This is a genomic window from Extibacter sp. GGCC_0201 (assembly GCF_017566055.1).
Classification (GTDB): domain Bacteria; phylum Bacillota; class Clostridia; order Lachnospirales; family Lachnospiraceae; genus Extibacter.
Genome location: NZ_JABFCH010000013.1, coordinates 1 through 57,671, shown reverse-complemented (window position 1 = coordinate 57,671; position 57,671 = coordinate 1). Strand labels below are relative to the sequence as shown.

Annotated in this window: 55 protein-coding genes (1 of these 55 running past the window's edge); 2 read left to right on the top strand and 53 right to left on the bottom strand. The window is 47.5% G+C overall.

The window, feature by feature from the left end:
• From fusA to HJV72_RS10260, 14 genes are all read right to left on the bottom strand, one after another.
• Window positions 1-1,147: the 5' portion of an elongation factor G gene (gene fusA, locus HJV72_RS10325; RefSeq protein ID WP_049728730.1), read on the bottom strand. 971 nt of this gene lie to the left of the window's left edge; only the first 1,147 of its 2,118 coding nucleotides appear in the window; it begins with the start codon at window positions 1,145-1,147; the stop codon falls past the left edge of the window.
• A gap of 9 nt (window positions 1,148-1,156) precedes the next feature.
• The gene (rpsG, locus tag HJV72_RS10320; protein ID WP_208070773.1) at window positions 1,157-1,627 is read right to left on the bottom strand and encodes a 30S ribosomal protein S7; all 471 of its coding nucleotides are present in this window, start codon (window positions 1,625-1,627) and stop codon (window positions 1,157-1,159) included.
• A gap of 162 nt (window positions 1,628-1,789) precedes the next feature.
• The gene (rpsL, locus tag HJV72_RS10315) at window positions 1,790-2,209 is read right to left on the bottom strand and encodes a 30S ribosomal protein S12 (protein WP_049728728.1); all 420 of its coding nucleotides are present in this window, start codon (window positions 2,207-2,209) and stop codon (window positions 1,790-1,792) included.
• A 128-nt stretch (window positions 2,210-2,337) separates the two neighbouring features.
• Window positions 2,338-3,402: a LacI family DNA-binding transcriptional regulator gene (locus HJV72_RS10310; protein ID WP_208070772.1), complete on the bottom strand. Its 1,065-nt coding sequence runs from the start codon at window positions 3,400-3,402 to the stop codon at window positions 2,338-2,340.
• Window positions 3,403-3,507: 105 nt separating this feature from the next.
• A complete protein-coding gene (locus tag HJV72_RS10305) occupies window positions 3,508-4,635 on the bottom strand; it encodes a M20 family metallopeptidase (RefSeq protein ID WP_208070771.1) in 1,128 nt (375 codons plus the stop codon).
• Between the two features lie 55 nt (window positions 4,636-4,690).
• Window positions 4,691-5,437, bottom strand: a complete 747-nt coding sequence (locus tag HJV72_RS10300; RefSeq protein WP_208070828.1) for a glutamine amidotransferase — start codon at window positions 5,435-5,437, stop codon at window positions 4,691-4,693.
• Between the two features lie 14 nt (window positions 5,438-5,451).
• Window positions 5,452-6,732 carry an amidohydrolase family protein gene (locus HJV72_RS10295; RefSeq protein WP_208070769.1) on the bottom strand — a complete coding sequence of 427 codons (1,281 nt, stop codon included), beginning with the start codon at window positions 6,730-6,732 and terminating at the stop codon, window positions 5,452-5,454.
• A 13-nt stretch (window positions 6,733-6,745) separates the two neighbouring features.
• Window positions 6,746-8,023, bottom strand: coding sequence for a M20 family metallopeptidase (locus tag HJV72_RS10290; RefSeq protein WP_208070767.1), 1,278 nt, complete (start codon window positions 8,021-8,023; stop codon window positions 6,746-6,748).
• A complete protein-coding gene (locus HJV72_RS10285) occupies window positions 7,986-8,639 on the bottom strand; it encodes a GDSL-type esterase/lipase family protein (RefSeq protein WP_208070766.1) in 654 nt (217 codons plus the stop codon). The genes HJV72_RS10290 and HJV72_RS10285 overlap by 38 nt, the downstream gene beginning before the upstream one ends.
• Window positions 8,636-9,448, bottom strand: coding sequence for an energy-coupling factor ABC transporter ATP-binding protein (locus HJV72_RS10280; RefSeq protein ID WP_208070765.1), 813 nt, complete (start codon window positions 9,446-9,448; stop codon window positions 8,636-8,638). Before HJV72_RS10280 ends, HJV72_RS10285 begins: the two co-directional genes overlap by 4 nt.
• Complete coding sequence (locus HJV72_RS10275; RefSeq protein WP_208070764.1) at window positions 9,435-10,295, bottom strand: energy-coupling factor ABC transporter ATP-binding protein; 861 nt, start codon at window positions 10,293-10,295, stop codon at window positions 9,435-9,437. The genes HJV72_RS10280 and HJV72_RS10275 overlap by 14 nt, the downstream gene beginning before the upstream one ends.
• On the bottom strand, window positions 10,283-11,077 hold the full coding sequence (locus HJV72_RS10270; RefSeq protein ID WP_208070763.1) for an energy-coupling factor transporter transmembrane component T family protein: 795 nt from the start codon (window positions 11,075-11,077) through the stop codon (window positions 10,283-10,285). Before HJV72_RS10270 ends, HJV72_RS10275 begins: the two co-directional genes overlap by 13 nt.
• 58 nt (window positions 11,078-11,135) lie before the next feature.
• Window positions 11,136-11,717: a hypothetical protein gene (locus tag HJV72_RS10265; RefSeq protein ID WP_208070762.1), complete on the bottom strand. Its 582-nt coding sequence runs from the start codon at window positions 11,715-11,717 to the stop codon at window positions 11,136-11,138.
• A 266-nt stretch (window positions 11,718-11,983) separates the two neighbouring features.
• Window positions 11,984-12,550 (bottom strand): HD domain-containing protein, encoded by a 567-nt coding sequence (locus HJV72_RS10260; RefSeq protein WP_208070761.1) that lies wholly within the window; start codon window positions 12,548-12,550, stop codon window positions 11,984-11,986.
• A 169-nt stretch (window positions 12,551-12,719) separates the two neighbouring features.
• Between HJV72_RS10260 and HJV72_RS10255 the strand changes: the two genes are divergently transcribed.
• Entirely contained in the window at window positions 12,720-13,484 is a 765-nt protein-coding gene (locus HJV72_RS10255) for a sulfite exporter TauE/SafE family protein (protein ID WP_208070760.1), read from the top strand.
• 37 nt (window positions 13,485-13,521) lie between these two features.
• Here HJV72_RS10255 and HJV72_RS10250 read toward each other — a convergent pair whose 3' ends face one another.
• From HJV72_RS10250 to HJV72_RS10140, 24 genes are all read right to left on the bottom strand, one after another.
• Window positions 13,522-14,313, bottom strand: a complete 792-nt coding sequence (locus HJV72_RS10250) for a hypothetical protein (RefSeq protein ID WP_208070758.1) — start codon at window positions 14,311-14,313, stop codon at window positions 13,522-13,524.
• A gap of 270 nt (window positions 14,314-14,583) precedes the next feature.
• On the bottom strand, window positions 14,584-15,669 hold the full coding sequence (locus tag HJV72_RS10245) for a M24 family metallopeptidase (protein WP_049728715.1): 1,086 nt from the start codon (window positions 15,667-15,669) through the stop codon (window positions 14,584-14,586).
• 128 nt (window positions 15,670-15,797) lie between these two features.
• The gene (locus HJV72_RS10240; protein ID WP_208070756.1) at window positions 15,798-16,910 is read right to left on the bottom strand and encodes an ABC transporter permease; all 1,113 of its coding nucleotides are present in this window, start codon (window positions 16,908-16,910) and stop codon (window positions 15,798-15,800) included.
• 43 nt (window positions 16,911-16,953) lie between these two features.
• A complete protein-coding gene (locus HJV72_RS10235) occupies window positions 16,954-18,057 on the bottom strand; it encodes an ABC transporter permease (RefSeq protein ID WP_208070755.1) in 1,104 nt (367 codons plus the stop codon).
• A gap of 9 nt (window positions 18,058-18,066) precedes the next feature.
• Window positions 18,067-18,732 carry an ABC transporter ATP-binding protein gene (locus HJV72_RS10230; protein WP_208070754.1) on the bottom strand — a complete coding sequence of 222 codons (666 nt, stop codon included), beginning with the start codon at window positions 18,730-18,732 and terminating at the stop codon, window positions 18,067-18,069.
• A 37-nt stretch (window positions 18,733-18,769) separates the two neighbouring features.
• Complete coding sequence (locus HJV72_RS10225) at window positions 18,770-19,774, bottom strand: 6-bladed beta-propeller (RefSeq protein WP_208070753.1); 1,005 nt, start codon at window positions 19,772-19,774, stop codon at window positions 18,770-18,772.
• A 63-nt stretch (window positions 19,775-19,837) separates the two neighbouring features.
• Window positions 19,838-20,104, bottom strand: a complete 267-nt coding sequence (locus HJV72_RS10220; RefSeq protein ID WP_208070752.1) for a hypothetical protein — start codon at window positions 20,102-20,104, stop codon at window positions 19,838-19,840.
• Between the two features lie 93 nt (window positions 20,105-20,197).
• Complete coding sequence (locus HJV72_RS10215; protein ID WP_208070751.1) at window positions 20,198-21,037, bottom strand: TlpA family protein disulfide reductase; 840 nt, start codon at window positions 21,035-21,037, stop codon at window positions 20,198-20,200.
• Window positions 21,038-21,336: 299 nt separating this feature from the next.
• Window positions 21,337-21,519: a FeoB-associated Cys-rich membrane protein gene (locus HJV72_RS10210; protein ID WP_066581866.1), complete on the bottom strand. Its 183-nt coding sequence runs from the start codon at window positions 21,517-21,519 to the stop codon at window positions 21,337-21,339.
• A 19-nt stretch (window positions 21,520-21,538) separates the two neighbouring features.
• Entirely contained in the window at window positions 21,539-23,728 is a 2,190-nt protein-coding gene (gene feoB / locus HJV72_RS10205; RefSeq protein WP_208070750.1) for a ferrous iron transport protein B, read from the bottom strand.
• Window positions 23,729-23,775: 47 nt separating this feature from the next.
• The gene (locus HJV72_RS10200; RefSeq protein WP_208070748.1) at window positions 23,776-23,997 is read right to left on the bottom strand and encodes a FeoA family protein; all 222 of its coding nucleotides are present in this window, start codon (window positions 23,995-23,997) and stop codon (window positions 23,776-23,778) included.
• A gap of 14 nt (window positions 23,998-24,011) precedes the next feature.
• Entirely contained in the window at window positions 24,012-24,224 is a 213-nt protein-coding gene (locus HJV72_RS10195; protein WP_066580431.1) for a FeoA family protein, read from the bottom strand.
• Window positions 24,225-24,245: 21 nt separating this feature from the next.
• A complete protein-coding gene (locus tag HJV72_RS10190) occupies window positions 24,246-24,488 on the bottom strand; it encodes a Fur family transcriptional regulator (protein WP_208070746.1) in 243 nt (80 codons plus the stop codon).
• A 169-nt stretch (window positions 24,489-24,657) separates the two neighbouring features.
• Entirely contained in the window at window positions 24,658-28,281 is a 3,624-nt protein-coding gene (gene rpoC, locus HJV72_RS10185) for a DNA-directed RNA polymerase subunit beta' (RefSeq protein ID WP_208070744.1), read from the bottom strand.
• Window positions 28,282-28,295: 14 nt separating this feature from the next.
• Window positions 28,296-32,159, bottom strand: coding sequence for a DNA-directed RNA polymerase subunit beta (rpoB, locus tag HJV72_RS10180; protein ID WP_208070742.1), 3,864 nt, complete (start codon window positions 32,157-32,159; stop codon window positions 28,296-28,298).
• A 201-nt stretch (window positions 32,160-32,360) separates the two neighbouring features.
• Window positions 32,361-33,383: an ABC transporter ATP-binding protein gene (locus HJV72_RS10175; RefSeq protein ID WP_208070740.1), complete on the bottom strand. Its 1,023-nt coding sequence runs from the start codon at window positions 33,381-33,383 to the stop codon at window positions 32,361-32,363.
• Window positions 33,384-33,406: 23 nt separating this feature from the next.
• Window positions 33,407-34,399 carry an ABC transporter ATP-binding protein gene (locus HJV72_RS10170; protein ID WP_208070738.1) on the bottom strand — a complete coding sequence of 331 codons (993 nt, stop codon included), beginning with the start codon at window positions 34,397-34,399 and terminating at the stop codon, window positions 33,407-33,409.
• A 10-nt stretch (window positions 34,400-34,409) separates the two neighbouring features.
• Window positions 34,410-35,345 (bottom strand): ABC transporter permease, encoded by a 936-nt coding sequence (locus HJV72_RS10165; protein ID WP_208070736.1) that lies wholly within the window; start codon window positions 35,343-35,345, stop codon window positions 34,410-34,412.
• On the bottom strand, window positions 35,338-36,318 hold the full coding sequence (locus HJV72_RS10160) for an ABC transporter permease (RefSeq protein WP_208070734.1): 981 nt from the start codon (window positions 36,316-36,318) through the stop codon (window positions 35,338-35,340). Before HJV72_RS10160 ends, HJV72_RS10165 begins: the two co-directional genes overlap by 8 nt.
• Before the next feature lie 6 nt (window positions 36,319-36,324).
• A complete protein-coding gene (locus HJV72_RS10155) occupies window positions 36,325-37,908 on the bottom strand; it encodes an ABC transporter substrate-binding protein (RefSeq protein ID WP_208070732.1) in 1,584 nt (527 codons plus the stop codon).
• Between the two features lie 225 nt (window positions 37,909-38,133).
• Window positions 38,134-38,610 carry a flavodoxin gene (locus HJV72_RS10150; protein WP_208070730.1) on the bottom strand — a complete coding sequence of 159 codons (477 nt, stop codon included), beginning with the start codon at window positions 38,608-38,610 and terminating at the stop codon, window positions 38,134-38,136.
• A gap of 84 nt (window positions 38,611-38,694) precedes the next feature.
• Entirely contained in the window at window positions 38,695-38,775 is an 81-nt protein-coding gene (locus tag HJV72_RS20340; RefSeq protein WP_334299339.1) for a flavodoxin, read from the bottom strand.
• 25 nt (window positions 38,776-38,800) lie between these two features.
• The gene (locus HJV72_RS19820) at window positions 38,801-39,058 is read right to left on the bottom strand and encodes a hypothetical protein (RefSeq protein WP_243765608.1); all 258 of its coding nucleotides are present in this window, start codon (window positions 39,056-39,058) and stop codon (window positions 38,801-38,803) included.
• Between the two features lie 251 nt (window positions 39,059-39,309).
• A complete protein-coding gene (locus HJV72_RS10140) occupies window positions 39,310-40,491 on the bottom strand; it encodes an iron-containing alcohol dehydrogenase (RefSeq protein ID WP_208070728.1) in 1,182 nt (393 codons plus the stop codon).
• Between the two features lie 200 nt (window positions 40,492-40,691).
• Between HJV72_RS10140 and HJV72_RS10135 the strand changes: the two genes are divergently transcribed.
• Window positions 40,692-41,132, top strand: coding sequence for a MerR family transcriptional regulator (locus HJV72_RS10135; RefSeq protein WP_208070727.1), 441 nt, complete (start codon window positions 40,692-40,694; stop codon window positions 41,130-41,132).
• A gap of 128 nt (window positions 41,133-41,260) precedes the next feature.
• Here HJV72_RS10135 and HJV72_RS10130 read toward each other — a convergent pair whose 3' ends face one another.
• The 15 genes from HJV72_RS10130 to HJV72_RS10060 form a co-directional block, all read right to left on the bottom strand.
• Entirely contained in the window at window positions 41,261-42,403 is a 1,143-nt protein-coding gene (locus tag HJV72_RS10130; RefSeq protein WP_208070726.1) for an aldo/keto reductase, read from the bottom strand.
• A gap of 178 nt (window positions 42,404-42,581) precedes the next feature.
• Window positions 42,582-43,121, bottom strand: coding sequence for a DUF1697 domain-containing protein (locus tag HJV72_RS10125; RefSeq protein ID WP_208070725.1), 540 nt, complete (start codon window positions 43,119-43,121; stop codon window positions 42,582-42,584).
• Between the two features lie 79 nt (window positions 43,122-43,200).
• Window positions 43,201-43,833 carry a GNAT family N-acetyltransferase gene (locus HJV72_RS10120; RefSeq protein WP_208070724.1) on the bottom strand — a complete coding sequence of 211 codons (633 nt, stop codon included), beginning with the start codon at window positions 43,831-43,833 and terminating at the stop codon, window positions 43,201-43,203.
• 29 nt (window positions 43,834-43,862) lie between these two features.
• Complete coding sequence (locus tag HJV72_RS10115; RefSeq protein WP_208070824.1) at window positions 43,863-44,339, bottom strand: GNAT family N-acetyltransferase; 477 nt, start codon at window positions 44,337-44,339, stop codon at window positions 43,863-43,865.
• Window positions 44,340-44,717: 378 nt separating this feature from the next.
• The gene (locus HJV72_RS10110) at window positions 44,718-45,410 is read right to left on the bottom strand and encodes an MIP/aquaporin family protein (protein WP_208070723.1); all 693 of its coding nucleotides are present in this window, start codon (window positions 45,408-45,410) and stop codon (window positions 44,718-44,720) included.
• A gap of 119 nt (window positions 45,411-45,529) precedes the next feature.
• Window positions 45,530-48,592, bottom strand: coding sequence for a mechanosensitive ion channel domain-containing protein (locus HJV72_RS10105; protein ID WP_243765604.1), 3,063 nt, complete (start codon window positions 48,590-48,592; stop codon window positions 45,530-45,532).
• An 8-nt stretch (window positions 48,593-48,600) separates the two neighbouring features.
• Complete coding sequence (locus HJV72_RS10100) at window positions 48,601-49,398, bottom strand: transporter substrate-binding domain-containing protein (protein ID WP_208070721.1); 798 nt, start codon at window positions 49,396-49,398, stop codon at window positions 48,601-48,603.
• A 220-nt stretch (window positions 49,399-49,618) separates the two neighbouring features.
• The gene (locus HJV72_RS10095) at window positions 49,619-51,100 is read right to left on the bottom strand and encodes an FGGY-family carbohydrate kinase (protein ID WP_208070822.1); all 1,482 of its coding nucleotides are present in this window, start codon (window positions 51,098-51,100) and stop codon (window positions 49,619-49,621) included.
• A gap of 13 nt (window positions 51,101-51,113) precedes the next feature.
• On the bottom strand, window positions 51,114-51,998 hold the full coding sequence (locus tag HJV72_RS10090) for a ribokinase (RefSeq protein WP_208070719.1): 885 nt from the start codon (window positions 51,996-51,998) through the stop codon (window positions 51,114-51,116).
• A gap of 37 nt (window positions 51,999-52,035) precedes the next feature.
• Window positions 52,036-52,437, bottom strand: a complete 402-nt coding sequence (rbsD, locus tag HJV72_RS10085) for a D-ribose pyranase (RefSeq protein ID WP_208070717.1) — start codon at window positions 52,435-52,437, stop codon at window positions 52,036-52,038.
• Between the two features lie 79 nt (window positions 52,438-52,516).
• Entirely contained in the window at window positions 52,517-53,569 is a 1,053-nt protein-coding gene (locus HJV72_RS10080; RefSeq protein ID WP_208070715.1) for an ABC transporter permease, read from the bottom strand.
• A gap of 3 nt (window positions 53,570-53,572) precedes the next feature.
• Window positions 53,573-55,129, bottom strand: coding sequence for a sugar ABC transporter ATP-binding protein (locus HJV72_RS10075; protein WP_208070713.1), 1,557 nt, complete (start codon window positions 55,127-55,129; stop codon window positions 53,573-53,575).
• A 31-nt stretch (window positions 55,130-55,160) separates the two neighbouring features.
• On the bottom strand, window positions 55,161-55,814 hold the full coding sequence (locus HJV72_RS10070; RefSeq protein ID WP_208070711.1) for a DUF2291 domain-containing protein: 654 nt from the start codon (window positions 55,812-55,814) through the stop codon (window positions 55,161-55,163).
• A 188-nt stretch (window positions 55,815-56,002) separates the two neighbouring features.
• Window positions 56,003-57,031, bottom strand: coding sequence for a D-ribose ABC transporter substrate-binding protein (locus tag HJV72_RS10065; RefSeq protein WP_208070709.1), 1,029 nt, complete (start codon window positions 57,029-57,031; stop codon window positions 56,003-56,005).
• A 137-nt stretch (window positions 57,032-57,168) separates the two neighbouring features.
• The coding region (locus HJV72_RS10060) for a transketolase C-terminal domain-containing protein (protein ID WP_305798500.1) at window positions 57,169-57,671 on the bottom strand (503 nt) is incomplete at its 5' end.

Below are 57,671 nucleotides of genomic sequence, written 5' to 3'. Positions count from 1 at the left end.
CTGCATATACTTTATCAAGCTCTTCTCTTTTGTTGGCATGCATCTGAAGGATACGGCCAACACGTTCTTTCTTGCCCTTTGTCGCATTCAGTACATAAGAACCTGAGTTCATCGAACCTGAATAAACTCTGAAATATGCAAGCTTACCGACAAACGGGTCTGTCATAATCTTAAATGCAAGAGCTGAAAACGGCTCATCATCTGAAGAATGTCTGACAACGTCTTTTCCGTCCGCATCCACACCTTCAATAGCCGGAATGTCCGTCGGAGCAGGCATATATTCAAGTATCGCGTCGAGTAATTTCTGTACGCCTTTATTTCTGTACGCCGTACCACAGCATACTGGGATTGCCTGACATTCGCATGTAGCCTTTCTAAGCGCTGCTTTCAAGGAATCTATGGAAGGTTCTTCTCCCTCCAGATATTCCATCATAAGGTCATCATCTAACTCGCAGATCTTCTCTACGAGCTCTGTACGATATAATTCTGCGTCATCTGCCATGTCTTCCGGAATATCTGTGATAGAGATGTCTTCGCCCTTTTCATCATTATAGATGTAGGCCTTCATCTCCATCAAATCGATGATTCCCTGGAAGTCATCTTCTTTGCCGATTGGCAGCTGAAGACAGATTGCGTTCTTTCCAAGTCTTGTCTTGATCTGTTCTACTGCATTGTAGAAATCCGCACCTAAGATGTCCATCTTATTGATGAATGCCATTCTCGGTACGTTGTAAGTGTCTGCCTGGCGCCATACGTTTTCTGACTGAGGCTCAACTCCGCCCTTTGCACAGAATACACCTACAGCTCCATCAAGTACACGGAGTGAACGCTCAACTTCTACGGTAAAGTCAACGTGTCCCGGCGTATCAATGATATTGATACGGTGTTCCAGGGCACCTGGTTTGCTCTGGCAGTTCTCCTGCAGAGTCCAGTGACATGTCGTAGCAGCTGAAGTGATTGTGATTCCTCTTTCCTGCTCCTGCTCCATCCAGTCCATAGTAGCAGTACCTTCATGAGTATCACCAATCTTGTAGTTTACACCGGTATAGTATAAGATACGCTCTGTCAGCGTCGTCTTACCGGCATCAATATGAGCCATGATACCGATGTTTCTGGTTCTGTCTAATGGATATTCTCTTCCAGCCATTATTGCCTCCTAGAATCTATAGTGGGCAAATGCTTTGTTAGCCTCTGCCATCTTGTGCATGTCTTCTTTCTTCTTTACAGATGCACCAGTGTTGTTGGCTGCATCCATAATCTCATTTGCCAGTCGCTCCTGCATCGTCTTCTCTCCTCTTTTACGAGAATATGATGTCAGCCAGCGAAGAGCAAGTGCCTGTCTTCTCTCGGCTCTTACCTCTATCGGTACCTGGTATGTCGCACCACCGATACGTCTTGCCTTTACCTCAAGTACTGGCATGATATTATTCATTGCTTCTTCAAATACTTCGATAGCCGGTTTGTCCGTCTTTGCCGCCACTCTATCGAATGCACCATATACAATCTTCTGCGCTACGCCTTTCTTGCCGTCTAACATGATATTGTTGACAAGCTTTGTAACCACTTTGTTGTTGTATAATGGATCCGCTAATACGTCTCTTTTTTGAGTATGTCCTTTACGTGCCACGGTCCTTCCCTCCTTAAACATGATTGTGTATCAGATACACTGATTAATTCATCGGTACTCACATGTGTCTTTCTGATGATACTGTGTAGTGCAGCGGGACACCTTCTATATAACCCGCAACTTACTTGATCATAGTTCTGTTTGTGATAACGATTTTAGCTACTACTTAGAATCTTTTGGTCTCTTGGCACCGTATTTAGAACGTGCCTGTCTTCTCTTGGCAACACCTGCTGTGTCAAGCGTACCTCTGACGATGTGGTATCTGGTACCTGGAAGGTCCTTTACTCTTCCTCCACGGATAAGAACAACGCTATGCTCCTGAAGGTTGTGTCCTTCACCTGGGATGTAGCTTGTTACTTCGATACCGTTAGAAAGACGAACTCTGGCGATTTTTCTGAGCGCTGAGTTAGGCTTCTTTGGAGTAGCAGTCTTAACAGCTGTACATACGCCTCTCTTCTGAGGAGCAGATACGTCTGTGGCTCTCTTCCTCAAGGAGTTGTATCCTTTCTGAAGTGCCGGAGCTGTAGACTTCTTTACAGATGTCTGACGACCTTTCTTTACTAACTGGTTAAATGTTGGCATTCCTTTCACCTCCTACGATTTTAAATAAGTTGCGATTTGCATTATATGCATAATGGCGCACAAAAATACAATGCATCTTTGTGCACGCTAGAATATTTTATTATGATTAAATGGAAAAGTCAAGGATTTTAGCGAAAAAACGTGTTTTCTTTGAAGGATTCGACGTCTGGATCGTATGCCGGTCCGTATCCGACGCTTTCTCTTACAATGAGCGCAGGCTGGAACACGATACATTTTCTTGCGCCTACGCCGCTCTCCACCTCGTCGATGAGCTGCTTTACGCTTTCCACTCCCATCTCATAGATCGGCTGTTTGACCGTCGTCAGGGGTACATCCAGAATTTCCGAAAAAAAGATATCGTCATACCCGATCAAAGACATGCCTCCCGGCACAGATATCCCTCTTTTCTTCAAGCTGTTATAGACACCATAGGCAGACATGTCATTGAATGCAAATACTGCGCTTATCTCCCTGCCCTCGAAAAAGTCCACCGCACCCGCGCCGCTTTCCCGGTCGTAACTGCCTTCATAGATAAATTCATTCCGAAAGGTGATGTGATATTCTTCCAGAGCTTTCTTATATCCTTTCAGTCGTTCCATCGAGTCTTCCAGACCGCTTGGTCCTGTCACACATCCTATATTTCTATGTCCCTGCTCCAGAAGAAACTTCACAGCCGCATATCCCCCCTGCTTATGGTCTACGATGACCGAACTGCAGTCTGCCTCCTCCAGATACCGGTCTATCATGACAAATGGTATCTTCAGCTTCTTCAGCAGCTGGATGCTCTCCTTCGTCTTTTTCTTGTCACTGTCTCTGGCCATACAGAATAAGATGCCGTCCACCCCTTTATTCGCAAGCACTTGTATGTAGGACATGTCGCGCTCATGCTTATCGTTGGTATTACATAGAATCAGGTTCCAGCCCTGGCTGCGGCAGGAATCCTCCACCCCTTTTGCCAGCGTAGAGAAAAACACGTTGCTGACGTCTGATATGATCAGGCCGATTGTCTGCGTGCGCTTCTTGACCAGACCTACCGCAAGCTGGTTCGGATGATAGTTCAATTCTTCAACGGCATCCAATATCTTATTTTTCGTACTCCTGGGAATCTTATCCGCTTTATTATTCAGGACCAGGGATATCGTCGTGACCGAAAAACCCGTGTAATTTGCAATGTCCTTAATTGTCGTTCTCAATGTTCACACCCTCACCAAACTATTATTTTTCTGCATCTATACGTACAGTATACCTTATTGAACATTAGTAGTTCAATAAGTATGCCATTTTTTGCCATTTTGGGGTTACAGGAATCGTTTTAATATTTTTATATATTGCAGATATTTTTCTATTTCGACGTATTCGTTTGGCTTGTGTGCCATTTCGGGCTGGCCGGGACCGAAGAGGAGGACCGGAGTGGACGGTATTCCTTTTGCCAATATGGAGGCGTCGGTAAAATAGTTGATTCCTATAGGTTCTTTAGACAGGCCGGCCAGCTTCAGCTCCCACTGGAGCTTTTTGAGCCACGGGCTGTCCGCCGGTATCTCGATGGCCTGCCTGTCGTTTCGTATGTGCACTTCTACGTCCAGCTCTCCGTCTGTCTCCTGCCTATAGCCTTCGATAATCTTCTTAAGCCACTCGCTGACCATCTGTGTGGTAACGCCCGGAATCACCCGGATATCAAGCATAAACTCTGCTGCATCCGGCGTCATATTGGGAACTATGCCGCCTTCCGCCTTCGTAATCTGGCAGGTCGGGGAACCGAGGAGGCCATGGCCATGTTCTATAAGCTTCTTTTTCAAATCCTGGAATATGCGGATTCCATACTCCACCGCATTGATCCCCTGTTCCGGGTATGCGCCGTGACTTGTTCTTCCGTGCAGCTTCATCTGAAGCCATATGCAGCCTTTCTGAGCCGTTCCGGGCTGCAGGCCCGTCGGTTCGCCGATAAGGAGCAGCGCAGGTTCGCCAAGCGTCTGCGCTTCCAGAAGATGTTTCGCTCCCATGCCGTTCTTTTCCTCATCACACGTGCCACAGAAATATATCGTGCGGGAGGGTACATATCCTTTTTCCTTCATACTGCCCAGGACATAAGCCATAGCCGCCAGGCCGCTCTTCATATCGCTGGCACCTCTGGCATAGATACAGCCATTTTTCTTCGACGGCACAGACGGATCCGTCTTCCACTCTCCTATCTTGCCGTAGGGCACCGTGTCCAGATGCCCGTTCCAGATAACTGTTTCTTTCGATTTTCCTTCCAGGACTCCCACCACGTTCGCATGTCTGCTGTCGATGTCCTGAACCACAGCGCTGACTCCGCAGTCCTTCAGGAAATCGCGGAGGAATACCGCCAGCGCCTTTTCGTTATCCTTACCGTTTACCGTAGGGATTTTCAATACTTCCATTAAGAATGTCTCTGCATCATACTTCATCTGCTTCTCCTGTTCATGTCGAAAACGCCTGCTGCCATCAGCAGCAGACGTCCTGTTATCTATCCGTCAGCCATCCCGCGATTCCCTGCCAGATCTGATTGTAGTCCTCCCATTCGCAGAACTCCGGCGGAGCCCAATGGGGGGCACAATCTCCTGTAAATACCGCGCTCCTCCCCTTTCCGTATGTACCAAATGCGATAAATGGATCTCCTTCGACCGTAGCTGCCACAAAAGCTTCCGGCCTGGCAATCGTCTTATTGTAGCCAAGTATCTCGGGCCATTTTGTCCGAATCCCTTTCAGCGCTTCATGCTCCTTTACGGTAACCGGACGCACGCCTTCGCAGTGCTCCATCCGGTCATCTACGGTCAGCACTTCCACCGGAAGGACCTCCTGGACCGGAGTGTCATGCCATTTCCCTTTGGCATCCACACCGGAGAAGGTGAGATAACCGCCTATCATCAGCAGGGCACCTCCTTCCATGACATAGTCTCTGATAACCTTGGCCCGGTTCGGCTTCTTCTCGCTCTTCGTGAACGTAGCCGCCGGAAGCAGAAGAGTATTTGCTCCGATATCGGAAAGGATTACGCAGTCATACGCATCCAGCTCCTCCACCGTAAATGGAAACTGCTCCGCCGCTATATGGTTCGGAAGGAAATCCACTTCATATCCGCCCTCTTTAAGTGCCGCGACCAGCCACTTCTCCCCCGTTTCATATACGGATGTATAAAAACTGTCAAACCCTTTCACATGGGTCGTGTAGCTCATCCATGATTCTCCGGCTAATAATACTTTCTTCATTATAATGTACCGCCTTTCTATATGATATCGTACATGGGCAATTCTCCGATTCCCATACTTTTCTTTGTCTGAAATTTGCTTACCCAGTATCCGGCTCTGCCTCCCAGGCGCAGATACCTTTTTTCAAATGATACGAGCTTTCCGTTGGTCAGCACGTATACTGCGTACTTCCGTTTCGGGTCAACGACAGTGATATTGGCGTAAGCGCCCATGCCCAGATGTCCGTACCGGCTTCTCCACTCTTCGTTTCTCGTCCTCTTTGCCAGCAGTTTCGCAGGATTGCAGGTCATCAGTGCAACCGCGTCCATTTTACTCAGAACTTTATGCTCTGCAAGTTCCAGCAGACAGGGAATATTATCCCTCGTATCTCCGAAGCCCTTCATCGTCGACTGGTTCTGGCCATCTGACACCGCAATCGTAACAATATGCTCTGCCAGAGCTTCCAGTGCCATCTGCCTTGCCGGTTCTGTCATCTTCAGCCCTTCCCTTGATCCCCCGCCTTCGCGCAGCATTGTCGTCACGAACTCTCCACTCACCTCTTTCTGCCTGCATAAGCCAATCACCTGCTTCATCGCCCAGACAGCTTCTCCGTGCGTGCCGCATCCTGCCGCATTGGCATGTCCCAGATGAAGGTGCCTGCCTTTCGCCATATCGAACAGGTGCAGTGTGTGGTCGATGTCTTGTGTGTGTGAGGTAAACATCAGGTGGGCTTTGTCGGTAAGAGTGTAAAGCTGCAGGATCTTCTCGTCCGGGAGCAGGAAGTGCCCCATGTGTTCTTTGATTCCTACCGCATATTGTGCCGTATGATTGACGATGCTGTTATGGCTCAGCTTCCTTTCCTTCTCTTCCTGTCCCAGCGTACCTCTGAATAGTTCAACCAGTTCCCCTTCATTCAATCTCGTTCCGAGAACATTAGCTGCGCCGAGAAACACTCCTACGTTGAGCGGCAGGCCTCTGTCCATCTCTGCTCCTAAAAGAGCCGGTGCCATGAAGGTATTGCCTGCTCCCGGGGAAAGGGCTGTCGTAACCCCGTCCTCGGCAGCCCCATATGCCGTATTCGTATGGATTTCAAAGAGATCGCTTACATGCAGGTGCATATCTATCAATCCTGGCCATATCTCCAGGCCGGCACAGTCTATGACACAGTCTCCTTTTTCTGCGGCTGCCGTATCACACACTTCAAGTATCATGTCATCTTCTATCACAATGTCCTTCACCGCTTCTATTCCATTAGAAGGGTCAATCAGAAGACCATGTTTCAGTATTGTATGTCTTGTACAAGTTCCATGCCTGCCCAATTAACTCACATCCTTATTCCGCAGATTCTGCCCACTTAAGAATCAGATTCGCATATATTTTAATCGCGTCAAGATACTGCTCTACCGTGACATATTCGTTGACCGCATGGCATTGTTCCAGTGATCCCGGCCCGTACTGCAGCGTCGGACATCCTACGATATTGTGCCATGTCCTGGAGTCGCACCCTGCCGGTGAACCTGCCAGTTTTACTTCTGTGCCGGTGGCTTTCTTATATGCATCTTTAAATGCCCCGACAAATGGATGCCCCAATTCCATCTCGAATGGATTGCCCGTCTGGTATACGCTGATCTTAGGCTTATGGTCTTTCAGCCATTCGTCTCCTTCACAGCATCTGAGAATGGCCCCGGTATATTCCTCAACTACCTGCTCATGGCTCATCAGATTCGGGAGGTAATGGACACAGGTCTTAAAGCAGCAGTAATCCGGTATGGTCGAGCCGGCCTCTCCGCCGTAGATGACACCCACGTTGCTTGACGGCGGCGGCAGAAGGGGGTGCTTATATTCCAGCAGCCAGCGGTGCTCCAATTCATTGATGGCATTCATCAGTTTTCCAGCTTTTTCTATTGCATTCACCCCTGCCAGCTTCAAGCCGGAATGGACTGCTATCCCTTCTATCTCCACCTGGAAGAATACCCATCCCATATGTGCCACGATCAACTCGTAGTTCGTAGGCTCGCATACCACGACCGCATCAGCTTTCACACCGCTCATTGCCGCACACAGAGAGCCGTTCCCCCCGCCTTCTTCGTCACATACAGACGCATATTTTACAGTGACGGGCAAGCTTATGCCTGCATCTTTCAGAAGCGCTGTGGCCATTACGGACGCCATAAGCCCTGCCTTCATGTCCGCCACGCCAAGGCCGGTAATTCTGTTGTCTATGACTGCCGGACTCAAAGGCGGTATGCACCAGTTATCTTCGTTCTCCGCAGGCATATGGTCGATGTGCCCGTTAAACAGAATCGACCGCTTCGATTCCCCCGGAAAGCTTGCGTATACATTGTAGCGGTTCTCATAATTATGTCCGGTATTCCCTTCTCTGTATTGTTCTTTGCACTTCACGATACTGTCTTCTTTCAGCGGGTCTTTTACCACTTCATCTGCACCGAGCTCATGGAACAGGTCCGCCATAAAGTCCTGCCCTTCTGCCTCCAGGCCGCCCTCGATGCCGTGGCCGATATCATGCGTATCGATGGAGACAAGTTTCAGTAGATAATCTATATACTTCTGTTTATTCTCTTCTAATGCTTTTTCTATGCTTCTGTTCATCACGTTCCTCCTTACGTGCAATCATCCGGTATATCCCTTCTGCCAGCCTCCGGTGCCCTTCTTTATCGAGATGGATTCTGTCATAATTCCCCGCGCTTGCAATCGTATCCACATTCAGGAATTCCCATCCGCGCCTCGATGCCAGACTCTGATAGCATGCGGCTAGCCCCCTGCTCTTTTCTTCTGCCCCTCTTCCGAATTCGCTGTAGAAAGGGCTCTTCTTCAGGCCGCGCAGCACCGGCGGGGCCGCAAGTATGATGTGCGCCCCGGCATGTGCAAATGCTTCCGCCACCTTTTCCATCCCTAGTCCGATATCGTCCACTTCCGCACCGTATTCATCTTTGCAGTCATTCGTCCCGAGCATAATGACCGCTATATCAACGGGGGCATGTACCAAAGCGCAGACGTTCGCCTCTTCCAGTCCGTTTACATAGGGCTCCCTTATGCTGTCGAAACAGGTCGTTCTGCCGCACAGCCCATTCTCTGTCACCCGGTATCCGGCGCCCAGCTTCTTGCTTAAGATACCCGGATAACGCTCTTCCCATATGAGCCTGTCATCCGTTTCGGGCCGGTATCCCCATGTATTCGAATCTCCATAGCACAGCACCTGCATCATGACGCCATCACTTCTTTATAACGTTCTACAAACTCCCGGGCGTTCAAGATGTCTTTTCCCAGCCCTATGCTGTCTGCAATCTGTCCGATTCCGGGGCGTTTTATCTTGCTTTGCCGTAATATGTCATCGTCGCTGAATATGTCACGGACGTTTCCGTCTTTTATGATCTTTTTATTGGCCATAGCGACAACACGCTCAAAGTTATTGGCTGCAAATTCCATATCATGGGTGATGGTCACTACGCCGATTTCTTTCTTCTCCAGCTCCTCAAGCACCCGTGTCAGTACCTTGATTCCCGTCAGATCCTGGCCTGCGGTAGGTTCGTCCAGAATAATGTACTGAGGCTTTGTTGCCAGGATTGCTGCAATCGTTACAAACTTTCTGGTCACATATGGGATTTCAAAAGGGTTCATCTTTAAGTAAGTCTCTATCTCCAGTAATTGGGCAACCTCTTTTACCCTCTTTTCCACTTCCTTTTCAGCCATCTTATAGTATTTAGGCATGTACGCTATCTCTGCATATACGGTCTGGTTAAATATCTGGTCATCTGGATTCTGGAATACGTATCCCACCTGCCGCGCTATCTGGGCAGTCGTATACTCTTTCGTATTCCTTCCTTCTACCAGTACGTCTCCCTTGCATGGCTTATGCAGCCCATTCATCATTTTCACGGCAGTCGTCTTGCCCGCGCCATTCTGTCCCACTATCGCAACTCTTTCTCCCCTCTTCACGATAAGGTTCAAATCGTCATTCGCTAAAAATCCATTCGGATACTGGAAACTGGCATTTCTAAACTCAATTTGGTTCATATCTGACGCCCCCCTTTTGCAAAAGGTCTATGCATTCTTCCGTGGTAACCGGCACCTTAGGAAGTACAATGCCGTTCAGTCTTAATTCCCGCTCTAATATAATCGCCTGGGGCAGCATGGTCCCATGCTCCAGAAGTTCCAGGTCGCTCAATACGGTCCTGGCATCCCCTTTTTTCAGCAGCCTGCCTTTCTGAAATACCAATACCTCGTCTGCGTATTCTGCAATAAGGTCCACCTTATGCTCCACCAGAATAATCGTCTTCCCCTGCTCCTTCAACATGTGTATAATCTCGAAAATGCGTTCTGTCCCTTCCGGATCGAGCTGGGAAGTGGGTTCATCTATTACAAATATATCCGAATCCATAGCTATGATTGATGCAAAAGCCACTCTCTGCCTCTGCCCGCCGGACAGCCGGTTCGGGTCGTTCAAAAGCAGCTCTTCTATCTTCAGGAGTTTCGCCACCTCGATGACCTTCTCTATCATCTGAGCTTTGGGGACTCCCAGGTTCTCAAGCCCCAGCGCTATCTCTTCAAACACCGTCTTCCTGACGCCACTGATCTGCGTAAATGGATTTTGAAAGATATACCCCATCTTAGTAGACAGGACATCTACATCGATTTTTCGGATATCCTCCCCGTTTATCTTCATATCTCCGAGTAATTTACCATTATAGAAATGTGGAATCAGTCCCCGCAGCAGATTGCAGAATGTCGTCTTTCCCCCGGCATTTTCACCGATAACCCCATAAAACTTTCCGAGCTCCAGCGAACAGGATATGTTCTGAAGCGCCGGCTCCTTCATAAGCGGATATGTATAAGTGACCTCGTTCAACTCTATATAAGCCATAAAACTATCCTCCCTGTTATCAATCCCACAAAAGCAAGGTCAAATAAGATAACAACAGCCTTCTCCCCTATGGACACCTCTGGAAGCTCCGACAGAAATGTGTGTGAAACAGGTGCTGAAAAAGCTCTGGCATCCATAGCAATCGATTTCTCTTCCGTGCTGGATATCGCGTTGAGCACGAGCGGTCCCATAACCGGTATGTATGCCTTCGCCCGCTTCAGCAGATTCCCCTCTGTCTCAATCCCCCTTGCTTTTTGTGATTCCATAATCACCTGTGCGTTCTGCTTTAAATCCGTAATCGTCTGAAACGATGACAAGATGACGAATGATACCATATGTGATACGCCCTTCTTTTCCAGGGCATACGTAAATTCATCCATAGGCGTCGTCTTGACGAACAATATAAACGCGCCGCTGAAAGCCAGAACAAGGGATACGATATTAAGCCCTGACTGTATGCTTTCCGTCGTCACGCAGATTCCCCACAGCCGGAACAAGACATGCTCTCCCGGCGCAAACGCCGCTTTTACAACAAACAGGAACACACCGAATAAAAGCAGCACTTTCCAGTATAAGGAAAAGAAAGAGCGAAAGCAGCCGGCTGCCGCCGAAAACAGCACAAACAATATTACCATTCCAAAGCCATAATAATAATTCTGGACGATAAACGGCGATAATCCCAGTACCAGCATCAGATTCACCTTGCTCATAGGGTTCAGGTCTCTTATCACGTTACCTGTCCTTTTTGGATTCATATACTGTTTTGCAAAATCATAATCCATATAATCTTCCTCCTTTCGGAAAGATTGCAGCCATATGCCTTATGGCTGCAACCATATATTACTGCTCTTCTTTGATGAAATGTTTTCCATTTGGAAGCTTTACGACAAAGCGGGCGGGCATAGCCTTTAAGACAAAGAATATGATTATCAGGCAGATAATCTTATCAATCAGCTCTGATGACAGTTCACTTGCAAAAGTAGCCGGAAGTACATCCCAGCCCGCTGCCATGAGGGTGGTTACAATTACGCTGGCCCCTGTTCCGACAAATCCTCCATATAATATGGCTGTAATCGGTACGGCGATACATGTACTGATAATTGCTATGATCACACCATTGACCGGCGCTTTCCAGAACTTGGAGAACATCTGCTTTTTTGCCAAAAATGAACCGAGAAACCCAAACAGCACGCCTATAATCGTGTACGGCAGAAGTGTCGGCAGCGATATGGCATTGATCAATCCGCAGCCCAATCCCACCAGTGCTCCCGGGATGCCTCCACATAGTGCACCGACGACGAATGTTCCGATACTGTCTAGAAATACAGGCAGCTTCAGCAGCACCGCAAGCTGTCCGCCCACTACGTTAACTGCAATACCGATTGGAATCAAAAAAATAGTTAACTTGTTAAATTTCTTCATGATTTTCCTCCTCTTACATTGACTTTTCTCTCATTGTTGCGTAAATACGTTCGGTAAACCGTTTTACCAAATGTCTTAGCAACATCATACTTTACAAATGCACAAGTGTCAATCGTCATATTTCGACGATTTATATGGTATATTTTTGTTAATTGTCACAATTCAAACTTTTATTTTCTCTATTTTCACCAAAATAAAAATGGATTTTTGTGCATAACGCATTTTATTAAATCGCTTTACCTAATACAGAAAAAAAGGGCCGGCTCTTACGCCAGCCCCAGAACATCCGCTATAGCCCCCATCTCCTCCAAAGCGACATCTATGAGGTCGTCCAGGCTGAGTCCGGTAAATTCTATCATTTCCATATAATCTCTGTTTGCTCCCGCCGCAAAGCGCATCTCATTAAAGCGTTTCATCACGGACTTATGCTTTACGCTGGCAATCTTCTTATCCGGATATATCTGAGCGACCGCTTTAACAAAACCGCTCATCGGATCCGCTGCCAGCACCGCGTACTGAAGCTTCGTCTTTGCCTTCATGCCGCACTTCGGATTGTGTGACTTGATAGCGTCAAACAGCACCGGATCGTCAATCCCCTCTTTTTTCAATATCTCCACGGAAGTCGGTCCATGTACGCTTATATCATTCTTCCAGTCGCACTGCTCCTCATCAAGATCATGAAGAAGCCCGACGATTCCCCAGTATTCCACCTCGTCCGGGGCCAGACGCTTGGCAAGGCCTTTCATGATTGCCTCCACGGCATAAGAATGTGTAATATAATTATCACCTTTCATATATTTCATCAAGATATCGTGTGCCTGCTCTCTGTTCATTATGGTCGTCCTCCTTTTGTACTCATATGCCATATATTCTAACACACCATAAAATAATTGTGAATATGTACTTTTTATTGATTTTGCGGCTGCCACTGTATTCCCATTGATTCTGCCGCCTGTTTCCTGTATAATCTACAAGGAATATGTGAAAGGAATATGAGTTATCATGGAACTGACTATACAGACATTTATAATCGTATGCCCTCTTTTATTTCTCGCGGGCATGGTAGATGCAATCGGCGGGGGCGGCGGGCTGATATCGCTTCCTGCCTATCTTCTGGCGGGCCTGCCTCCCCACGCGGCGGTGGCTACGAATAAAATGTCATCCCCTTTCGGAACTGCACTGGCCACTTACCGCTTTGCCAAGAATCATCTGATCAATGTAAAGCTTGCCGTTCCCTCCATATTTGCAGCAATCGCAGGCTCCTTCATCGGCTCCCATATCTCTCTGCTCGTGCCGGAGAGCGTCATGACGTACGTCCTTATAATCATCCTGCCCTTCTCCGCCTTCCTCGTGCTGAACAAAAGGCTGTTCAACGACAGCGGCTCAGAGGAAGTCACGCTTAATAAGCGCACTTATGTCACTGCCGTAACAGCCGCTTTCATCATCGGCGGATACGACGGCTTCTACGGACCGGGAACAGGTACGTTCCTGATCATTGCTTTTACTATATTTGCAAAGCTCAGCATCAAGACCGCCAATGCACAGGCCAAAGTTATCAACCTGACTACCAACATAACTTCGCTCATCGTCTTTCTCCTCAACGGCCAGGTCATCATTCCGCTCGGGCTTGCGGCGGCTGCCTGCAATATGCTTGGCGGCTATATCGGAGCCGGACTCGTCATGAAGAATGGGACGAAGGTCGTAAAGCCAAGCATATTACTCGTGCTTGCGCTGCTGGCGGTTAAAGCAATGGGAAGCGGAAGCTGACTATGCCGTCAGCTTCCGCCGCTTTCTTCAATCCCGGTCAGATGCTGTAAACATTCTCCTGCGGAATCTCAATGTCTTCCTGTGGTTCTCCACTGAGAAACAGGGTAACCTCTACTACATTCTCCGGTACGGTATCATATTTCATCTCTGCGTTCCCGGACAGCTTCAGGTAGTAATATAGGACGGTCTGAATCTTTGTAGTATCTCTTTCCTGCTTTACTGGTTTCTTCGTCTCGTCATCAAACCAGACATAGCTGACCCTGTTTTTCTCTTCTTTAACCGCATCGTAAGCCTTTTTAAAATCAGTATCATTAAGCAGTTCTTCTATCTTCTCATCCTCTTCTTTTAACACGCCGGAAAAGGCATCGTCCTTGGGAGTCGTAATCTTCACCTTGGTAACGGCCCTTCCATCCAGTTTCTCCTGACCGGCAATCTCATACACTGTCTCGTCGTTGACATCGATATCTATGGATTGTACATCACTTTCAAAAGCATCATCCCTTGCCTCACTTTTATACCAAGGACCATTTTCTTCACTTCCGTAGTAATACCAGACGCCACCTTCTTCATTTAAAATATATGTACTTGAAGGCTCCTCAGTATATACTCTTTTCGTACGCTTCTGCCCCTTGTCAATGGTAAAGGTATACTTGTAAAGCTCTTTGCCTCCATCAAGTATCTCATACCCCTCTATCTGTTTTTTCTCCTGTTCATTGTACTTATCCACGCTGTCCTTGCACCAGCTGCTATCCTTAGCCGGCTCTTCTTTACCACATGCAGCTAATACAATTGCTCCGATACATGCTATTACTATGATTTTCAATTTCATAACTTATTCCTCCTCTCTATATCCCGTTAAATCTGACATTGTCTGTACAGCTTGAAATATAAGCCCTTCTTCTTGATTAATTCTTCATGCCCTCCTTCCTCCACAATAGTCCCTTGTGCTAAACATATGTATATATTACTTCGGCAACAGTATTTGTTATATTCAAATTACCATATGACACTTCATAAGTCAAAATTTGAAACCGAAGGAAAAAAAGACCAGATGCCCCCTATTGCGGAGCATCTGGTCTTCTTATATTAATTATTTCTATTACTCTTCCGGCACTATGATAAGGTCCTTCGTGAAGTTGTTCAGCACTTCGCATCCGTCCTCCGTAATGATTACGAGGTCTTCGATACGTACGCCGATACCCTCTTCCTGGATGTAGATTCCCGGTTCAACAGAGAAGCACTGTCCGACCTTGATGATATCTTCATTGACAGAAGACACATCACCGAATTCATGGTCTTCCAGACCGATGGAATGTCCGGTCCTATGTGTAAAATACTGTCCAAAGCCTTTTTCTTCGATATAGTTTCTCGCTGCCAGATCCACATCACACATTCTGTTTCCTGGTTTTGCAGCTTCAATACCACGCCTGTTGGCTTCTACGACGATGTCATAGATTTCCTTTGCGCGGTCGGATACTTCACCGATAAATACGGTTCTCGTCATGTCAGACGCATAGTTGTCCTTGAATGCACCGATATCAAGCACTACGCAGTCGCCGCGTTTTCCTTTTGAATCATCGGTCACATGGTGCGGATCTGCCGCTCCCTTTGCATATGCTGTAATCGGGTCAAATGACACGTCCTCGCAGCCGAGCTCTTTATAGATTTCACGGATTTTGGCGTTCAGCTCTCTCTCCGTAAGTCCTTTGGATACCCATGGAATCAGTTTTTCCATAGCGATATCGTTCAGTCTTGAGGATTCCCTCATCAGTTCCTGCTCGCCTTCATCCTTAATCATACGGATGTAGTCGACGATAGGAGAACCGTTTACAAATTTGCTTCCGCCGCCCAGTTCCTGAAGGCGGATCAGGAATTTTGCAGGCCATGTCTTGTCAATTCCCATAACCTTGTCTTTTTCAACAAATCTGCTCATGATTTCAACACCGTCCTCGATGTCATCATACCACACGATATCTACCCCAAGATCTTTTTCCTGTGGGAACAGCTTGTTGATCATCATCTTATGATTACCGTTCACATTCAGATACAATGCAAGTAATCTTTCCCCTGGATGAATCCATGCTCCTGTCAGATAGAAGATAGCTACCGGGTCAGATATGATCATCTGAGGGACTCCATTTTCTTCCATTGACTTTAAAACTCTTGATACTTTGTTCTGGTCCATATTTTCCCCAACCTTTCATTGTGTATTAAGTATTAAAATGGTCTGCTGTGCACATCCCCATCTCAACTAGTCTCATTATATTAGCTTACATGGGAAAAGTCAATCAGTGGCATTCATCTTCCACAGCGTTATAAATCTGTCAGAATAACCTGGGGCTGCAGCGACTGAACCTTCTTTAGTATCGGCAGATTAATGCAAAGTAAGAGAATTATAGCCAGCAATACACTGATAAGCAACGTTTCACAATGATATTGCGCTGTAAATATATTATTTTTCTGAAGATCAAGCATATAGATTCCCATCAGATTTCCGGCTGCCGTACTCACCGTCAATATGGCAGCATTTTCTATCAGCATTTCGAGAAAAATTATCCTCTTTGTCGCGCCTGCCGCAAGGCAGACCGCAAACTCTCTCTGCCGCTTTATAAACAACTGCTTCGTGATTCCCATATAACCGAAAGCCAAAATCCACATTGCAATACAGGCAAGTACAGCTATATACTTGACAAATTCCATCGTACTTTCATTGTTTTGTTCGTAGTCGTCCATATAATTACTAATCTTATATGCATATTGCGGATGGCTTTTCGTGAGGTAATCAACTATCTTTTCATTAATAGCTGCAGCTTTTTTTATGTCCTCTATACGGTATTGAACAATTGTCTGGGCCGGTGCCGCGGATATCTTATCCTGGCAGTCCTTCAGCGGAAGGAATATACAATCTCCGGCGTAGAGTCTTTTTTCAAACATATTTCTTGCTATTATAGTATCTCTGATATGCTCCGGCGTCAGTTCACATTTATATTCTTTCCCATAATATACAATCCGTTCTTTTGAATAACTGCCATTCATCCCGTCCAGTACCGCCGTCCCGCTCCTGATCCGTTTACGTATATTCTCACCACAATATGCATGTCCTGTTTCTTCGATTATATTCGTATATACAAATATAACCTCTTCGACCTTGCCATCCATTTCAAGAAGCTCTGGCATACACAAATATGCACTAACGCCATCCGTCACTTCTTTCAATACCATGTAATCGGAACCATCAAATGGTGCGGAAATAAGCTCAACCTCATTTCCTTCCCTCACGGATATTTCCAAAGATACTGTTTTGTCTGGAAACACTTGTTCCAGCTCCTGCTTATTATCTCTATAAGAAAAAAACTGGTTCATCGCATAGGTCAAAAAAGCGGTTCCAAAAGCCAGTTCCAGTACGACAACTAAATAAACCGCCATATTTCTTCTCAGTTTCTTAATAATTTTTTCCGCAACAAACACATTACTCCCCCTCCCGCAGTATTTCAGCCATGGTGCAATGTGAGAGATAGACGCCCATGATTACAGCATATACGGCGGCCAGGATAACAGAGAGCACACCCATCTGTACAAACATCAGCTTATCAACAAGCACGGTATTACGGATATCCAGCAGATTTATCAATGGAAAATATAAAATATATGCCAGCAAATCCGCTGCCAGTATAACAGATAGATTCTCAATAAACAGCGACAGAAACACTCCTAAGTCCGTAAGCCCGAGCATCTTCTTAATCAGACATTTTCTTCTGCTTTCCTGTATCTTTCCAAAGCATACAGCCAGTATATTGAACGTAGCAAACAACAGGCTTGCGGTACCAGCCATCACTCTGATATGTATCCACCGTTCAATTGTCATTTTATTCTGTTCATACAGTGTTGCCGATAGCTCATTATATAATATTTCCGTCGATTTGATTCCGCTTAGAACATACTGCACCTGTGTACGTTCCACCTTATTTCCCGTCAGGTAGAACGTCTGCTGTATCTGTTCCGAATCATTAAGCCCGCTAAGAGCCGCATACGGCAATACAAGGTATTTGTTATACTGTCCCTTTGCTGTTATGCCCGTTATACGGAATGATTTTCCCGACACGCTTATATAATCATTCACGGACAAATGATGTTCCATCGAAATTTTCTGACCGATAACACACTCAAGCTCATCACCAGAGGGATCGAACATGTCTCCTTCTTCTATACTTATATTTTCATATCTCTCATAGGACTCGTCAATTGCAATCACGAAATAGGACTTTCCGCCAAGTTCAGGAAAAAACATTTTATTACGTGCCGTCAGCGAAGCGGTTCGTGCCTCGCATTGCTGAATGATGTTGTTCTTATCTGTCAGCGACAGAAGGTTCCCTGTAAAACCCACCTCAATACTCTCATCTATATTTTCAAAATTTGTGCTTTCTAGCTCCTTCTGCAAAAAACGAATACTCGACAGACAATAAGCCGCAAGCAGCATGGCTCCTAATAAGGTACATACAAATATTACATTCATCTTCCATGATTTCAACAGACCTCTAAGCGAATCTCTGAAAATAAAATTAATCTTATTCATTTGCCGCACCTATATAATCTTTCCATCGGAAATATGTATGACCCTAGATGCATATTCTTTCAAAGACTGGTCATGCGTTACCATAATTATTGTGATGCCTGCTTCATTTAATTCTCTTAAAATCTGCATGACTATCGTTCCATTTTTTTCATCCAGACTGCCTGTAGGCTCATCCGCGAGAATGATATCGGGTCTGTTGCTCAAGGCCCTTGCAATCGCAACCCTCTGCTTTTCACCTCCGGATAACTGCCTCGGATAAAACTTCATTCTTTCACCCATCCCAACATCCCTTAGCAGCTTTTCCGCATATTCTATACGTCTCTTCCTCTTTATACCCGCATATCCCATTGGCAGAGATACATTATCAATTACGTTGTAATCATCGAGCAGATGAAAGGACTGGTATATAAAACCAATCTCCTGATTTCGCTTTCCGGCAATCTCGCCAGATGACAGTTCCTTTACACTTTTACCTTTAAAGTAATATTCTCCCTCTGTTGATCTGTCTATTAAACCAAGTATATTCAGGAGTGTTGTCTTACCGCAGCCTGATTTGCCAAACAGGCATATAAACTCTCCGGAACAAACGGTCAGGTCCACTTTATCCAGCACCTTTGTTCTGGCAGTTTTACTTCCATATTCTTTTACGACTGACTGCAGTCGAATCAATTCCATACGCTGTCCGCCTCCCTTATTAATCGGCCTATAGCGATTATTCCATTGCAAAAACCATTATCTGGTCATTTCCATTTGAGACATATATTTGTCCTTCATCATCTTCTGCCACATAATTAAAAGAGGCTCCTTCGTCAAACTGTCCCAGAGAATTACTATAGTTACCATCTGTCTCAAAACGCTGCAGTTCTGCATACGTACTATTTGTACAGTAGATCACATTATCACTCATTATAAAGTCGTTTGTATAATTCTGACCTTCCAGACTGGATATTCTGGTCATTTTTTTCCCATCTACAGATAGGAAAGTACATGCTCCGGAGTGCAGCCCGAATCCAGCATATGCTTCAGAATCTGACGGAAGGTATATCTGCCCGCTTGTAAGTGCATATATTTTCCCCTCATAAGAGCTTAAGAACCCGCAAAAATTTTCTTCTATGTGCTCCTGTCTGTAATCCGGTGCACTATAAAAAACGATACCCGGATTCAGAATTGTATCTCCCGACATATAGATATCTCCCGAACCATTTACTGCCAGATCCCGGAATATAGTCTGCGCTTCAAACCCTGATTTATCTATTGTAATTTCTTTTACATATTCCATTTCCATATCGAATAGCTGAATACGGTTATTACCATCATCCAGCACATATATATATGTATCATCCTTTGTAATACCAGTAGGATTCTGAAATTCACCCGGAGAGCTTCCTAATTTTCCTTTTTTCTCCAGCACTGTCCCGTCCGGACTCAATATAATTAACTGAGAATTTAGCCCATCCACTAACAGCATTCCATCTGCCGTAAAGACCATGCCCATAATCTCAGTTTTATCCAATTTGATATTCTTATCTGCCACTTTTATGGGGGCTTCATTTAAAAATTCTTCCTCAAACGAATCACCATCCAGTTCCATTTCCTTTACGATAGGTATGGCGCTATCTTTGCTCTCTTCCATTTTCTTTGCGTATTCAGACTTCTGGCAAGCGGTTAAAGACAATGTAACAAACACCGCTAAACATATCCATACTGGCTTTTTCATATATATTCGTCCCCCTCTTAGCGTATCTGCCTTATTGGCAGATACGCTCTAAATCCTGTTATCTTAGCAGCAGCCTAAATACTTTGTTTTTGTATCATTCTGATACTTTACTTTGTTATTATTCTCCACACATTTTCTTTTCCAGTATTCTTTTTGTCTGTATCCTCTTAATCCCAGACCTGGACCACAGCAAAGATTAGAAGTGCAGTATGGTTTCCCCACTGAGCTTATGTACCAATTACCACATCCGGCAGCCGATACCGGCAGACTTGTCCCCAATACTGTTACTCCTACTAATGCTGCTGCAATTAATCCTTTTGTTTTCTTCATACTCTTCCTTCCTTTCCTTTATTTTCAGGCTATGTATTTTCTCCCCCCTTTCAATAGCCCTATTACTTATGAAATTAATGACATTAAACGTTATTAATTATCATTCATCAAAATGCTTTTCAATTGCTGTACGCCTGTCTCACCAATTAATTTATGACCACTTTCTTTATCTATTAATAAAAAGCTTGGATACCAGTCAATATCAAAAATTGATAAGTATATATTATCAATATCTACTTCTTCCTCTTCACCATATGAACCACTGTCAAATATTTTTGTAATTTCATACTTTTTCATTAATTCATCATCGTTAAATATGACATTGTCAGCAGCATCACAGTCCTGACATCCTTTTAGTGCAAAATAAATCAGCTCCTGCTTTGAAGTTTTATTTTTTTCCTGAAAGTATTGACAGACATTATTTCTGACAGTCTCTTTAGATACACCATCTAACTGATTTAACTTATCTGCAATGTTTTCCATTTCTGTACTTACAAAAATCACCTTGTTATCAGGATTAACGATCAGGGCAGTCGGCGTCATTGTAGATATTCTATCTATACCCAGCTTGTAATTACTATCTTCTTCTATTTTATTTTGTTTTAATATACTTTCATCAGCAATCTTGTCCTCCCAGACAATAGATACATCTAAATACTGTGAATAAAATTTTTCAAATTTCTCCACAGTTTCCAATTGTCTTTTGCAAGTACCACAGGCAGAACTCATAACAAAAACCAGACGAAATTTGTCCTTAGCTGTCAAATATTCTTCTTCATTGTTAGCATCCAATAACCGGATTTTAGAAAAGTCATCTCCATACTTGATTATTAACTCTTTGGATTCCTGCCTGATATCTCCCCCCGATTTGCACCCTGCACATGTTAAGCTGAACATTAAGACTATACATATAATACTAATAACTCTTTTCATTTATTTCCCCCTGTTCCTGCCCGATTTTCTTTATTGTACATTATAAGCCAATATCTGCTTTAATTCCCGGCTTATTAATTTACATAGAAAGCTTCATGTTGATTTTTTACATAATATTACAAGCATTGTTTTATTGCAAGCATGTGTACTCGAAATGCTGTATTATGTCTACAATCCCTTAAACAACAAAAAATCAGGACTGGAATCCATTGAAAGAAAACCAATCCTGATCTATCAAACAGAAGAATAGTCTGTCTATTAAACATCTCGCTATTTTAGTAACGCCTCTTCCTTCCTAATTACTTCGTCTCGTCCATCGACTTCATACCACAGCTATGGGCACAGCCGCTGCAGCCACATCCGCAGGAACCACCCGCCTTTTTCTTCTTCCACATGCTCCGTACGATCAGGACAATGATTCCAAGTACGACAAGCCCTACTGCTCCTGTTGATAAAACACTGCTGATTGCTGCTAATGCCATAATATCTCCTTCTTTCTGCTTATGCTTTTGCCCTGCGGGCATTTATGCTGGATATGTTCACCTTCCGCGAAGCGCTCTCCTTATACGGTCTGAACAAAAGATACAGGAATCCAACCAGTACGATAATGGCTGCAACTGTGCCGATTCCGAATCCGCCTCCCGTAAAGAGGCTTCCGAACTGGAACACGCACAGAGATACAGCATAAGCAAGTATCGTCTGGTATCCGATTGCAAACCAGAACCATCTGGCATTATTCATCTCCCGCTTGATAGCGCCCATAGCAGCGAAGCAAGGTGCACACAGAAGGTTGAACACGAGGAACGAATATGCCGCGACAGCGGTCATGCTGGCTGCAAGCGTTCCCCATACTTCTGCACCGTCTTCTGCCACTTCTGCAAAGCCGTATAGAATACCGAAGGTTCCCACGACATTTTCTTTCGCCACGAGTCCTGTAATCGCTGCAACTGCCGACTTCCAGTCTCCCCATCCAAGAGGTACGAACAGCCAGGCAAGGCCACGTCCGATGCTGGCAAGCAAGCCGTCGCTTAAGTCTTCTACCATTCCAAAATGCCCGTCTACAAATCCAAAGCTGGATGTAAACCATATGAAGACAGTGGACAGCAGGATAATCGTTCCCGCTTTTTTGATAAAGGACCATCCGCGCTCCCACATGCTCCTGAGCACATTTCCCACAGTAGGCATATGGTATGCCGGAAGCTCCATAACGAATGGCGCCGGGTCTCCGGCAAACATCTTTGTCTTCTTCAATATGATGCCCGAGCATATGATAGCTGCAATTCCTACGAAATAAGCACTTGGCGCAACCCAGGAAGCTCCGCCGAACAGGGCGCCTGCGATGAGCGCTATGATTGGAAGCTTCGCTCCGCATGGGATAAATGTAGTAGTCATAATCGTCATCTTCCGGTCACGGTCGTTTTCAATCGTCCTTGACGCCATGATGCCAGGCACTCCGCATCCGGTACCGATAAGCATTGGTATGAACGACTTCCCTGAAAGGCCGAACTTGCGGAATATTCTGTCCATGATAAACGCGACCCTCGCCATGTATCCGCATGCCTCAAGAAATGCAAGGAATATGAAAAGTACGAGCATCTGCGGCACAAATCCAAGAACCGCCCCTACACCTGCTATGATACCATCCAGGATAAGACTCTGCAACCACGGAGCACAATTGATGGCATTCAGCCCGTTTTCAACGACAACAGGTATGCCCGGCACATCTATCAGCCCGAACAGCTTCCATCCTTCGCCAAATACACCATCATTCGCCCAATCAGTCGCCCATGTCCCTACCGTAGACACCGATACATAATATACAAGCCACATGACGACTGCAAATATAGGCAGCGCAAGCCATCTGTTTGTCACGACGCGGTCTATCTTATCCGATGTAGACAGCTTCTCCTTGTTCGCTTTTGTAAGGCTTTCTCCTATGATGGACGTTATGTAATTATACCGCTCGTTTGTGATGATGCTTTCAGAATCATCATCCATATCTTTCTCTGCCTTTTCAATAATAGAAGATATGTCTGGCACATGCTTCATCTGCTCTGCAATCTTGTCATCGCGCTCAAACAGCTTCACTGCATAGAATCGTTTCTGCTCTTCTGGAATGTCACCGCCCAGCATCGTCTCGATTTCATCCAAGTAGGCTTCTACTTCCTGGGAAAATTCATGTACCGGCATTGCCGCCTGCCTGCTCTGTGCCGCTTTTACCGCTTTCCCGGCGGCTTCCTCGATACCTTCGCCCTTCAGCGCAGAGATTGCCACGACCGCACAGCCGAGCTTTTCTCCCAGTTTTCTTGTGTCGATGGCATCGCCTGACTTTTTAACCACATCCATCATGTTGACTGCCATTATAACAGGGATTCCAAGCTCCATGAGCTGTGTCGTCAGATACAGGTTACGCTCCAGGTTCGTCCCATCCACGATATTCAGAATCGCATCGGGGCGCTCTGTAATCAGGTAGTTTCTCGCAACCACCTCCTCGAGCGTATATGGTGACAGGGAGTAGATTCCCGGCAAGTCCATTATGACTACTTCTTTATTGCTCTTAAGCTTGCCTTCCTTCTTCTCAACCGTAACCCCCGGCCAGTTACCTACGAACTGGTTCGAGCCGGTCAGTCCATTAAACAACGTCGTCTTGCCACTGTTTGGATTTCCGGCAAGTGCTATCTTGATTCCCATCTCTATTCCTCCTGCTATGTCTTATTCGCTAATCGCTCTTCTTCCTGTTAGTTTACCTCTATCATCTCTGCATCCGCTTTACGCAGCGACAGTTCATACCCTCGGACGGTAACTTCAACCGGATCGCCCAGGGGAGCTACTTTTCTGACGTACACTTCCGTCCCTTTCGTGATTCCCATGTCCATAATACGTCTTTTAACCGCTCCTTCACCGTGGAGCTTTACTACCGAGACCTTCTGATTACATCCGATACTTCTCAATGTGCGCATTCCCTTCGTTCCTCCTAAACCATAATCTTATTTGCTATTCCCTTGCTGACTGCAACTCTGGACTCCTTAACCTGGACGATTATATTGCCTCCGTTTACCGATACGATCTTCACTTCTTCACCAGTTACGAATCCCAGGCTTTCCAGGAACTTCCTCACCTCATTCTGGCCTCCCACACGTTTGATAGACGCAGTCTCACCTGACCCAAGCATTGTCAGTGGCATCATAATCACTCCTTTCCATCCACATTATATCTGTACCGCCATCTCTTTCCTGACCAGTTCCATATCCTCAAGGAGCTGTACAGTACGGTATACAGTTGCAATGCCAAGTCTTTTGTCTATCTGCTTTGCGGCATAATAGATTTCCTTGCAGGAAGAATGTTCATTGCTCAATATCACTTCCAGCAGCATCTTTCTCTGGCTCGTAATCCGATATCCATTCTCTTTCAGACGTTTCATTATCTCCTGCAGACGTTCTTCCTGACTCATATTATCACTCCGGCATTTTGTTGATATTGATTATCATTTACATTGGTATTATATTCCTTCTGAGAATCTTTGTCAACAACATATTTGATAACATTTATCAATAGCGTGCATAATCTTTTTAGTATATAGGCAAAAAAAGAAGGTGCCTGTGCACCTTCTTATTCCTGTTCTATTCTTCTGCTTCGACGAATTCTTCCGCTTCTTCCGGCTCTTCATCGAACATAAGCTCATCATCTAAGGACAGTTCTGTATCCAGACGTACATCACGGTATTTCCTCATACCTGTACCGGCCGGGATATGCTTGCCGATAATGACATTTTCCTTCAGGCCGATAAGTGGATCGACCTTGCCCTTGATAGCCGCTTCCGTGAGGACCTTCGTCGTCTCCTGGAAGGACGCCGCCGACAGGAAGGAGTTGGTGGCAAGAGATGCCTTTGTGATACCGAGCATAATCTGCTCCCCTGTTGCCGGCTCTTTGCCTTCTTCCGCAAGCTTTTCATTCACATCTTCAAAATCAAGGATATCAACCGTCGTTCCTGGCAGGAATTCGGCATCTCCCGCCTCTTCGATGCGGACTTTCTTGAGCATCTGGCGTACGATGACTTCGATATGCTTGTCGTTGATTTCAACGCCCTGCAGACGGTATACCCGCTGTACTTCCTGTATCATGTAATCCTGGACGGCTCGCAGGCCTTTTATCTTAAGGATATCATGAGGATTGACGCTACCTTCCGTCAGTTCATCTCCCGCCTCAAGCTCTGCTCCGTCCTGTATCTTGATTCTGGAGCCGTAAGGGATAAGATATGCCTTTGATTCGCCCGTCTCGTTATTCGTTACGATAATCTCACGTTTCTTCTTCGTGTCATTGATAGCAGCTGTTCCTGCAAATTCCGTAATGATAGCAAGCCCCTTCGGCTTTCTTGCCTCGAAAAGCTCCTCCACACGCGGAAGTCCCTGCGTGATATCATCACCGGCCACACCACCTGTATGGAAGGTACGCATCGTAAGCTGTGTACCAGGCTCACCGATAGACTGGGCGGCGATGATGCCTACCGCCTCACCGACCTGTACCGGCTCTCCTGTCGCCATGTTTGCCCCATAGCACTTCGCACACACACCGCTGTGTGATTTACATGTGAGAATTGTACGAATCTTAATCTTCTTGAGTTCTCCGCCCTTCTCATCAACACCTCTTTTGATAATGAGCTCTGCCCTCTTCGGCGTCACCATATGGTTCGCCTTCACAAGTATATTACCGTCTTTGTCTACGATGTTCTCGCAGAGGTAACGTCCTGTGATACGCTCCTGGAGGCTTTCAATCTCTTCATTCCCGTCCATGAATGCTTTTACATACATGCCCGGAATCTCAGCACCCTTCTTCGCACAGTCGACCTCATGGATGATGAGCTCCTGCGACACGTCGACAAGACGCCTTGTCAGGTAGCCGGAGTCCGCCGTACGCAGAGCCGTATCTGACAGACCTTTACGTGCACCGTGTGCTGACATGAAGTATTCCAGTACGTCAAGACCTTCACGGAAGTTTGACTTGATAGGCAGCTCGATCGTACGTCCTGTCGTATCCGCCATAAGACCACGCATGCCAGCAAGCTGCTTGATCTGCTTATCGGAGCCACGGGCTCCGGAGTCTGCCATCATGAAGATATTGTTATATTTGTCAAGCCCGGACAGCAGCGCCTCGGTCAGAGAATCATCCGTCGCTTTCCACGTCTCTACGACTTCCTTGTAACGCTCTTCTTCTGTTATAAGGCCGCGCTTGTAGTTCTTCGTAATCTTATCCACCGTATCCTGTGCCTGCTGGATCATCTCCGGTTTCTGCGGAGGCACGGTCATGTCAGAGATAGATACTGTCATTGCCGCTCTTGTAGAATATTTGTAGCCGGTAGACTTGATGGCATCCAGCACTTCCGCCGTGGCTGTAGCGCCATGTGTGTTGATGACCTTCTCAAGTATCTGTTTCAGCTGTTTCTTTCCTACATGGAAGTCTACTTCAAGCAGAAGTTCATTTTCTTCTGTCTCACGGTCAACAAAGCCAAGATCCTGAGGAATGATCTCATTAAAGATAAACCGGCCGAGGGTAGACTCAATCGTCTCTGTCTTAACCTCTCCGCCCGGCAGAGCCTTCGACATGCGGACTTTGATGCGTGAGTGAAGCGTGATAGCATTATTTTCATAGGCGAGTATCGCCTCGTTTACGCTCTTGAATACCTTGCCTTCTCCCTTTGCCCCAGGCCTTTCCTGGGTCAGGTAGTAGATGCCGAGTACCATATCCTGCGAAGGAACGGCAACCGGTCCCCCGTCAGACGGTTTCAGCAGGTTGTTCGGTGACAGGAGGAGGAACCGGCATTCTGCCTGAGCCTCCACCGAGAGCGGAAGATGGACCGCCATCTGGTCGCCGTCGAAGTCGGCATTGTATGCAGTACATACCAAAGGATGAAGCTTGATAGCCTTACCTTCTACAAGAATCGGCTCGAATGCCTGTATGCCAAGTCTGTGCAGCGTAGGGGCACGGTTCAGCATGACCGGATGCTCTTTGATGACATCTTCCAGTACATCCCATACTTCCGGCTGCAGCCTCTCCACCATTTTCTTCGCATTTTTGATATTGTGCGCCGTACCGTTCTGTACAAGCTCCTTCATTACAAAAGGCTTGAACAGTTCTATCGCCATCTCTTTGGGCAGCCCGCACTGGTATATCTTAAGTTCAGGTCCCACGACGATAACAGAACGTCCTGAATAATCGACACGCTTGCCAAGCAGGTTCTGACGGAAACGTCCCGACTTTCCTTTCAGCATATCGGATAGCGACTTCAGCGCCCTGTTGCCCGGTCCAGTGACCGGACGCCCGCGGCGTCCATTGTCGATAAGCGCGTCTACCGCTTCTTGCAGCATCCTCTTTTCATTTCTAACGATAATGTCCGGAGCGCCAAGTTCAAGGAGCCGTTTCAGGCGGTTGTTCCTGTTGATAATCCTTCTGTAAAGGTCATTTAAGTCAGATGTGGCAAACCGTCCGCCGTCCAGCTGTACCATAGGACGAAGATCCGGCGGAATCACCGGTATCGCGGTCATAATCATCCACTCCGGCTTATTTCCGGATTCACGGAATGCCTCTACTACTTCCAGACGCTTCACAATTCTGGCCCGCTTCTGTCCGGTAGCCCCTTCAAGCCCCGCCTGAAGCTCTTCATATTCTTTGTCGAGGTCTATGGATTCCAGAAGCTCTTTGATTGCCTCTGCTCCCATGCCTACCCGGAAAGCACTTCCCCAGGACTCCCTCGCCTCCTGATATTCCTGCTCAGACAGCACCTGCTTATACTGCAGGTCGGTCTCTCCTTTGTCGAGCACGATATAAGATGCAAAATACAACACCTTCTCCAGCGTTCTCGGAGACAGGTCGAGGATGAGACCCATACGGCTCGGAATACCTTTAAAATACCAGATGTGTGACACAGGGGCAGCAAGCGCGATATGGCCCATACGCTCACGGCGCACGCTTGCCTTTGTAACCTCAACACCACACCTGTCACATACAACTCCTTTGTAACGAATCTTCTTATATTTGCCACAGTGGCATTCCCAGTCTTTACTAGGTCCGAAGATCTTCTCACAGAAAAGTCCGTCTTTTTCTGGTTTCAGTGTTCTATAGTTAATGGTCTCAGGCTTTGTCACTTCTCCTCTGGACCAGTCTAATATCTTATCAGGTGATGCCAGACCGATTTTGATAGCATCGAAAGTCATTGGCTGATATGATTGTTCATTACTGTTTATAGGCATACAGGCACCCCTTCCTATTCTTCATCTATATCCATTGCAAATTCTTCAGTTTCTTCAAATTCCACGTCGAAGTCATCTTCCTCTGCTTCTTCTTCCACATCCACAAGCTCTTCTCCCTGGAATTCCTGTTCTGTATAACCCTTTGCACCGAGGTTATCTTCCTCGCGGTAGTTTCTGTCGCCTTCAATCAGAGAATGGAAGTCCGTTTCACCCATATCTACCGTCTCCATGATTTCAACTTCTGTGTTGTCATCACGCAGCACGCGTACATCCAGGCCCAGGGACTGGAGCTCTTTGAGCAGCACCTTGAATGATTCCGGTATGCCCGGCTCAGGAATGTTCTCACCCTTGATGATAGCCTCATACGTCTTGACACGGCCGATGACATCATCAGACTTGACGGTCAGAATCTCCTGCAACGTGTAAGATGCGCCGTATGCCTCAAGCGCCCACACTTCCATCTCACCAAAGCGCTGGCCGCCGAACTGGGCTTTACCGCCGAGTGGCTGCTGCGTGACGAGGGAATATGGGCCCGTAGAACGGGCGTGAATCTTGTCATCAACAAGATGGTGCAGCTTCAGGTAGTGCATGTGACCGATCGTAACCGGGCTGTCGAAGAACTCCCCGCTTCTTCCGTCGCGGAGACGGACCTTTCCATCCCTTGATATCGGAACACCCTTCCACAGCTTCCTGTGTTCACGGTTGTCTGACAGATACTGGAGCACTTCCGGAAGCAGATCTTCTTTATGCTTCTTCTCAAATTCTTCCCAGCTCAGATTGACATAATCATTGGCCAGGTCAAGAGTGTCCATAATGTCAATCTCGTTCGCACCGTCGAATACCGGTGTCGCTATATTAAAGCCAAGAGCCTTCGCCGCCAGAGACAGGTGGATTTCGAGCACCTGCCCGATGTTCATACGTGAAGGTACGCCAAGAGGGTTCAGTACGATATCCAGCGGACGTCCGTTCGGAAGGAACGGCATATCTTCCACTGGAAGCACACGGGAAACGACACCCTTGTTACCGTGGCGTCCCGCCATCTTGTCACCTACAGATATCTTCCTTTTCTGCGCAATATAGATGCGCACTGCCTGATTTACGCCCGGTGACAGTTCATCACCGTTCTCTCTCGTAAATACCTTCGCATCTACGACAATTCCATATTCGCCGTGAGGCACTTTAAGGGACGTATCCCTTACTTCACGCGCCTTTTCGCCGAAGATGGCACGCAGCAGCCTCTCTTCTGCCGTCAGTTCGGTCTCTCCCTTTGGAGTCACCTTACCGACGAGGATATCGCCTGCGCGCACCTCAGCGCCGATACGGATGATTCCTCTCTCGTCCAGATTCTTAAGCGCATCGTCGCCGACGCCAGGGATATCACGGGTAATCTCTTCCGGCCCGAGCTTCGTATCGCGGGCTTCCGCCTCATATTCTTCGATATGGACAGAGGTATACACGTCATCCTGCACGAGACGTTCGCTCAGGAGGACCGCATCCTCGTAGTTATAACCTTCCCATGTCATAAAGCCGATAAGCGGGTTCTTGCCAAGCGCCATCTCACCGTTGGATGTTGACGGTCCGTCTGCGATTACGTCGCCTGCTTCCACCCGGTCTCCTTTGAATACGATCGGCCGCTGGTTGTAGCAGTTGCTCTGGTTGCTCCGAAGGAACTTGGTGAGCTTATATCTCTTGAGCGTATTGTCATCCTGACGGATCGTTATCTCATTGGAAGTAGAGCGTTCCACCACGCCGGCCGCTTCTGCCACCATACATACGCCGGAGTCGACGGCAGCTTTTTCTTCCATACCTGTTCCGACTACCGGAGCCTCGGTCATAAGAAGCGGGACTGCCTGACGCTGCATGTTGGAACCCATGAGCGCACGGTTGGCATCATCATTTTCCAGGAAAGGAATGAGCGCCGTGGCGACAGAGAATACCATCTTCGGAGATACGTCCATATAATCAAATCTGGTCCGTTCATATTCCTGCGTCTCTTCGCGATAACGGCCGGATACGTTCTTGTGGATAAAATGGCCATCCCCGTCCAGAGGTTCGTTCGCCTGTGCTACGTGATAATTGTCCTCTTCATCCGCGGTCATATACACGACCTCATCCGTAACGACCGGATTGTCCGGGTCTTCATGGCTGATCTTGCGGTATGGCGCTTCTACGAATCCGTACTGGTTGATTCTTGCATATGTCGCAAGAGAGTTGATCAGGCCGATGTTCGGACCTTCCGGCGTCTCAATCGGACACATCCTTCCGTAATGGGAATAGTGGACGTCACGTACCTCGAACCCGGCGCGGTCTCTTGACAAGCCACCTGGCCCAAGTGCAGACAGACGTCTCTTGTGGGTCAGCTCGCCGAGCGGGTTGTTCTGGTCCATGAACTGTGACAGCTGTGAAGATCCGAAGAATTCCTTCACGGCAGCTGTAACAGGCTTTATATTAATCAGTGACTGCGGGGATATCCCCTCCAGATCCTGGGTCGTCATTCGTTCGCGGACAACTCTTTCGAGCCTTGACAGACCAATTCTGTACTGGTTCTGTAATAATTCCCCGACCGCCCGGATACGTCTGTTGCCAAGATGGTCGATATCATCATCATTGCCCAGGTCGTATTCCAGATGAATGTTATAGTTGATCGATGCCAGAATGTCTTCCTTCGTAATATGCTTTGGAATCAAGTCATGGATATCTCTCTTAATCGCATCTTTCAGTTCATCGATATCGCCTGCCGTCTCCTCCAGAAGCGTCTCCAGCACCGGATAATACACGAGCTCGGTAACCCCTACCTCTTTCGGGTCGATGTCAACGATAGATGCAAGGTCAACCATCATGTTAGAAAGCACTTTGATATTGCGTTCTTCATCCGGTCTTTCAATCCACACGAACGGAACCGCTGCATTCTGGATAGCGTCAGCGATTTCTCTCGTTACTTTCGTCCCTTTTTCTGCCACGAGTCCGCCGGTCAATGCATGCTTGACATCTTCTGCGAGCACATGTCCTGTGATGCGGTTCTTCAGGGCAAGCTTCTTATTGAATTTATAGCGGCCTACTTTGGCCAGGTCGTAACGTCTCGGGTCGAAGAACATGCTTGTGATAAGACTTTCAGCGCTGTCTACTGCAAGAGGCTCTCCCGGACGAATCTTTTTGTATAGTTCCAGCAGGCCTTCCTGGTAGTTTGTCGCAGCATCCTTCTCAAAGCTTGCAAGAATCTTCGGCTCCTCGCCGAACAGCTCGACAATCTCAGGGTTGGTACCGATTCCCAAAGCACGGACTAATACAGTAATCGGCACCTTTCTTGTTCTGTCTACACGCACATAGAAAACGTCATTGGAATCCGTCTCGTACTCAAGCCATGCACCACGGTTCGGAATGACCGTAGATGAATACAGCTTCTTTCCCACCTTATCATGCGCAATCGCATAGTAGATTCCGGGTGAACGTACTAACTGGCTGACAATTACACGTTCCGCTCCATTGATAACGAACGTTCCTGTACTTGTCATCAGCGGCAGGTCACCCATAAAGATTTCATGCTCATTGATTTCATCGGTTTCCTTGTTGTGAAGCCGTACTCTTACTTTCAAAGGCGCTGCATAGGTGGCGTCGCGCTCTTTGCATTCTTCGATCGTGTACTTCACATCATCCTCGCACAATGTAAAATCAACAAATTCCAGGCTGAGATGGCCGCTGTAGTCGGCAATCGGGGAAATATCATCAAATACTTCTTTTAACCCTTCATCCAGAAACCACTGGTAAGAATCTTTCTGGACTTCAATCAGGTTAGGCATCTGAAGAACTTCTTTTTGCCTGGAATAGCTCATGCGTGAACTTTTTCCGCTTTTGATAGGACGAATTCTGTTTTTCTCCATATTGACGTTTCACTCCTCATATATTTTTTGGGCGGGCTACGAGTTGCCCATTACATACTACTGATTCAGTGAAACCGCTTGTTCAAGCCATTTCACGCGGTATCATGGCATAACTTTCCACAATAGCGCATTTTTTACTATACCACATAGAATTTGAGCTTGTCAACCAAAAAACGCAAAAAAGGCGGCATTGCCTTGTTTTTAGCCCCCATTTCTGCCTTCCATGTCGTGCTGCCCGCAGGCCGGACTTTCCGAAGCACTTCCTTCCTTATATAAATGGCACGCCACAAAGTGGCCTTTTTCCACTTCCCGCAGCATCGGTTCCTCCTTTGCACATATCCCCATCTCTTTCTCGCATCTTTGGCGGAACCGGCATCCGATTCCGGTATCCGCACAGCCTGTCAGTTCCCCTCTCAGGCTGATGCGTTTCTTTTTCGCTTCGGCTATCGGGTCTGGTATCGGAACTGCCGACAGAAGCGCCTTCGTATATGGATGCAGCGGATTCTCATATAGAAGGTCCGAGGGGGCTGTTTCCACGATCTTACCATGATACATGACTGCTGCACGGTCCGATATATATTTGACCATAGACAGGTCATGGGCGATGAACATATATGTCAGCCCACGGTCTTCCTGAAGTTTCATGAGAAGATTGACAATCTGTGCCTGGACCGACACATCCAGTGCCGATATCGGCTCGTCACAGACGATAAGTTCCGGTTCCACAGCAAGGGCTCTGGCTATCCCTATCCTCTGCCGCTGGCCACCTGAGAATTCGTGCACATAACGGTCCGTGTGGCCGCCCGACAGTCCGACATCTGCCAGCAGCTTCTTAACCTTTGCCGTGCATTGACTGCTATCACCTGCCATATGGTGGGCAAGCATCCCCTCGGCTATGATATCGCCTACCTTCATCCTCGGGTCCAGGGAAGAATATGGGTCCTGAAATATCATCTGAACTTCTTTTGTAAATCTCTGCCGCTCTTTCCGTTGAAGGCTCCCAACACTCATCCCTTTATAGAGCACTTCTCCCTCTGTGGGACTGTAGATTCCCATGCACGTCCTGCCGCATGTCGTCTTTCCGCAGCCGGACTCTCCTACTATGCCTAGCGTCTCACCTTTGCTGACATAGAAGGATACGTCATCCACTGCTTTTACCACGTGATGCTTTCCTGTCTTAAAATACTTTTTCAGATGTCTGACTTCCAGCAAATGTTCTTCCATGACCGTTCTCTGCCGCCTTTCTTCTATTGCCCGTTCCGTTCTGCCAGCGGGTGGTACAGCCAGCACCGCGCACGGTGGCCCTGGCCAAATCCATACGCAGGAGGATGCCTGTATCCACAGACCCTCATGGCGTGGCTGCACCTTTCGTAAAAGGGGCAGCCCCTTGGAGGATGGATGATCTCCGGAGGAGCGCCCTCGATAGGCGCCAGCTCCTGTTCCCCCATATCAAGCCTTGGTACCGCCTTAAGCAGTGCCTTCGTATATGGATGCTTTGCATGATAAAATATGTCGGTGTCCGTCCCTTCTTCCATTACTTCCCCTGCATACATCACGACAATCCTATCCGCCATATCCGCCACGATGCCAAGGTCATGCGTTATCAGGATGACCGCCATGTTTCGTTCACTCTGCAGTTTCTTCAGCAATTCTATAATATCGGCCTGGATGGTCACATCCAGCGCAGTGGTCGGCTCGTCCGCTATCACGATGCGCGGGCCGCAGGCAAGTGCAATCGCAATCATGACACGCTGCCTCATCCCCCCTGAAAACTCATGGGGATATTGATGCATCCTCTTTTCCGGTTCATGTATTCCGACCAGGCCAAGCATTTTTTCCGCTTCCAGCCACGCCTGCTTCTTGTCCACATCCTTATGCAGCAGCACATTTTCCGCAATCTGCCTCCCTGTCTTCATCGTCGGGTTCAGAGAAGCCAGGGCGTCCTGAAATATGATGGAGCATTCCGCTCCCCGGAACGCCTGCCACTCTTTCTTTGAAAATGTCAGAATATCCTTATCCTGATACCAGATATGGCTGCCTTCTTTTATCTCGCCCGGGGGCATCTGAATCAGACCCATGATAGTTCTGGCTGTCACAGATTTCCCGCATCCGGATTCCCCTACGACGGCCAGCGTCTCACCTTCATCCGCAGTAAAAGAAACGCCTCTGACTGCCTGTGCCTCTCCTGCATAAGTGTGATAAGAGACGCGGAGATTCTCCACCTTTAACAGTTGACTCATTCTATCACCTCTACTTCGTTAATTTAGGGTCCAGCGCATGCTGCAGCATATCGCCGAGTATATTAAAGCACAGCACCGTCGCGAGAATCAACGCGCCCGGCACTACTGCCAGAAGTGGTTCATGCAGGATATATTTCTGCGCATTCTGCAGCATGCTCCCCCAAGATGACATGGGAAGCCGCACTCCGTAACCTAGAAAGCTCAGCGCTGATTCATCCAGTATGGCCCTCGCTATGCTGATGCTTGCCGATACGATAATCTGCGAGGACATATTCGGGATAATATGCCTCATGATAATTCTGGCATCACTGACCCCCAGACACTTGGCCGCGATTACAAAATCTCTCTGCTTCAGGCTCAGCGTCTCGGCTCTTACAACCCTGGCCACGCTTGTCCAGGAAAAGAATGCCAGCATCAGGACGAGCACGATCAGATTCGGCTGTACAAATGCATAGATGACGATAATGAACAACAGATTCGGTATGGATAGAAATATGTCCACAATCCGCATCAGAATATTATCTGTCTTCCCGCCCACATAGCCGCTCACTGTGCCGAGCAGTGTGCCGATGACGACAGATACGGCCATAGCAGCACATCCGACGGCCAGTGACACCCTCCCTCCATACAGCGCCCTCGTAAATGTATCCCTCCCGAGGTCATCCGTGCCAAGCAGATGTCCTGCCCCGGGCCCTTGAAGTGCATTTTGGATGTCCAGGCCATCCGGGTCGTAAGGGGACAGAGGCGCCAGTATGGCAGCAAGCACGATGACCAGTATCGTGATGACACAGGCCATGGCCAGCCGGTTCTCCTTCAGCATATATGTGATGCCATGAAAGGTACTTCTGCCGCTGGAAGCGTCTGCCCCTCCTCTTTCTTCCGGTGCAGGGGCAAACGCTTCCTCTGTAAGTTCTGCCCGCCCGTTATGAACCACATATTCAGACATGACGCACCTCATTTCCCTGCTTGATTCTAGGATCTGCCAATCCGTATAGCATGTCTGCCAGGAAATTTCCAATCAGCAGTATCGTGCATGACAGCATGATAATTCCCATAATCATCGGATAATCCCGGTTGTTGATTGCAGACATGCAAAGTGTTCCAAGCCCGGGCCAGCCGAGTACAGACTCCACGATAAAAGAACCGGTAATCAGAGTCCCGAAGTTCATGCCTACAATCGTGATAATAGGAAGGAGACAGTTTTTTAATACATGGCTTTTCAATATCCGCCATTTCGAGGCACCTTTCGAGGCCGCCGTCAGGACATATTCCTCTTCCAGCTGGTTGATAGTGTTAGATCTCATATACCGTACAAATACAGCCATATTGTTGACTGCAAGCACAGTGGCCGGCAGCACTCCGTGCCATATGACATCGACGACTGAATCTACTCCCACAGACCTCATGCCCGAGCTTGGAAACAGCCCGAGGCGCAGGGAAAACACGATAATGAGCAGCAACGCGAACCAGAAGGAAGGAATCGAGATACCCACGTAGCTGAACCCGCTTATGATATTGTCTATCCATCTGTTCTTGTGTGTTCCTGCTGCCAGGCCGAGAGGTACCGCCAAGACGACGGACAGCACGAGCGAAGCGGCCATAAGCCCTATCGTCCCGGGCAGGCGCTCAAGAATCTGAGGGCGGACCGGCAGGAAATTATTCAAAGAGATTCCCCAGTCGCCGGTGAGCGTCTTTCCTGCCCATCTCACATACTGGTGCACGACATTGCCGGTAAGGCCCAGGTCCTCCCGCAGCAGATCCAGCTGCTCTTCTGACATCTTGAAACTTGACTTGCCTGGTGATGTGTACATGTACAGTGGATCTCCGGGCGCAAAATATATGATGGCAAAGGCAAACATGGATACGAGCAGAAACACGACGGCCATCTGGGATATACGTTTTAACAGATATCTTTTCATACGTCTTTACTGAAAGCTCAGCTTCGTGTAGTCTTCAAATACGGGATTCGTCTGTAATACGTCCGCTCCCTGCAGGCTGCTGGACGCCGCGAACACATAGTTCGGATAAGCTATCGGGTAGACGGACATATCCTCTATCGCTTTTTCCTGCAGTTCTTTATATATGCCGGCCCGCACTGTATCATCTGCCGCGGCCCTGCCCTGTTTCCACAGATCCATCTGCCCGTCGCTTACTTCCAGGTTGATTCCCCATGTTCCGTCGAACATGCCGGATATGACTTCATCAGGGTCACCGAATGCGCCATACCCGTTAAAATACAGGTCATAATCCGATGCGTCACCAAATACACGGTCAAAGAAGCCGTTTGATTCCATCCCCTCCACTTCGAGGCGGATTCCAACATCCTTCAGCTGCTGCTGGACTATCAGCGCCGTCTCTTTCATGAAGGCCCTGTCCTGATTATATACAAGCTTCAGTGTCTTACCGTCAAGCCCCGTCTCTTTCACGAGCTTCTCAGCCTTGCCGGTATCCTGTTCATATCCTTTGATGTCCTTATCATAATACTGGGTCGCATTGCTGAATATGGTGTTCGCCGCCGTTCCCATATCCGATCCATAGGCTCCCTTTACGATTTCCTCTCTGTCGAGTGCCGCATAGATGGCTTCTTTAACTTTCGGGTCTGAGAACGTGTCGCTGAATTTGTTGCATGCAAGATAATTCACCCGGCCTTCCGGGAAGGTGTGCACCGTGATGTCCTTATCTCCTTTGTACATGTCTGCCGCCGTCTGGCTGGATACTTCCATGAAATTGATCTCCCCCTTTTGGAGGGCTACTTCCTGTGCGCTCGTATCAGGAATCACCTTATATACCACCTTATCTATAGAAGGCCTGTCCCCATAGTAATCATCGAATCTTTCCAGCTCCAGATACTCCCCGCTTTTAAACGCCTTTAGTTTATACGGCCCGGATCCGATGCCCTTCAGATTTTCTTCTGAGTGTGCCTTGATATCCGTGTCATTGCCATACACATGTGCCGGGAGAAGCGGCAGCCTTCCCAGAATCGTCACATAGGACGCCGAAGGCTCCGGCAGCGTAATCTGTACGGTCAGGTTATCCATCTTATTATATGCCACCGGTTTATCGCCGACATATACTGCATTGGCATATCCGGCTCCATTGTCCGGGTCCGCGTTGACATCAAGGGTAAACATGATATCGTCAGCTGTTATCGCTTCCCCGTCATGCCATTTCAGCTTATCTTTCAGCTTCAACGTGACGGTCATCCCATCGTCGGATACTTCCACACTGTCCGCCAGATAGTACCTCGTCTCGGATTCCGTCTTCATATAGAGCTCATCATATAAAGCGCCGAGCATAAGCCATCCTTCCTTCATCGACTCCAGATGCTTATTCAGATTTGTCACCGATGATGAAACTCCCATCACCAGCTCATTGGTATCTGATGTCTTTGTATCTGATGTATCCGCGTCCGGCGCGGACTCTTCGGACTTTTCTTTACTGCTGCACCCTGCAAGTATAGCTGCGGCCATGGTCAGGCACAGCAGCGCACTACATAATCTCTTTCTCATATTGTCCTCCTTGAAGTAATTTGTTAGTATTATGTTATTGTACCCTTAGTTGACAAGGGCCTATACAATAGGAGCCTTTTTCTGTCAATATTTTCGCAAAAAAAGGCCCTCTACACTTCCATATGGGTTTTCTCCCAAACTAAAATATCTCCCCATGGGACACATCACTTGCGTGAGAGGTGTGGGGAGTCCTGTTACGGTTACTATATGCAATAATTATGATTTCTAATTATATCCTTCCGCCCAAGCTTTCAGACTGCTTTCACTAGTATTCACTGAAAAGACCTTGCCATCTCTTAAATCTGCCCCCGCACAGGAAGGAGCCAGTTCCTTATTCGTATTGCCCATACCGCTGCCGCCGGAAGTCGCAATTGGTATGATTTTCTTGCCTCTAAGGTCATACTGCTCTAAAAATGTATTGATGATTGTTGGCGCTATGTACCACCAAATCGGGAACGCTATATAGATGGTGCTGTATTGATTCATATTCTCAACCATATTTGCCACTGCCGGGCGGAAGACCTTATCATTCATCTCCACACTGCTGCGGCTCTTTTTATTCGTCCAATCTAAATCTGCAGTTGTATAACTTACTTCCGGCTTGATTTCATGTAAATCTGCATCAATCACTGATGCCAGTTTTTCCGCTAATTTTGCGGTCACACCGCTTGCACTGAAAAATGCTACTAATTTCTTTGCCATAGTTTTACTCCTCCTGTTTCCTCACTATTGTTTAACCACAATGCCGCTTCCACCTGAAGTGCAGAAGGTATAAACAGCTGCCTGTTAAATATCCGAGTTTTCAAGAAACGTCTGGATAATACGGGGAGCTGTTCCCCACCAGACAGGGTACCCCAGGTATATCACATCAAAGTCTGACACGTCGCTTAAATCAGAACTGATAGCAGGTCTTGCCACCTCTGCCGTTGTCCCTGTGGCCGAAAAATATACCACTGCTGTCTTCCCGGAACCGCCTTGCTCCGTCTGTCCGGCCTCTGATTCTCCCTGTGCATCTGTAGCGGCCGTCGAACTTACCGTCTGGCCAGCCTTCTCTGATTTCTCGGAAGTGCTGTCTGCGGCGGCATTGCTGCATCCTGTGAATACAAAAAAAGCAGCTATGTTTCTTTATAATATAGCCATCCTTTTTCATAAATCCATCCTTTCTCGTAATTCTTACGGTTTTGCAGCATTGTTTACAACAGGGTCTATGCTCCGGCAGTTATTTCCCGAAATAATTTTTAATTTCATCCATACGCTCCATCTGCGCCAAATCATAGTATTTATTGATTAAGCCAATATCAAGCCTTGCAGGACAAGGGTGGCAGTGTTTGCAATATACACATTTTCCCACAGATTCATCCGGAGTAATTTACGATATTCCATAGCATCCGCCGCCTTTCCCTACATATCCTCTGCCATCGCCCTATTCAGGACTGTCCTCACATCTTCTTTGGAAAGCACTTTATAACCGCCTTCCATAATCAGTGTGCCATTTACAATATCCTCCATCATATCCGGCGTTACGCCAACCTCTGAAAGGTTCATTGCAAGTCCAAGCTCCTTCATCCAGCCCTCCATTGCAGCCAACCCTTCTTCTGCAGCCTGTTCTTCTGTCTTTCCCTCTGCATCCACTCCCCATACATTGGCAGCAAAACGGGCAAACTTCTTTATGCCATAAGGCATGATAAACTTATAATAAGGAAGGGAGACAGCAGACAATGTCATTCCATGCGTCGCATTGCCGCAAGCGCCAACAGACTGTCCCAGCATATGAACCATCCAGTCGGTACTCTTTCCCTTAGCAGTCAGCGTATTGAGCGCCCATGTTGCCGTCCACATGATATTACTTCTCGCCTCATAATCTTCCGGATTTCTCACTGCAATGCGGCTGGAGTAAATCACACTTCTCATCAGCCCTTCACTGATATAATCACTTGTATTATCATCTTCCCCTGAGAAATACTGCTCGCAGATATGGTTGAAAATATCATATATACCCGCGGCCATCTGATATGTTGGAAGGCTCATCGTGTATCTTGGATTTAAAATGGAAAATTTCGGCATGACAGCCTCATCTGCAAATACATGGCCGATTTTCAGTTTCTGTTCCGGGTAAGTAATCACTGCCCCTGCATTCATCTCTGACCCTGTACCTGTCATAGTGAGAACTACGCCGACAGGTACGATTTCACAAGACGGCTCCTCAAAACGGGCATAGTATTTCTCCCAAGGGTCTTCCTCACAATGAATGGAAACAGACAGTGCCTTTGCATAATCCACCACCGAGCCGCCGCCAACTGCAAGAATGAAATCTGCTCTATGCTCCCTTGCAGTCTGGATCCCTTCTCTCAACTTATGGATGGTCGGATTGGGCATCACATCTGGAATTTCGGCCACGTCTTTTCCTAAGCTGCTCAAAATTCCCATAACACTATCATAAATACCATTCTTTTTAATAGAACCACTTCCATAGACAAGAACAACCCGGTCTCCGTATTTCGCAAGTTCCACACTCAAATTATCCAGTGCGTCCTCTCCGAAATATAACTTTGTTGGATTACAATATGAAAAATTTCCTAGCATGATTTAACATCTCCTTTATAAAAATTGACATTTCTGCCGTTTTCTGTTAAAATTACAATAACACCTAAACCTAACTTTAGGTCAAGGAGTTTTTGAAATTATTTGAAATTTTTACGTAAAATTATTTAGAGGATACACACACATGTGCCGGGGAAAGCTGCTGCACGGCTGTACGTTGGTGCACAAAGGGAGGGAATTTTATGTATACAATCGGCCAGGTATCTGAGATGTTCTATTTACCTATTTCTACTCTGCGTTATTATGATAAGGAAGGACTGTTCCCGGACATGCAGCGCATCTCCGGCATCCGGAAATTTGACGACAAGGAAATCGAGGCGCTCCGGGTTATCGAGTGCCTGAAGAAATCCGGTCTGGAGATTAAGGATATCAAACAGTTTATGGAATGGTGCTCCGAGGGTTCCAGCACCTACCCACAGCGAAGAGAGCTTTTTTTAAGACAAAAAGAGACGGTGGAAAAAGAAATCCAGAGAATGGAAAAGGTTCTGGATATGATTCGTTTTAAATGCTGGTATTATGAACAGGCAATGAAGGACGGCAATGAAGACCGGCTCCATGAAATGCTGCCGGATCGTCTGCCAAAGGAGATACAAGAATTATATGACCACGCCCATGAAGTGTAAAAGGATAACCGGGCACAAAGTGCCCAGCAATTCAAAAGCCTGCCCGGAGATGATATGCTCAAGAACAACCTCCGGCAGGCCTTTTTCTGTCACTGCGATGTCTGACAGCTTATGTATGTTTATAAATTTTATACTCCAAAAATTTTCCGGGACTCTTTCATATTTTCTATAACCGGCACGCCAAAAGGACATCTTTTTTCACAGCTTCCGCACCCTATACAGTCACCGCCATGAGAGGTCAGGCTATCGTAGTGAGACTGTATGGACGGCGGTACATGTTCCAAATCCACTTTGGCAATATCCAAATATTTGTTGACCATTGCGATGTTAATTCCCTCCGGGCAGGGCAAACAGTGATTGCAGTACACACAATGCCCGGTGAAATCATGCTGCAGTTCATTTAAAAATGGTGTGTAATCTCTCTCCTGCTCGCCGGCGTTCAGATAGGCCATTGCCGCCCTCACCTCTTCCCCAGTCTGGCAGCCCAGCAGAGAGCTGAAAACGGCCGGCCGGGTCAAAGCATAATGGATGCACTGGCTCACGGTCATTGGTTTGGAGAAAGGCGTATGCTCCGGTGAAATCAATTTCCCCGCCCCCAAAGTCTTCATCACACTGATGCCAACGCCTTTTTGTTCACACAGGCGGTATAAGGCAGCCCGTTCAGAGTCCAGCCCTTTGAATTCATCTGTGTGCCAGCCGTCTTCCAGCGTGTTCAGCGCATCAAATTCAGCAGGATATAAGTCAAATCCCAGATTAATACTGAACATCATGATATCCACAATACCCGTCTTAACGACTTGGGCGGCAGTCTCCGGGCTGTGGGAGCTGAAGCCGATATGCCGGATGTCTCCCTGCTGTTTAAGCCTCTGGGCATAATCAGCCAGACCTCCGTGAAATACCTTGTCGAATTCTTCCGGAGTGTCAATAAAAAACAGCATCCCAAAGTCAATATATCCAAATGTATGCAGGCAGTGTTCAAAATACCTCTTTACGGTAGGCATATCGCGGCTGATATCGTATTGCTGGTTGATATCCGTCGAGCCAATATGCCCTTGTATCATGACATCCCCGCGCCGGTTCCCCAGAGCCCTTGCAATATGTTCCCGGATTTCCCTCCCGGGCATAAATACATCAAGATAATTGATTCCACGGTCCAATGCGGTCTGTATCGTATCCTTTACCTGTTCATATGGCTTTCCATCCAAATGCTCGCAGCCAAGACCTATGATGCCGGCCTTTTTCCCTGTTTTTCCAATCGCTCTATATTCCATTTTCAGTCCTCCACCGGACAGACAAAGTCCGTCACCATCTCTGCATATTTCTCCTGTTTTTATACTCCCCCGATGGGATAGCCATTTGCGCTATCCTCAAACACGCCCGCTTTCAGGCGGTAATGGTATGCCTTAATCGATTCTTGACTGCAACCGGAAAGCTCCTGTAGCTTTCATATTACATTGCAGCTATTTTTTTTAAAGTACCGGCAGTTCTAATGGTAAGCATTTCTCCAATTCCTGCACTTGCTGTTTTCTTCCACCAGTTTGCTTTCGCATATTTCTTTCTGTCAAAAGACCAGAAAACAGCGTTCTTGCAGATTAATATCCGTTCCAGCTCTTTTGTTGGCTCACCTATTTTCTCAGCTATCGTTTCAGCATTCGCCGGAGGTATTACAAAAATCAGATTGTCATATATTTCTTTATCATTCGTTCCCCACCAAGCAGGAGCTTGACTTAATAAATCTTTCAATTCTTCTTGTGATATAACAAAAACAGGGATGTCTAATTCAAAGCGCTCCTGTATCATGGCTTTAATTGTATCTGCAAGCGCAGTTTCAACACTTTCATCCGTGGTGAAAACAATATTTCCGCTATTGAGATAAGTGAAAACATCTGTACAGCCAAGTTCTAGAAAATTTGATTTCAACTCTGCCATTGAGATTTTATTTTTTCCACTTATGTTGATACCTCTTAATAAAGCAATGTATCTATTCATATTAATCCTCCCTGTCACTTTTTCATATTCGCATTATGAAAACACACTTTTTCTGTCATTTGCTGTGCTTGCTCCCTAATCACTGCACATACGAACTGCTCAGTATATAAAATTCCTCCTGACTCGGCTGATTTTGTTTCTCCATTTTTTCCAAAGCATCATCAAAACGCCGGGCCTCCGCCTCATCAATCTGCATCACCGGACTGTCATAATACGTCCACTTTCTTCCGTCAAACACATCTTCTCCCAACTCCTTTACCATCATTGCCGCCGGATACAAACCATTTTCTATACAGATATTGTATTTTTTACAGCTCCTAAAGCCACGGGCAACATAATTACCCGGATTCCCAAATATCACAATGGCATCATATCCCAGAGCTGCCGCCTTTTCAAAGGAATATTCCATCAGCATTTTCCCATACCCCTTCCGCTGGTATTCCGGCAGAATGCAGACTGGGCCAAAGGTCAAAACCTCTTTTTCCCTCTTCTCTTCGTCAACCAGCTTTGCCTTTGTATACATGATATTTCCAATCACACGCCCATCTTCTTCTATTACAAAGTCCAGCTCCGGCACAAAATCTTCATGCCCCCGCATGACATGAACCAGATAATGCTCCACGCAACCAGGCACATACAAATTATAAAAAGCCTTTCTCGTAATACGTTCCACTTCCTCATAATCCCTATTTTCTTCATTTCTAATAAGCATTTCCAAGTCTCCCTTCAAGCTTTTATCCTCTATTGCAAATGACAGACCATGATATACTCTTCCTCATTTTCATCAACGATTTCAAACCCTGCTTTCTTATACATCCCCACCGCATAATTTGCTTTTTGTACTGCAAGGGATGCTTGTTTATATCCCCTTTCCTTCAATACACATAGCATTTTTTCCATCAAAGCAGCTCCTATCCCTATTCCCCGATATTCTTTATACACGGAAATAGCAAAGGAGGGCGTCGCATCATCGATATGGCCGTAGTCATTCATAATGCGGACCCAGACAGCGCCCACTACCTTTGCGTCAACTTCCGCCACCAGACTTATATCATCTTTTTTCTTCCCAAAATCTGCTACATACACCTGCAATTCCGGCTGCTTGACGATGGATTCCGGCGGGGCGTCCATGCCTTCAGGTACAAATATCGCCTCGTACAAAAATTTTTCCAGCAGACTATATTCTTCTTGTAATATGTCTCTGATGATATAATTCATAGATATATCCCCGCATCCGTTTCTGTCTTTCATCTATTTTGTCATCGCCCTAAATTTATTACAATTATAACGTACAGCGACACAATTTTCCATTGCCATTTTCACAAAGAAGGGATGATTCATTGCCTGAATCACCCCTTCTTTTCAAATGCCTATTAGTACCAATCGTGTTTTTCATCTTTATTCAAAGCTGCAATCTGCTCCCGCCAGACAATGTCGCAGGAACGCTCCAAAAACGAATTTGCCCAATGGTTTGGCGAATATTTCGAAAAGCTGAATGTGGTGACCACCTTCAACCTTGTCTACAATGCCGCCATCATGTTTTTAGAACGGTTAAGAGAACGATTTGCTTAAAGCTATTGTCTTTTCTACGACCTGTTACTCTTCTGTCTTGCAGACCAGCTGATATACAACCGCTGCCACTGCTGCTCCCACGAGGGGTGCCACGATGAATACCCACACCTGCGGCAGTGCGGTACCGTTCCCGACAAGCAGAGCCGGTCCAAGGCTCCTGGCAGGATTTACAGAAGTTCCTGTAAGCGGTATGCCCAGGATGTGGACGAATGTAAGCGTCAGGCCGATGACCAGACCGGCTACTCTGCCGTTCTCCGCTTTGGCCGTAACGCCTAGAATCGTAAAGACAAATACAAAGGTCAGTACGATTTCTACCACAATTGCCCCGGTTATGCCAAGCCCTACATAAGAAGCTTCTGCGAATCCGTTCTGTCCAAGCCCTACTTCTGATACAGGCCCAAGTCCTGTACAGCTGATGATGCCATATAGGATTCCTGCTCCCGCTGCCCCTCCAAGAAACTGTGCCACAAGGTAGCCGGCAAAGTCTTTGGCGCTCATGCCTTTATTTAAGAATACTCCCAATGAAACTGCCGGATTGATATGGCATCCGGATACATCTCCTATTACATAAGCCATGGCTACAATGGAAAGCCCAAAAGCCATTGCAATACCGAGAATCCCCAGTGTTCCGTCAATCCCCCCTGATATGGCCGCAGATCCACAGCCAAATAAGGTCAATACCGCAGTTCCGATAAACTCTGCAACATATTTCTTCATGTCCTTCTTCCTCCTTTGTATAACTGACACATCGGTCAAATCGTAGTACAATATGCAAAGCCATGTCAATAAACTGAACACAAACGGTCTTTATTTTACGCAATCAGAATGCTCTGCTTCTAGTTATTCTCTTCTTCTACGATAAAACTCTTGGACAGCTCCTTTTGAGACTCATTGAACTTATCCGCCTTGCGCTTCTCCCATAGGCTTGCCTTCTTGAACTCTGTCGGCTCATTGATGACAACCTGAGGGAATGGTATATTGATATCATACTTGTCGAAGATGAGCTTCATCTCTCGGTTCAGGTCACGGCCCATCTGTACTCTGTCACTCTCTGTACAGAGCACCATGACGCGCACAACTACGCTGCTTTCGCCAAGCTCTATCACTCCTTTATAGAACGGTCCTTCTATAATATTCGGCAGACGCTTCCTGATATTTGGAAATTCCTTTTCCAGTATGTTCTCCACTCTTTCGAGCGATTCGCCATATTCTATGCCCACATCTGCCCATGAGTATGAATACTGCCTTGTCATGTTGATGACGCCGCTGACCTCACTGTTGCTGATAATCTTGATATTCTTACTCGGGTCTTCAATCTTGGTCGTCCGTATTCCTATCTCAAGCACCGTTCCCCTCCAGTCACCGATAGTGACGATATCGCCGACCCGGAACTCACCTTCAAAGATGATGAACAGACCGGCCAGTATGTCCGACACGAGCGTCTTCGCGCCAAGGCCGACAACAAGCGTCAGGATACCGGCGGAGGCCAGCAGCGTCTTCGTATCGACGCCAATCAGAGCCAGACAGTAATACAGCATGGCGATGACCGAAAAATATTTGGTAAAGCTGCGCAGAAGTCTGCACACCGTCTCGCCTCTCGCCCCAAATGTCTTAGACAGCATACGCAGTACAGCCTGTAACAGCACTGTAATCACGCTGACGACACATATGATCATGATACATCCCGTCAACGCGAAGATATTGACGCCCCGCTCCCATTCTCCGCCCAGTATATACAGGAAGATGGAGTTGTGGTCGAAGATATTCTCTTTCATGATTACCGCTATGCAGATAGCTGCCGCCAGTATTCCCAGAATACCTCTCAGCACTGTAGACATCTTCTGCTCCGGCGTCTTTTCCTTCCAACGTATGGACATGATCTCCCATCGGCTCTCAGCAGTCTCTGTTTTCCTCACGCTTCCGTCAGGCATAGAGACATCAATGTTCCGCTTTCCCGAACTATTGTTGACGGTATCTGTCGCCTCTGCACCTTTGCGGCTGAATGTAAGAAGAAGAAAGACAACCAGCAGACATGCAAGGCTGGCCCCGCCGCACGCAAGAGTTATCGGCAGGCGCTCGCTCGTCATAGCGTCCCTGGGCACGACCACATAGATATATTCACTGGCCGTCTCAAGTGACGATCCATAATACGTCTTATTGTCAATCGTTATGTAGTCACAATATGCATCCTTGAACTGCTTCTTCTCCATTCCGTAAGAGACGGCGCTTCTTCCAATCAGCTTCTCCTGTGGATAGTACGAGAAGGTCTTATCCTTCTTATCCACAGCAAATACAAAGCCGCCTTTGCCGACTTTCGTCTTTTCGAGGACCTTTGCAATCTGCATGTTGGACAGTGTTTCCTTCAGCTTGGCCGGTGTGACGGATATCTGGACGAACCCATCTGCATCGCCTTTTTCATCCCGAAGCGTCACTCCGATATACTGGTGGTATCCTCCGCTCACTTCGTCGGTCTGTGCATTCTGAATGATATAGTCTGCGCCGTTGAGCAGTTTGTTGAACTCATAAGACTGGTCTTCAGGGTTCTGGCTGAGCTTGAAATTCGTGTAAGGTGAGCTGGTGGCAGTCTGCACACCTGCCATATCGAATACATTGACCGCCTCCACATCCAGTACCTCGCTCAATTCAACAAGCGGTTCTTTAGCGATAAGTTCTGGCTTTGCACTGATTATATAGGAAGCGATTCTGGCTTTATTCAAGTACCTTGCATTATATTGCTCCGTCGTTTCATCAATATCTTTTTCATAGTGCTTCAGCGTCTTCTCTATTTCTGCAGCACGCTCATTATTCCCCATTGACTGGCGGGACAGCGCAAACAATGTCTGCATATAGAATGTGGTAATCAGGATAAATACAAGCCCCACGGTGGAAATCGTGGCGATTTTCTGTCCTGTTGTGCGGTCGTAACGGAATCTTCCCATTATCTTAAGGCTCTCACCTTCTTTGCCGCTGTTCTCCCTGTCGGCCATCATGAAGATTGAATAGGTAATTACAAGGGTCATTACGGCGAAAAAGGCAAAAAGTATTCCCGCGACGGTAACTCCCCGTGATGCTACTATTTCATTTTCGCTTACCGCACATATGATATACGTATCCTGCTGCTTCGTAATTCCGCAGTAGAATTCCTCACCGCCTATGGTCAGCCATGTATAGTTGTCGTCCTCCAGCTCTTCTACAGGAATCCCTGCATCCAGAGCATCCTTCCCCACCATCTTGTCATCCGGGTGGTACAGGAACGTATAGTCTAAGCCGGATACCGCCATAGCGTAGCCATTCAGGCCCACGCTTACGTTGCCGAGGATACTTTTCCACGTAGAGGTATCGTCCAGCAGCTTGTCCAGCTCTTTTGGATCTTGTTCAATGACAACCATCTTATCGTTGTCTATCATGGAACCATAGTACCGGTAGCACAGGTCTGCATTTTCTACTTCAAATGCTTCGGACGCCGTATTTGTGCCGAAAACGGTCCGCAGCTGGTTATATCTGCTGCGGGTAAAGTCTGCCGGCGACTCCTGCGCCTTTGCGATTATATTTCCCTGCCTGTCTATGATCAATGCATTCGTGACTTCCAGCAATTCGCAATATTGCTGTATCCTGGCGTCCGTATATTCATCGGCCACCTGCGACCTGTACATGTACGACAGGCTGTCGGCCTTTGATTTATAGATATCATCGAAGGACACCGTCAGCTGGTCCGCCGCCTCTTTGGCGCTGTCCAGCAGACCGCCCATCTCTTTTATCTTCTCTTCTGTATTTTTTCTCTGGTCATCCACTGACAGATCTGTCTGCATCCCGCGCAGAAAGAATCCGAGAAGGACAAGGCAGATGATTTCCGCCGCAATGGCAAGCACTGCTTTTCTTTTTATATTCTTAGACAACATAATCCCCCCTAATCCCACTTATCAATCAGCTTGTCAATCGTTCCGTCATCCAGCATGTTCTGGATGGCATCTGCAACCGGCTTGCTCAGGTCAGAGTCTTTCTGTGTCGCAACACCATAATCCTGTTCTGCAACCACGATGTCCAGGAATTCACGGTTTTCATTCATATATGTTCCTGCAATGCATTTGTCCATGCACACCGCGTCCACGGCACCCGTTTCAAGCATCGTATCCAGATCTGAATATTTCTCTGCCTTTATGACCCTTGCCCCCTCATACTCGGTGGCCTCGTCCGTATCAGAAATCAGCTTGTCCGTTATCAATCCGATATCATACAGCTTCTGTGCAAGCAGAGGTCCCGCATTGGAGCCGGATAAAACACCGATCGTCTTCTCCTTCAGATCGTCTGCCCCTGTAAAGAGTGCCGACTTCTCTACCATAATCCCTGTCTCATCTGTATAGTACGGAGCTGAAAAATCAAAATTTTCCTTCCTCGTATCCGCAATCGAATAAGCTGCTATAAGACAGTCCACTTTTCCCTCCAGCAGCATTTGCTTTCTGTTATCCGGCCTTACCGTGACAAACTCGACACCTTCATACCCAAGTTCATCCGCAAGCTTCCCGGCCAGGTCAATTTCCATACCGTAATATCTGCCGGTTTCTTTATTCAGATATCCAAAGTTCATAATATCATCGCGTACGCCCACTTTAAGACGGCCGGCCTTCTCCTTGCCGCCGCAGCCGGTAATTGCGGCAGTCAGGATGAGCAGCACGCTAAGCAGCACACTCCACCTTCTCATCTTCATCCTCTGTTCCCCCTGTGATGTTCTAGTGTCTGAAAACACACTAATATGATTATATTTTATTCTAATATAAAATGAAATGGAGTCCGCCCATTTTATGCCTACATTACCAAAACCGTATGATTATTACTGTTTGCTGTCAGGAATAAAAACAGCCCTGCCGTCTTTCCGAAGCTTTTACAGCATCAGAAGACGGCAGGGCTGAATCGTCCTGTCCACGATATTACTTTGTCAGTACAGAAGCCACCGCGGCCTTCCAGCCGCTGTATTTCCTTTCCCTTACTTCCTCTTCCATATGCGGTTCATATGTTGCCCGCTTTAGCTTGTCGAAGATCCGTCCGTCCCATACGCCCAGGGCAAGCCCTGCCGCGTACGCCGGGCCGATCCCCGACAGCTCCTCCGAATCCGGCACCTGTACCACCGCCTGGGCGATGTCGCTCTGGAACTGCATCAGGTACCGGTTCCTCGTCGGGCCTCCGTCCACACGCAGCTCTTCCACCTTCATCCCGGCATCCTGGCTCATCGCTTTCACGATGTCCGTTATCTGGTAGGCGATGCATTCCACGCCTGCCCTCACCACTTCCGCACGGCCCGTCGTGCGCGTCATCCCTACGATGGCCGCCGTCGCACGGCTGTCCCAGTACGGCGCCCCAAGCCCTGAGAATGCCGGGACGAGGTACAGGCTGTCATCCCGCACCGCCGCCCTCGACAGCTCCTCCGTCTCTGCCGGCGAGCTTATGAGCTTCAGGTCGTCCTTCAGCCACGTGATCACCGCCCCCGTGTAGTTCAGGTTCCCTTCCAGCACGTAGTTCACCTTACCGCCCATGCTCCACGCAAGGGACGTCACAACCCCGTGGGTGCTTAGGACCGGCTCCTCCCCGATGTTCATCATGATCGAGGAGCCCGTGCCGTAGGTGGACTTTATCATGCCAGGCCTTAAGCAGCCCTGTCCGAACAGGGAGCCGTGGGAATCCCCGAGCACACCGTGAATCGGCACCGGGCGGGGGAGCAGCCCTTCGAGGTCCGTCTCCCCGAAGTCGGAATCCGAGTCGCACACCTCGGCCAGGTTCGACGGGTCGATCCCGAAGAGCCGGCAGATGTCCGCATCCCACTTGAGTTCGAAGATGTTGAAGAGCTGCGTCCGGGAGGCGTTGGAGTAGTCGGTCTTGTACGACCTGCCCCCGGTCAGCTTATAGATGAGCCAGCTGTCTATCGTGCCGTGGCAGATTTCCCTCTGGTCCGCCTTCTCCCTGGCCCCTTCCACATGTTCCAGGATCCAGGCAATCTTGGACGCCGGGAAGTAGGGGGAGAGGTTCATGCCGGTGGCCCTGCGGATGTGCTCCGCCTCGCCGAGGCGCTCCACCCGCTCGCAGATGTCCGCGGCCCGGGCGCACTGCCATACGATGGCGTGGCCGAAGGGTGCGCCGGTAGTCCGGTCCCATGCAAGGGACGTCTCCCGCTGGTTGCTGATACCGATGCCGGCGACACGTCCCCTGTCGATACCGGCTTCCTCCAGGAGCCGCGCCACCACCTGGATCGTATTGCGGTAGATCTCCTCCGGGTCATGGGAGACCCAGCCCATCTCGTTCACGATCTGGGCATGGGGCTTGTCGGTCCTGCGGATCAGGCTGCCGCTCCCGTCGAAGAGGAGGGCCTTCGTCCCCTGGGTACTCTGGTCTATGCTGATGATATATTTGTCTGTCATGTTACCCGCTCCTTTACAGTTCTGTTTGCAGCACTTCATTCTTCAGAGGGATGGACGCCGTGGCCCCCTCCCTTGATACAGCGATGGCGGACGCTCTGGCTGCCAGTTCAAGGCCGTCCGGCACTGGCATCCCCTCTATGATAGAGGAGATGAAATAACCGGTGAACGTATCACCCGCTGCGGTCGTGTCCACTGCATTGACTTTAAAGATTCCCTGACGGTACTGTTCCTCTTTGTATTGGTATACAGACCCGTCCCCGCCAAGCGTAAGCACTACTTTTGCATTTGGATATATCTCTTTTAATTTAGCAAGGATTGCCTCCGTCTCCTCTTCACCTGTGACCTGCGCACCTTCAATTTCATTTAGCAGGAACATGGATATCTTGTTGAAGTCACATGCATCCAGGGCACTGTTATAAGGAGACGGGTTCAATATAATCATCATCCCTTTTTCATAGGCAGAGTCAATTATATAGTCAAGCATATTGACTTCATTCTGCAGGAGCAGAATATCACCTTTGTCGAAATGGCCGAGCACTTCGTCCACATATTCTTTCGTGATACTCTGGTTTGCGCCGCCGTAGAGCAGGATGCAGTTCTGCCCGTTCTTATCCACCTGTATAATCGTATGTCCGGATTTGCCGTCAATCTTCCTGATATAGTCTGCCTTCACGCCGCCTTCACGGCACGTTGCAAGGAGGACATCCCCTTCATCGCCAATCATTCCTGCATGGTATACTTCCACGCCTGCCTTCGCCAAAGCGATGGACTGGTTCAGTCCCTTTCCGCCGCAGAAGATATTCATGCCATAAGACGCCAGGGTTTCCCCCGGCGTCACCATATGGTCGACGGAATATACATAGTCCAGATTTAAAGATCCAAAATTCAATACCTTCATAATATAGTCCCTCTCTTTTTTGTCATTATATGTACTGTTATGCCGGAAAAGCCACCCCGGCGCGGAGTATGATGTTCGGATAAGGCGTAAACTCCCCTGTCCGGACGGCAAATTTGATACCTTTGGACATCTCCTTCAGCTCCATATGGCTGATTATCTCCGACTCCACATCTGAAAGCTTCCCTTCTATATAAGCGAGCAGCTCCGGATTCTTTTCCACAATCTCCCGGGCCAGCGTATAATGTTCCACTTCCGCCTCATCAAGGATTGCATCCATCACCTGCCGGAAAGTCGGAACTCCGCCGCACAAGGCCAGATCCACTATCTCCACCCCCTGCGGAATCGGCATACCGCCGTCCGCAATCATAAACGTGTCCTTGTGCCCAAGTCCCGCAATCAGACCGGCAAGCTGTACATTGATAATGCCTCTTTTTTTCATACAATTCACCTCAATTTCGATGGGGGTCAGACCCCTGTGTCCACAGGGGTCTGACCCCCATGAAAATTCTTTAAATTGTCTATTTATTTTCGTTTCTCGCCTGGAGTGCCATCTTAGCCTGGAGGTTTCTCTGTACCTGGTCGATGATTACGGCGATAATGATTACGAGACCTCTGATTATCTTCTGCCAGAACTCTGTCACTCCGCACATTGTCATACCGTCGTTGATGACGCCGATGACGAATGCACCTACGATGGTTCCGCCTATCGTTCCGACACCTCCGGCCATAGATGTCCCGCCGAGCACGGATGCTGCGATTGCGTTCATCTCCCAAGACTCACCTGTCTTCGGCGTAGCGGATACGAGCTGTGATGTAGCGATGATACCTACGACTGCAGAGCAGAATCCTGAAAATGCGTACACCCAGATTTTCACTCTGTCTACTTTGATACCGGAAAGCTTAGAAGCCTTTTCGTTGCCGCCGATAGACAGCACATGCCAGCCGAATGGCGTCTTCTTCAATATGATTCCGGCGATTACGGCGATGATGGCAAGGATAAGGACACCGCACGGAATGGATGTCCCGCCGAGGTTACGTCCGAACACTTCAAATCCGGTATTGCCAAGTCCTTCGCTTCCGGATATCTCTGAAAATGTAGCTCCATTTGAACGGATATTGGCAAATCCGCGCCAGATATACATCGTACCAAGTGTGGCGATGAAAGGAGCCACATTGCATTTCGTGATGACGAGACCATTGATCATTCCCATCACAGCGCCCAGAAGCACCGTGATAAGCACAATCATCGGCACGCTGAAGTATAACGTTACACCAAACATCTTAAGCGTAAGCCCTTCCTGAATCAGACCTCCTGCAATCATGCCTGCGAGACCTGCCACGGAGCCAACCGAGAGGTCGATACCGCCGGTGATGATGACATAGGTCATGCCGATTGCAAGGATACCATATAGCGCAACATGCTTTGCCACCGTCAAAAGGGCTCCTGCGCTTAAAAAGTTATCTGCTGTGATACTGAAGAATATAAGCAGAATGATTAACACAATAAATGTACGGCCCTTTAAAAGGGTCATCATTAACTTATTATTTCCTGAATTTTGTTTCGCTGCCATAATTTAACTCTCCTTTTCCTCTATATGATGGCCCTTGTAAGAAGCCAGTACCAATGTATCCTGCTGAATCTCATCCCCGAAGAATTCGCCTGTCTTGATACCATTTGACAGTACGATTACACGGTCTGCGATAGATACGATTTCCTGCAGTTCTGAAGAAATGACTATGATAGATAATCCTTCTTCGGCATACTTGTTGATGATATCGAACACTTCCGTCTTCGCTCCGATATCGATACCGCGGCTTGGTTCGTCCATGAGCAGAATCTTCGGCTCTGTCAGTATGCCTTTGCCGATAACCACTTTCTGCTGGTTGCCACCTGATAAGGAAAGAATCGGCAGTTTCTTATCTGCCACTTTTATCTGGATGTCTTTAATCTCTTGTTCTACTTTCTCCGCTTCTTTTTTGCTGTCCAGAAACGGTCCCTTCTTATATCTTTTCAGCGCCGACAGAGCACAGTTCTTCTCTATGTCCAGCGTCTGCACGAGCCCCTGGGCCTGCCTGTCTTCAGGAATCAGGGCAAAGCCGTTGTCTATCTGCCTGGATATGGATTTGATATGCAGTTCCTTTCCATTCATAGATACCTGTCCGGTATGTTCCGGGCGCAGTCCCATGAGGCATTCAAATACTTCGCTGCGTCCAGCTCCCATCAGACCATAGATTCCGAGGACTTCTCCCTTCTTCAATTCAAAATCCAGGTGGTCTACGAGATACCCGCCACCGGCCTTCGGAAGACATAAGTCTTTTACCTCCAGGACCGTTTCTACTTTGTTCCAGTCTACCTCCCGGTCCCTTTTTGGATAAGATTTGGCCCCACCCGTCATCTGATGGACGATCCAGGGAACATCAATCTCCTTGACATCCGCATCGGCCACGTATCTGCCGTCTCTCAGAATAGTGACATGGTCACCGATTTCCATAATCTCTTCCAGCCTGTGTGATATGTATACGATAGATATTCCGGCCGCCGTCAGCTCTCTCATGATTTTGAAGAGGACCTTTACTTCCTGCTGTGACAGAGAAGAGGTCGGTTCATCCATAATAAGCACTTTCAAATCATCTTCCACGAGGTTTCTGGCTATCTCGATCATCTGCTGCTGCCCTACGCGCAGTTCTCCTACCTTCGCTTGCAGGTCAAGGGGATGCTCCAGCCTTTCCAGCACCTTTTTGGCCCCTTCCATATGCTTCTTATTGTCCAGAGCCACCTTCCCTTTTGTCTTTTCTTTGTTCATGTAGATGTTCTGGTATACGTTCAGATTGGGGAACAGGCTCAGCTCCTGGTGTATGATACCGATTCCATGCTTTCTCGCTTCTGTCGTATTTTTAAAAAATACTTCTTTATCGCCTATGTACATCTTGCCTTCGTTCGGCTGTTCGATTCCGGCAATCATCTTCATAAGAGTTGATTTACCAGCGCCATTTTCCCCGATAAGCACATTTACCTTTCCTTTTAAAAGGTCAAATGATACCTCATCGAGTGCTTTTGTGCCGGGGTAAATCTTGCTTATCTTTTCCGCATGGAGAAATACATCCTCCCTGCACTTATATGTCTCACCCATAGTTCATATCTCCTTCTTAATCTAAAGTAGGTTATTTTGCTTCCAGCATTACCGGGGTGATCAGTACATCTGAACTACCAGCAGATACCGTAAATGCTCCTACAAATGAGATTGTCTTGCCCTGCAGAGAATCTGGTTTGGCCGGTTCAACAACATCTTTTGCAACCACTTCGTTGATACTCTGTGACACTGCCGCCCACTGTTCCTGGTTTTTGTAATCCCCAAACTTGATAAAGCTTAAGGAATCACGGATTGCAGAGCCTTTGTATACAGGCCCAATCTGAATCTTGACAGATTCCGTGCCATTATAGCCGTCAAGCTTCACTGTCATGTAGCCCGCCTGTGACTGCGTGTTCACTTCCCCTACGGTTCCTGTTCCCTTCACTACATAGCTCAGTTCTCCAGAATCACCCATGGAATATTTCCCGTAATCGTCAGCCATAGCTGTCAGGTCTCCGTTTGACCCTTCTAGGAGCTCTTTGAGGTCAACAGCATTTTCATTCATCTCCGGAAGTGCCGATTCTTCCCAGATGGCTTCTACGTCATCTCCTGCATTAAATTCTACATCACCGGTATATTTTCCTTCTTCTCCAATCTTAACGACTTTCACAATTCCACAACCCGTAAGCAACGTGGATGCTGCAAGTGTGAGCGTAAGTGCGAGAGCTATCATGCGCTTTTTCATAGCGGCCTCCTTCAATCGTTTATTCACAATATTTCTGCCGAATATCTATACTCATCGAACTATTGCTGTCCAATAAGATATGTTCCGTAATCATTTAATACTTCTTCCACATAAAAGAGTTGTTTTCATATACAGGGAAGCACATAAAGTGCCTCCCCGCCTATGTTTGATACTTTATAATCCACAAATTATTCTGTGAAAACAAATCCTGATAATTTGTCTACATTTTCAGATGTGATAGCGATACAGTCTACTAGCTGTTTCTCATCTAATCCTGTAGAACCTTCTTTGAGATACTTGTCAGCCTGCTCTACTGCCATCTCAGCGATGACTGCAAACTGCTGAAGAGCTGTTCCTGTAGCGTCTCCTGATTTGATCAGCGCTGCTGCTTCATCAGAACCATCCACGCCGATGACAGGAAGTGTCTTGCCGGCTGCCTGAAGTGCTGCGCAAACGCCTTCTAACATTGTGTCGTTGCCGCATACGACTCCTTCGATGTCCGGATTCGCCTGAAGCATGGCTTCCATCTTGTCATAAGCCTCTGTCTTTTCCCAGTTAGCTGTCTGCTGTGCTACCATCTCCATGTCCGGATACTGGTCGATTACTTCGTGGAATGCGGAAGAACGTACGCCCGCGTTCGTATCAGATTCTTTTCCTAACAGCTCGACATATTTTCCTTTTTCACCCATAGCTTCAACAAACTTTTCCGCGATGGCTTTTGCGCCCTGATAGTTGTTTGCAACAATCTGAGAGATGGCAACGCCTTCTTCATTGATTTCACGGTCAATCAGGAATGTCGGTATTCCAGCTTCTCTTGCCTTCTTAACTGCTTCTACTGTGGCATCTGCACCCGCATTGTCACAGATGATAGCATCTGCTTTGTCAGCAATCGCACTGTCAAATAACTCCGTCTGTTTTGTCGGGTCATCGTCGTGAGATACGGCTTTTACTTCATATCCAAGTTCCTTTGCCTTAGCAGTAGCTGTGTCGGCCTCTGCCTTGAATGCCGGGTTGGATACAGATGGTGTAATAATATAGATGATGTTAGAGCCTCCGCCTGGTAAAGCTTCCTCTTCCTTTGTGTCTTCAGTCTTCTTGTCTTCCTTTTTTTCTTCCTTCTTAGAAGAATCGTCCGATTTAGAGCTACATCCCATAACCATAGCTCCGACCATAGCTACTGTAAGCAGCATCGCCAATACCTTTTTGAAACCTTTCATTTTCGTTCCTCCTTATGCTTTATAAGTATTAAATTATCTATATCAACAGGAAATACCTGTTAATATCTGAAAACTTCCGAAATTTCGAAAGGGGTCAGACCCCTGTGCCCATAGGGGTCTGACCCCTATGAAAATTCCTACAAGATTCCCTTTATTGTCTTTGCAATTCCTTCCGCGTCCAGCCCGTAATGCCGGAACACCTCCTTCGAGGTTCCCGTGATCACCGGCGCGTCCGGCAGCGACAGGTTGACCACTTTCTTCGGGCATTCGCTCCCGACCACCTGGCTTACCATCGAGCCCAGGCCTCCGTACGGGGCGTGCTCCTCTACCGTCACCACCGCTTTCGCTCCCGACGCTGCCTTGACGATCGCCGCGCGGTCCAGCGGCTTGATGCAGTACATGTCTACTACCGTCACTCCGATCCCTTCTTCACGCAGCTTCGCTGCCGCGTCCGCCGCAGACTTCACCATCTCCCCGCAGGCGATCACCGCCACGTCGCTCCCTTCCGTCACGAAGGTCGCCTTATCCATCTCGAAGGGCACCTTCCCTTCCTCATACACGTCCTCCACCGCGTTCCGCCCTACACGGATGTACGCCGGCTTCTCGTCCTCAAGCAGCGCCTTCGTCAGCAGCTCCGTCT

What these genes read in the sequence shown, in the direction of transcription:
- HJV72_RS19820 (WP_243765608.1), bottom strand. Translation starts at nt 39,058, where the DNA reads ATGAAAAAGGATGGCTATATTATAAAGAAACATAGCTGCTTTTTTTGT.
- HJV72_RS10245 (WP_049728715.1), bottom strand. Translation starts at nt 15,669, where the DNA reads ATGGACCAGAACAAAGTATCAAGAGTTTTAAAGTCAATGGAAGAAAAT.
- HJV72_RS10080 (WP_208070715.1), bottom strand. Translation starts at nt 53,569, where the DNA reads ATGGCAGCGAAACAAAATTCAGGAAATAATAAGTTAATGATGACCCTT.
- HJV72_RS10215 (WP_208070751.1), bottom strand. Translation starts at nt 21,037, where the DNA reads ATGAAAAGAGTTATTAGTATTATATGTATAGTCTTAATGTTCAGCTTA.
- rpsL (WP_049728728.1), bottom strand. Translation starts at nt 2,209, where the DNA reads ATGCCAACATTTAACCAGTTAGTAAAGAAAGGTCGTCAGACATCTGTA.
- HJV72_RS10270 (WP_208070763.1), bottom strand. Translation starts at nt 11,077, where the DNA reads ATGGATTATGATTTTGCAAAACAGTATATGAATCCAAAAAGGACAGGT.
- HJV72_RS10170 (WP_208070738.1), bottom strand. Translation starts at nt 34,399, where the DNA reads ATGAGTCAACTGTTAAAGGTGGAGAATCTCCGCGTCTCTTATCACACT.
- HJV72_RS10130 (WP_208070726.1), bottom strand. Translation starts at nt 42,403, where the DNA reads ATGGAATATAGAGCGATTGGAAAAACAGGGAAAAAGGCCGGCATCATA.
- rpoB (WP_208070742.1), bottom strand. Translation starts at nt 32,159, where the DNA reads ATGGAGAAAAACAGAATTCGTCCTATCAAAAGCGGAAAAAGTTCACGC.
- HJV72_RS10280 (WP_208070765.1), bottom strand. Translation starts at nt 9,448, where the DNA reads ATGAACCAAATTGAGTTTAGAAATGCCAGTTTCCAGTATCCGAATGGA.
- HJV72_RS10260 (WP_208070761.1), bottom strand. Translation starts at nt 12,550, where the DNA reads ATGAACAGAGAGCAGGCACACGATATCTTGATGAAATATATGAAAGGT.
- HJV72_RS10195 (WP_066580431.1), bottom strand. Translation starts at nt 24,224, where the DNA reads ATGATGCCACTGACAATGCTTGGGTCAGGTGAGACTGCGTCTATCAAA.
- HJV72_RS10305 (WP_208070771.1), bottom strand. Translation starts at nt 4,635, where the DNA reads ATGAAGTATGATGCAGAGACATTCTTAATGGAAGTATTGAAAATCCCT.
- HJV72_RS10075 (WP_208070713.1), bottom strand. Translation starts at nt 55,129, where the DNA reads ATGGGTGAGACATATAAGTGCAGGGAGGATGTATTTCTCCATGCGGAA.
- HJV72_RS10140 (WP_208070728.1), bottom strand. Translation starts at nt 40,491, where the DNA reads ATGCTAGGAAATTTTTCATATTGTAATCCAACAAAGTTATATTTCGGA.
- HJV72_RS10285 (WP_208070766.1), bottom strand. Translation starts at nt 8,639, where the DNA reads ATGATGCAGGTGCTGTGCTATGGAGATTCGAATACATGGGGATACCGG.
- HJV72_RS10225 (WP_208070753.1), bottom strand. Translation starts at nt 19,774, where the DNA reads ATGAAAAAGCCAGTATGGATATGTTTAGCGGTGTTTGTTACATTGTCT.
- HJV72_RS10155 (WP_208070732.1), bottom strand. Translation starts at nt 37,908, where the DNA reads ATGAGAAAGAGATTATGTAGTGCGCTGCTGTGCCTGACCATGGCCGCA.
- HJV72_RS10125 (WP_208070725.1), bottom strand. Translation starts at nt 43,121, where the DNA reads ATGAATAGATACATTGCTTTATTAAGAGGTATCAACATAAGTGGAAAA.
- HJV72_RS10065 (WP_208070709.1), bottom strand. Translation starts at nt 57,031, where the DNA reads ATGAAAGGTTTCAAAAAGGTATTGGCGATGCTGCTTACAGTAGCTATG.
- HJV72_RS10275 (WP_208070764.1), bottom strand. Translation starts at nt 10,295, where the DNA reads ATGGCTTATATAGAGTTGAACGAGGTCACTTATACATATCCGCTTATG.
- HJV72_RS10115 (WP_208070824.1), bottom strand. Translation starts at nt 44,339, where the DNA reads ATGAATTATATCATCAGAGACATATTACAAGAAGAATATAGTCTGCTG.
- HJV72_RS10150 (WP_208070730.1), bottom strand. Translation starts at nt 38,610, where the DNA reads ATGGCAAAGAAATTAGTAGCATTTTTCAGTGCAAGCGGTGTGACCGCA.
- HJV72_RS10135 (WP_208070727.1), top strand. Translation starts at nt 40,692, where the DNA reads ATGTATACAATCGGCCAGGTATCTGAGATGTTCTATTTACCTATTTCT.
- HJV72_RS10120 (WP_208070724.1), bottom strand. Translation starts at nt 43,833, where the DNA reads ATGCTTATTAGAAATGAAGAAAATAGGGATTATGAGGAAGTGGAACGT.
- HJV72_RS10160 (WP_208070734.1), bottom strand. Translation starts at nt 36,318, where the DNA reads ATGAAAAGATATCTGTTAAAACGTATATCCCAGATGGCCGTCGTGTTT.
- HJV72_RS10230 (WP_208070754.1), bottom strand. Translation starts at nt 18,732, where the DNA reads ATGGAATTGATTCGACTGCAGTCAGTCGTAAAAGAATATGGAAGTAAA.
- rbsD (WP_208070717.1), bottom strand. Translation starts at nt 52,437, where the DNA reads ATGAAAAAAAGAGGCATTATCAATGTACAGCTTGCCGGTCTGATTGCG.
- HJV72_RS10220 (WP_208070752.1), bottom strand. Translation starts at nt 20,104, where the DNA reads ATGAAGAAAACAAAAGGATTAATTGCAGCAGCATTAGTAGGAGTAACA.
- HJV72_RS10105 (WP_243765604.1), bottom strand. Translation starts at nt 48,592, where the DNA reads ATGTTGTCTAAGAATATAAAAAGAAAAGCAGTGCTTGCCATTGCGGCG.
- HJV72_RS10100 (WP_208070721.1), bottom strand. Translation starts at nt 49,398, where the DNA reads ATGAAGATGAGAAGGTGGAGTGTGCTGCTTAGCGTGCTGCTCATCCTG.
- HJV72_RS10255 (WP_208070760.1), top strand. Translation starts at nt 12,720, where the DNA reads ATGGAACTGACTATACAGACATTTATAATCGTATGCCCTCTTTTATTT.
- HJV72_RS10235 (WP_208070755.1), bottom strand. Translation starts at nt 18,057, where the DNA reads ATGAATAAGATTAATTTTATTTTCAGAGATTCGCTTAGAGGTCTGTTG.
- rpoC (WP_208070744.1), bottom strand. Translation starts at nt 28,281, where the DNA reads ATGCCTATAAACAGTAATGAACAATCATATCAGCCAATGACTTTCGAT.
- HJV72_RS10165 (WP_208070736.1), bottom strand. Translation starts at nt 35,345, where the DNA reads ATGTCTGAATATGTGGTTCATAACGGGCGGGCAGAACTTACAGAGGAA.
- HJV72_RS10265 (WP_208070762.1), bottom strand. Translation starts at nt 11,717, where the DNA reads ATGAAGAAATTTAACAAGTTAACTATTTTTTTGATTCCAATCGGTATT.
- HJV72_RS10290 (WP_208070767.1), bottom strand. Translation starts at nt 8,023, where the DNA reads ATGAACAGAAGCATAGAAAAAGCATTAGAAGAGAATAAACAGAAGTAT.
- HJV72_RS10175 (WP_208070740.1), bottom strand. Translation starts at nt 33,383, where the DNA reads ATGGAAGAACATTTGCTGGAAGTCAGACATCTGAAAAAGTATTTTAAG.
- HJV72_RS10110 (WP_208070723.1), bottom strand. Translation starts at nt 45,410, where the DNA reads ATGAAGAAATATGTTGCAGAGTTTATCGGAACTGCGGTATTGACCTTA.
- HJV72_RS10095 (WP_208070822.1), bottom strand. Translation starts at nt 51,100, where the DNA reads ATGACAGACAAATATATCATCAGCATAGACCAGAGTACCCAGGGGACG.
- HJV72_RS10190 (WP_208070746.1), bottom strand. Translation starts at nt 24,488, where the DNA reads ATGAGTCAGGAAGAACGTCTGCAGGAGATAATGAAACGTCTGAAAGAG.
- HJV72_RS10070 (WP_208070711.1), bottom strand. Translation starts at nt 55,814, where the DNA reads ATGAAAAAGCGCATGATAGCTCTCGCACTTACGCTCACACTTGCAGCA.
- HJV72_RS10250 (WP_208070758.1), bottom strand. Translation starts at nt 14,313, where the DNA reads ATGAAATTGAAAATCATAGTAATAGCATGTATCGGAGCAATTGTATTA.
- feoB (WP_208070750.1), bottom strand. Translation starts at nt 23,728, where the DNA reads ATGGGAATCAAGATAGCACTTGCCGGAAATCCAAACAGTGGCAAGACG.
- HJV72_RS10090 (WP_208070719.1), bottom strand. Translation starts at nt 51,998, where the DNA reads ATGAAGGTATTGAATTTTGGATCTTTAAATCTGGACTATGTATATTCC.
- HJV72_RS10210 (WP_066581866.1), bottom strand. Translation starts at nt 21,519, where the DNA reads ATGGCATTAGCAGCAATCAGCAGTGTTTTATCAACAGGAGCAGTAGGG.
- HJV72_RS10240 (WP_208070756.1), bottom strand. Translation starts at nt 16,910, where the DNA reads ATGGCGGTTTATTTAGTTGTCGTACTGGAACTGGCTTTTGGAACCGCT.
- HJV72_RS10200 (WP_208070748.1), bottom strand. Translation starts at nt 23,997, where the DNA reads ATGCGCACATTGAGAAGTATCGGATGTAATCAGAAGGTCTCGGTAGTA.